General features: G+C 71.3%; 53 protein-coding genes, 2 tRNA genes and 1 riboswitch (1 of these 56 only partly in view). Of the genes, 16 read left to right on the forward strand and 39 right to left on the reverse strand.

What is annotated here, in order from left to right; genetic code table 11:
• The 4 genes in view from CXQ97_RS06110 to CXQ97_RS06125 are tightly spaced (at most 19 nt apart) and all read left to right on the forward strand, a layout consistent with a single transcriptional unit that may run on beyond the window.
• Positions 1-682: the 3' portion of a histidine kinase gene (locus CXQ97_RS06110; protein WP_104179971.1), read on the forward strand. 506 nt of this gene lie to the left of the window's left edge; only the last 682 of its 1188 coding nucleotides appear in the window; the start codon falls outside the window, past its left edge; it ends in the stop codon at positions 680-682.
• A gap of 19 nt (positions 683-701) precedes the next feature.
• A complete protein-coding gene (locus CXQ97_RS06115; protein ID WP_104179972.1) occupies positions 702-1421 on the forward strand; it encodes a LytTR family DNA-binding domain-containing protein in 720 nt (239 codons plus the stop codon).
• 4 nt (positions 1422-1425) lie between these two features.
• On the forward strand, positions 1426-1827 hold the full coding sequence (locus CXQ97_RS06120; protein WP_258062341.1) for a DUF485 domain-containing protein: 402 nt from the start codon (positions 1426-1428) through the stop codon (positions 1825-1827).
• Positions 1820-3319: a cation acetate symporter gene (locus CXQ97_RS06125; RefSeq protein ID WP_104179973.1), complete on the forward strand. Its 1500-nt coding sequence runs from the start codon at positions 1820-1822 to the stop codon at positions 3317-3319. Before CXQ97_RS06120 ends, CXQ97_RS06125 begins: the two co-directional genes overlap by 8 nt.
• A gap of 69 nt (positions 3320-3388) precedes the next feature.
• Here CXQ97_RS06125 and CXQ97_RS06130 read toward each other — a convergent pair whose 3' ends face one another.
• The 6 genes from CXQ97_RS06130 to rpsB all read right to left on the reverse strand — a co-directional run bounded on the left by CXQ97_RS06130 (position 3389) and on the right by rpsB (position 8579).
• Complete coding sequence (locus tag CXQ97_RS06130) at positions 3389-3967, reverse strand: DivIVA domain-containing protein (RefSeq protein WP_104179974.1); 579 nt, start codon at positions 3965-3967, stop codon at positions 3389-3391.
• A gap of 75 nt (positions 3968-4042) precedes the next feature.
• Positions 4043-5044, reverse strand: a complete 1002-nt coding sequence (locus tag CXQ97_RS06135; protein ID WP_104179975.1) for a phosphatidate cytidylyltransferase — start codon at positions 5042-5044, stop codon at positions 4043-4045.
• Positions 5044-5601 carry a ribosome recycling factor gene (gene frr, locus CXQ97_RS06140; protein ID WP_104179976.1) on the reverse strand — a complete coding sequence of 186 codons (558 nt, stop codon included), beginning with the start codon at positions 5599-5601 and terminating at the stop codon, positions 5044-5046. The genes CXQ97_RS06135 and frr overlap by 1 nt, the downstream gene beginning before the upstream one ends.
• Before the next feature lie 128 nt (positions 5602-5729).
• Positions 5730-6470, reverse strand: a complete 741-nt coding sequence (pyrH, locus tag CXQ97_RS06145) for a UMP kinase (RefSeq protein WP_104179977.1) — start codon at positions 6468-6470, stop codon at positions 5730-5732.
• Between the two features lie 168 nt (positions 6471-6638).
• Complete coding sequence (gene tsf / locus CXQ97_RS06150) at positions 6639-7475, reverse strand: translation elongation factor Ts (protein ID WP_104179978.1); 837 nt, start codon at positions 7473-7475, stop codon at positions 6639-6641.
• 135 nt (positions 7476-7610) lie between these two features.
• Positions 7611-8579 (reverse strand): 30S ribosomal protein S2, encoded by a 969-nt coding sequence (gene rpsB, locus CXQ97_RS06155; protein WP_104179979.1) that lies wholly within the window; start codon positions 8577-8579, stop codon positions 7611-7613.
• Between the two features lie 418 nt (positions 8580-8997).
• On the opposite strand from rpsB, the gene CXQ97_RS06160 reads away from it, so the two are divergent.
• Positions 8998-9762, forward strand: a complete 765-nt coding sequence (locus tag CXQ97_RS06160) for a M23 family metallopeptidase (RefSeq protein WP_104179980.1) — start codon at positions 8998-9000, stop codon at positions 9760-9762.
• Here the strand turns inward: CXQ97_RS06160 and CXQ97_RS06165 are convergent.
• From CXQ97_RS06165 to CXQ97_RS06195, 7 genes are all read right to left on the reverse strand, one after another.
• Positions 9759-10949, reverse strand: coding sequence for an acyl-CoA dehydrogenase family protein (locus CXQ97_RS06165; protein ID WP_104179981.1), 1191 nt, complete (start codon positions 10947-10949; stop codon positions 9759-9761). The genes CXQ97_RS06160 and CXQ97_RS06165 overlap by 4 nt on opposite strands.
• Before the next feature lie 210 nt (positions 10950-11159).
• Positions 11160-11233: transfer RNA gene (locus CXQ97_RS06170), tRNA-Ile, on the reverse strand.
• A gap of 63 nt (positions 11234-11296) precedes the next feature.
• Positions 11297-12556 (reverse strand): glycosyltransferase, encoded by a 1260-nt coding sequence (locus tag CXQ97_RS06175; RefSeq protein WP_104179982.1) that lies wholly within the window; start codon positions 12554-12556, stop codon positions 11297-11299.
• A gap of 48 nt (positions 12557-12604) precedes the next feature.
• Complete coding sequence (locus CXQ97_RS06180; protein WP_104179983.1) at positions 12605-13480, reverse strand: DMT family transporter; 876 nt, start codon at positions 13478-13480, stop codon at positions 12605-12607.
• A complete protein-coding gene (locus CXQ97_RS06185; protein WP_104179984.1) occupies positions 13468-14091 on the reverse strand; it encodes a CDP-alcohol phosphatidyltransferase family protein in 624 nt (207 codons plus the stop codon). The genes CXQ97_RS06180 and CXQ97_RS06185 overlap by 13 nt, the downstream gene beginning before the upstream one ends.
• A gap of 125 nt (positions 14092-14216) precedes the next feature.
• On the reverse strand, positions 14217-15032 hold the full coding sequence (locus tag CXQ97_RS06190) for a phage holin family protein (RefSeq protein WP_104179985.1): 816 nt from the start codon (positions 15030-15032) through the stop codon (positions 14217-14219).
• 148 nt (positions 15033-15180) lie between these two features.
• On the reverse strand, positions 15181-16614 hold the full coding sequence (locus CXQ97_RS06195) for a sugar porter family MFS transporter (RefSeq protein ID WP_104179986.1): 1434 nt from the start codon (positions 16612-16614) through the stop codon (positions 15181-15183).
• A gap of 277 nt (positions 16615-16891) precedes the next feature.
• Between CXQ97_RS06195 and CXQ97_RS06200 the strand changes: the two genes are divergently transcribed.
• Positions 16892-18121, forward strand: coding sequence for a multidrug effflux MFS transporter (locus CXQ97_RS06200; RefSeq protein WP_104179987.1), 1230 nt, complete (start codon positions 16892-16894; stop codon positions 18119-18121).
• An 11-nt stretch (positions 18122-18132) separates the two neighbouring features.
• On the opposite strand, the gene CXQ97_RS06205 is transcribed toward CXQ97_RS06200, so the two are convergent.
• Both CXQ97_RS06205 and CXQ97_RS06210 read right to left on the reverse strand, forming a co-directional pair.
• Entirely contained in the window at positions 18133-19635 is a 1503-nt protein-coding gene (locus tag CXQ97_RS06205; RefSeq protein ID WP_104179988.1) for an SDR family oxidoreductase, read from the reverse strand.
• Positions 19636-19830: 195 nt separating this feature from the next.
• Positions 19831-19906: transfer RNA gene (locus CXQ97_RS06210), tRNA-Asn, on the reverse strand.
• A 122-nt stretch (positions 19907-20028) separates the two neighbouring features.
• Between CXQ97_RS06210 and CXQ97_RS06215 the strand changes: the two genes are divergently transcribed.
• Positions 20029-20391, forward strand: a complete 363-nt coding sequence (locus tag CXQ97_RS06215) for a GYD domain-containing protein (protein ID WP_104179989.1) — start codon at positions 20029-20031, stop codon at positions 20389-20391.
• Here the strand turns inward: CXQ97_RS06215 and dnaG are convergent.
• The 4 genes from dnaG to CXQ97_RS06235 all read right to left on the reverse strand — a co-directional run bounded on the left by dnaG (position 20388) and on the right by CXQ97_RS06235 (position 26469).
• Entirely contained in the window at positions 20388-22325 is a 1938-nt protein-coding gene (gene dnaG / locus CXQ97_RS06220; RefSeq protein WP_104179990.1) for a DNA primase, read from the reverse strand. The two genes, CXQ97_RS06215 and dnaG, sit on opposite strands and share 4 nt — an antisense overlap.
• Positions 22326-22395: 70 nt before the next feature.
• Positions 22396-23676, reverse strand: a complete 1281-nt coding sequence (locus tag CXQ97_RS06225) for a deoxyguanosinetriphosphate triphosphohydrolase (RefSeq protein WP_104179991.1) — start codon at positions 23674-23676, stop codon at positions 22396-22398.
• A 97-nt stretch (positions 23677-23773) separates the two neighbouring features.
• Positions 23774-24904: a tRNA dihydrouridine synthase DusB gene (gene dusB / locus CXQ97_RS06230; protein WP_258062417.1), complete on the reverse strand. Its 1131-nt coding sequence runs from the start codon at positions 24902-24904 to the stop codon at positions 23774-23776.
• Between the two features lie 194 nt (positions 24905-25098).
• Complete coding sequence (locus CXQ97_RS06235) at positions 25099-26469, reverse strand: YibE/F family protein (protein ID WP_258062345.1); 1371 nt, start codon at positions 26467-26469, stop codon at positions 25099-25101.
• Positions 26470-26642: 173 nt separating this feature from the next.
• Here CXQ97_RS06235 and CXQ97_RS06240 point away from each other — a divergent pair, with 173 nt between their 5' ends.
• Together CXQ97_RS06240 and CXQ97_RS06245 are read left to right on the forward strand one after the other, a co-directional pair.
• Positions 26643-27377 (forward strand): alpha/beta hydrolase, encoded by a 735-nt coding sequence (locus CXQ97_RS06240; RefSeq protein ID WP_104179993.1) that lies wholly within the window; start codon positions 26643-26645, stop codon positions 27375-27377.
• Between the two features lie 127 nt (positions 27378-27504).
• Complete coding sequence (locus tag CXQ97_RS06245; protein ID WP_104179994.1) at positions 27505-28320, forward strand: 1-acyl-sn-glycerol-3-phosphate acyltransferase; 816 nt, start codon at positions 27505-27507, stop codon at positions 28318-28320.
• Between the two features lie 24 nt (positions 28321-28344).
• On the opposite strand, the gene CXQ97_RS06250 is transcribed toward CXQ97_RS06245, so the two are convergent.
• From CXQ97_RS06250 to CXQ97_RS06260, 3 genes are all read right to left on the reverse strand, one after another.
• Complete coding sequence (locus CXQ97_RS06250) at positions 28345-29262, reverse strand: GNAT family N-acetyltransferase (protein ID WP_104179995.1); 918 nt, start codon at positions 29260-29262, stop codon at positions 28345-28347.
• Positions 29262-30650, reverse strand: coding sequence for a glycine--tRNA ligase (locus CXQ97_RS06255; RefSeq protein ID WP_104179996.1), 1389 nt, complete (start codon positions 30648-30650; stop codon positions 29262-29264). Before CXQ97_RS06255 ends, CXQ97_RS06250 begins: the two co-directional genes overlap by 1 nt.
• 174 nt (positions 30651-30824) lie before the next feature.
• Positions 30825-31787 (reverse strand): DMT family transporter, encoded by a 963-nt coding sequence (locus CXQ97_RS06260; protein ID WP_104179997.1) that lies wholly within the window; start codon positions 31785-31787, stop codon positions 30825-30827.
• Between the two features lie 40 nt (positions 31788-31827).
• Between CXQ97_RS06260 and CXQ97_RS06265 the strand changes: the two genes are divergently transcribed.
• Positions 31828-32058 (forward strand): RNA-binding S4 domain-containing protein, encoded by a 231-nt coding sequence (locus CXQ97_RS06265; protein WP_104179998.1) that lies wholly within the window; start codon positions 31828-31830, stop codon positions 32056-32058.
• A 42-nt stretch (positions 32059-32100) separates the two neighbouring features.
• Here CXQ97_RS06265 and CXQ97_RS06270 read toward each other — a convergent pair whose 3' ends face one another.
• A complete protein-coding gene (locus CXQ97_RS06270) occupies positions 32101-32781 on the reverse strand; it encodes an alpha/beta hydrolase (protein WP_104179999.1) in 681 nt (226 codons plus the stop codon).
• Between the two features lie 184 nt (positions 32782-32965).
• Between CXQ97_RS06270 and CXQ97_RS06275 the strand changes: the two genes are divergently transcribed.
• Positions 32966-33784: an SGNH/GDSL hydrolase family protein gene (locus tag CXQ97_RS06275; RefSeq protein WP_104180000.1), complete on the forward strand. Its 819-nt coding sequence runs from the start codon at positions 32966-32968 to the stop codon at positions 33782-33784.
• Between the two features lie 46 nt (positions 33785-33830).
• Here the strand turns inward: CXQ97_RS06275 and CXQ97_RS06280 are convergent, their stop codons facing one another.
• The 3 genes from CXQ97_RS06280 to CXQ97_RS06290 form a co-directional block, all read right to left on the reverse strand.
• Positions 33831-34073, reverse strand: coding sequence for a hypothetical protein (locus tag CXQ97_RS06280; protein WP_104180001.1), 243 nt, complete (start codon positions 34071-34073; stop codon positions 33831-33833).
• A gap of 81 nt (positions 34074-34154) precedes the next feature.
• Positions 34155-35330 carry a homoserine O-acetyltransferase gene (locus tag CXQ97_RS06285; protein ID WP_258062347.1) on the reverse strand — a complete coding sequence of 392 codons (1176 nt, stop codon included), beginning with the start codon at positions 35328-35330 and terminating at the stop codon, positions 34155-34157.
• 6 nt (positions 35331-35336) lie between these two features.
• Positions 35337-36653, reverse strand: a complete 1317-nt coding sequence (locus CXQ97_RS06290; protein WP_104180002.1) for a bifunctional o-acetylhomoserine/o-acetylserine sulfhydrylase — start codon at positions 36651-36653, stop codon at positions 35337-35339.
• Between the two features lie 82 nt (positions 36654-36735).
• A riboswitch (SAM riboswitch) is annotated at positions 36736-36852 on the reverse strand.
• A gap of 179 nt (positions 36853-37031) precedes the next feature.
• Here CXQ97_RS06290 and CXQ97_RS06295 point away from each other — a divergent pair.
• Positions 37032-37673: a VOC family protein gene (locus CXQ97_RS06295; protein ID WP_104180003.1), complete on the forward strand. Its 642-nt coding sequence runs from the start codon at positions 37032-37034 to the stop codon at positions 37671-37673.
• A gap of 68 nt (positions 37674-37741) precedes the next feature.
• Here the strand turns inward: CXQ97_RS06295 and CXQ97_RS06300 are convergent, their stop codons facing one another.
• The 7 genes from CXQ97_RS06300 to CXQ97_RS06330 all read right to left on the reverse strand — a co-directional run bounded on the left by CXQ97_RS06300 (position 37742) and on the right by CXQ97_RS06330 (position 45304).
• Positions 37742-38029: a DUF1540 domain-containing protein gene (locus CXQ97_RS06300; RefSeq protein ID WP_104117773.1), complete on the reverse strand. Its 288-nt coding sequence runs from the start codon at positions 38027-38029 to the stop codon at positions 37742-37744.
• 134 nt (positions 38030-38163) lie between these two features.
• Positions 38164-38967, reverse strand: coding sequence for a CPBP family intramembrane glutamic endopeptidase (locus CXQ97_RS06305; RefSeq protein ID WP_104180004.1), 804 nt, complete (start codon positions 38965-38967; stop codon positions 38164-38166).
• A gap of 59 nt (positions 38968-39026) precedes the next feature.
• Positions 39027-40229 carry an imidazolonepropionase gene (gene hutI / locus CXQ97_RS06310; protein ID WP_104180005.1) on the reverse strand — a complete coding sequence of 401 codons (1203 nt, stop codon included), beginning with the start codon at positions 40227-40229 and terminating at the stop codon, positions 39027-39029.
• A complete protein-coding gene (locus tag CXQ97_RS06315) occupies positions 40229-41692 on the reverse strand; it encodes a formimidoylglutamate deiminase (protein ID WP_104180006.1) in 1464 nt (487 codons plus the stop codon). The genes hutI and CXQ97_RS06315 overlap by 1 nt, the downstream gene beginning before the upstream one ends.
• Positions 41689-42906 (reverse strand): allantoate amidohydrolase, encoded by a 1218-nt coding sequence (locus CXQ97_RS06320; protein ID WP_104180007.1) that lies wholly within the window; start codon positions 42904-42906, stop codon positions 41689-41691. Before CXQ97_RS06320 ends, CXQ97_RS06315 begins: the two co-directional genes overlap by 4 nt.
• Positions 42907-42950: 44 nt before the next feature.
• Entirely contained in the window at positions 42951-44627 is a 1677-nt protein-coding gene (gene hutU / locus CXQ97_RS06325) for a urocanate hydratase (protein ID WP_104180008.1), read from the reverse strand.
• The gene (locus CXQ97_RS06330; protein ID WP_104180009.1) at positions 44624-45304 is read right to left on the reverse strand and encodes an IclR family transcriptional regulator; all 681 of its coding nucleotides are present in this window, start codon (positions 45302-45304) and stop codon (positions 44624-44626) included. Before CXQ97_RS06330 ends, hutU begins: the two co-directional genes overlap by 4 nt.
• A 102-nt stretch (positions 45305-45406) precedes the next feature.
• Between CXQ97_RS06330 and hutH the strand changes: the two genes are divergently transcribed.
• The gene (gene hutH, locus CXQ97_RS06335) at positions 45407-46990 is read left to right on the forward strand and encodes a histidine ammonia-lyase (protein WP_104180010.1); all 1584 of its coding nucleotides are present in this window, start codon (positions 45407-45409) and stop codon (positions 46988-46990) included.
• A gap of 42 nt (positions 46991-47032) precedes the next feature.
• Positions 47033-47887 (forward strand): siderophore-interacting protein, encoded by an 855-nt coding sequence (locus tag CXQ97_RS06340; RefSeq protein WP_104180011.1) that lies wholly within the window; start codon positions 47033-47035, stop codon positions 47885-47887.
• Positions 47888-47902: 15 nt separating this feature from the next.
• On the opposite strand, the gene CXQ97_RS06345 is transcribed toward CXQ97_RS06340, so the two are convergent.
• From CXQ97_RS06345 to CXQ97_RS06360, 4 genes are all read right to left on the reverse strand, one after another.
• Positions 47903-49105 (reverse strand): cation:proton antiporter, encoded by a 1203-nt coding sequence (locus CXQ97_RS06345; RefSeq protein ID WP_104180012.1) that lies wholly within the window; start codon positions 49103-49105, stop codon positions 47903-47905.
• A 7-nt stretch (positions 49106-49112) separates the two neighbouring features.
• On the reverse strand, positions 49113-49595 hold the full coding sequence (locus CXQ97_RS06350; protein ID WP_104180013.1) for a cation:proton antiporter regulatory subunit: 483 nt from the start codon (positions 49593-49595) through the stop codon (positions 49113-49115).
• Positions 49596-49619: 24 nt separating this feature from the next.
• Positions 49620-50594, reverse strand: coding sequence for a cation diffusion facilitator family transporter (locus tag CXQ97_RS06355; protein WP_104180014.1), 975 nt, complete (start codon positions 50592-50594; stop codon positions 49620-49622).
• Between the two features lie 183 nt (positions 50595-50777).
• Positions 50778-51875, reverse strand: coding sequence for an FAD-binding oxidoreductase (locus CXQ97_RS06360; RefSeq protein WP_104180015.1), 1098 nt, complete (start codon positions 51873-51875; stop codon positions 50778-50780).
• A gap of 117 nt (positions 51876-51992) precedes the next feature.
• Between CXQ97_RS06360 and CXQ97_RS06365 the strand changes: the two genes are divergently transcribed.
• Together CXQ97_RS06365 and CXQ97_RS06370 are read left to right on the forward strand one after the other, a co-directional pair.
• On the forward strand, positions 51993-53015 hold the full coding sequence (locus CXQ97_RS06365; RefSeq protein WP_104180016.1) for an NADPH:quinone reductase: 1023 nt from the start codon (positions 51993-51995) through the stop codon (positions 53013-53015).
• A gap of 34 nt (positions 53016-53049) precedes the next feature.
• On the forward strand, positions 53050-53433 hold the full coding sequence (locus CXQ97_RS06370; RefSeq protein WP_104180017.1) for a YchJ family metal-binding protein: 384 nt from the start codon (positions 53050-53052) through the stop codon (positions 53431-53433).
• A gap of 31 nt (positions 53434-53464) precedes the next feature.
• Here the strand turns inward: CXQ97_RS06370 and CXQ97_RS06375 are convergent, their stop codons facing one another.
• Entirely contained in the window at positions 53465-54733 is a 1269-nt protein-coding gene (locus CXQ97_RS06375) for a glycine C-acetyltransferase (RefSeq protein WP_104180018.1), read from the reverse strand.
• Between the two features lie 14 nt (positions 54734-54747).
• Positions 54748-55791, reverse strand: a complete 1044-nt coding sequence (gene tdh / locus CXQ97_RS06380) for an L-threonine 3-dehydrogenase (protein WP_104180019.1) — start codon at positions 55789-55791, stop codon at positions 54748-54750.
• Between the last annotated feature and the right edge of the window lie 34 nt (positions 55792-55825).

Genomic DNA, 55825 nt, shown 5'->3' on the forward strand with positions numbered 1-55825 from the left:
CGCCGGGTGGGTGTCCACGCAGGTGGAGCTCGCGGAACTGGATTCGTCCCGCCGGCTCCTGGCCGAGGCCGAGCTCCGGGCGCTCCGCGCGCAGATCAGCCCCCACTTCATCTACAACTCGCTGAACGCGATCGCGTCCTTCATCAACACCGACCCCGAGCGGGCCCGTGACCTGGTGGTCGAGTTCGCGGACTTCACCCGCTACTCCTTCCGCCGCCACGGCGACTTCACCACGGTGGCCGAGGAGCTGCGCAGCATCGACCGCTATCTCCTGCTCGAACGGGCACGGTTCGGGGACCGCCTCCGGGTGAGCCTCGAGATCGGCCCCGAGGTCCTCAGCACGGTCATCCCGTTCCTCAGCCTCCAGCCCCTCGTCGAGAACGCCGTGCGCCACGGGCTCGACTCGAAGGACGGCATCGGGAACATCACGATCACCGCGCACGACGTCGGACCCTTCGCGGAGGTGACCATCGAGGACGACGGCGTCGGGATCGAGCCCGAGCACCTGCGGTCCGTCCTCGCCGGCCACACGGAGGGCGTGCACGTGGGACTGCGGAACGTCGACTCGCGCCTGCGCCAGGTCTACGGCGACGACCACGGCCTCATCATCGACACGGCGCCGGGCGCCGGCACGCTCATCACCATGCGCGTGCCCAAGTCGCAGCCCGAGCACCAGGCGTAGGACGCGTAACCTAGAAAACATGGTCAATGTCATCATCGCCGACGATGAGCTCCCCGCGGTCGAGGAGCTGGCCTTCCTGCTCGGCAAGGACGCCCGGATCGGCACGATCCACCGTGCGTCCAGCGGCGCGGAGGTGCTGCGGACGCTCGAGCTCCACAGCGTCGACGCCCTGTTCCTCGACATCCACATGCCGTCCCTGTCCGGGCTCGACATCGCCCGGGTGATCTCACGCTTCAGCCGTCCGCCCGCCGTCGTGTTCGTGACCGCCGACGAGGACCGCGCCCTCGAGGCGTTCGAGCTGCGCGCCGTCGACTACCTCCTGAAGCCCGTGCGCACCGCGCGTCTCGCCGAGTCGGTGCGGAGGGTCTGCGAACGCGTGGAAGGCTCCACGGCGGCGCCCGAGGTCATCACGGTGGACCAGGGCGGGGTCAGCAGGATGATCCGGCGCGACGACGTCCGGTACGTGCAGGCCCAGGGCGACTACGCGCGCCTGCACACCGCCGAGGCGAGCTACCTCATCCGCATCCCGCTCAACGACCTCGAGCGGCAGTGGGCCGACGCCGGCTTCCTCCGCACGCACCGCTCCTACCTCGTCTCCATGGACCAGGTACGCCAGGTGCGCATCGGTGCCGGGCGTGCGAGCCTCTTCGTGGGCGACGCCGAGCTGCCGGTCAGCCGCCGGCACCTGCCCGACGTCCGCGAGAAGCTCGAGGCCACGCGCCTCCGCCCGAGCCACTGACCCCGTGGACCAGGGCGTGGACCAGGGCGTGGACGATCAGCCCGTACCGCGCCGCGTGCGCGTCACGGCGCCGAGGACGGCCGCCCGCGCGACCGGTGCATCCTTCCCCGTCGCCCGCGAGATGGCCGAGCAGTCCGAGGTGGGCCAGCTGTTCGTGGCCTCGCTGATCCGGTCGCAGCTTCGCCTGGCCCTCGTCGTCGCGGGCGGCTTCCTGGTCATCCTCATCGGCATACCCGTGCTGCTCGCGCTGTTCCCCGACATCGACGGTGTGACCGTCCTCACCGTGCCGGTGCCGTGGCTGCTGCTCGGCCTCGGCGTCTACCCCCTCGTCATCGGGTGCGCCGTCCTCTACGTGCGCAGTGCCACCCGCAACGAGCGGCGCTTCCAGGACCTCGTCGATGACTGACGTGCTCGACGGCGACCTCCTGCGGCTCAGCCCCGCCATCGGCTACACCGCCCTTCTCCTCGTGGCGCTCAGCACGGTGCTCATCGGTATCTACGGCCTGCGCATCTCGAGGACCACGGGGGACTTCTACGTGGCGTCCCGCACGGTGCGCCCGTGGTGGAACGCGTCGGCCATCGGGGGCGAGTACCTGTCCGCGGCGAGTTTCCTCGGCATCGCCGGGCTCGTCCTCATCTCCGGCGTCGACGCCCTGTGGTTCCCCATCGGCTACACGGCCGGCTACCTCATGCTGCTCCTGTTCGTCGCCGCCCCCCTGCGCCGGTCCGGGGCGTACACCATCCCGGACTTCGCCCAGGCCCGGCTCGACTCCCTCCTCGTACGCCGCGTGACCAGTCTGCTCGTCGTCGTCATCGGCTGGCTGTACATCGTGCCCCAGCTGCACGGCGCGGCCCTGACCGTGCGCATCACCACGGGCCTGCCCTCGTGGGCCGGGCCGCTCGCCGTCGTCGTCGTCGTGTGCCTCAGCGTGGTCACCGGGGGCATGCGCTCCATCACGTTCGTGCAGGCGTTCCAGTACTGGCTGAAGCTGACGGCCCTCGCCGTCCCCGTGGCCTTCATGCTCTTCCACCTCGGTGACACCGGCGGGCCGATCACCGCGGGCGGCAGCGCGTTCACCGCGGACCTCGACACGACGGCCGACGCCTCGCTCTACGGCACCATCTCGCTCGTCATCGCGCTGCTGTTCGGGACGCTCGGACTCCCCCACGTCCTGGTCCGCTTCTACACGAACCCGGATGGTGCGTCGGCCCGCCGGACCACTCTGATCGTCCTCGGCCTGCTGTCCGTGTTCTACCTGTTCCCCACGGTGTACGGGATCCTCGGACGCATCCATACCCCCGAACTCGCGGCGGCGGGGGCAGCCGACGCGACGGTCCTCCTCCTGCCCGGGCGCATCCTGGGGGGCACCGCGGGTGACCTGCTGTCGGCCCTGGTGACGGCCGGCGCGTTCGCCGCGTTCCTCTCGACGACGAGCGGCCTCGTGGTGTCCCTCGCCGGCGTGGTCAGCCAGGAGTTCTTCCAGGGCAGCGTGCGGGGCTTCCGGACGGCGGCGCTGCTGTCCGCGGTGGTCCCCCTCGTCCTCGCCCTGCTGACCGACAGCCTCGCGCTGGCCGGGAGCGTGGGCTCCGTCTTCGCCTTCACGGCCTCCACGATCTGCCCGCTGCTGCTGCTCGGGATCTGGTGGCGGGGACTGACCGACGCGGGCGCCATCGCGGGGATGCTCGCCGGCGCGGTCTCGTGCGGGGGCTCGATCGCCATGACGGCGGCGCTCGGCGCGGGCGCGGGCGAACGCTGGGTCTGGCTCGGCCAGCCGGCCCTGTGGACCGTCCCGACGGCGTTCCTCACCATGGTGCTGGTCTCGCGGGCGACGGCGGGGCGACGGCCCGCGTCGACGTCACGCGTGCTCGCGCGGCTGCACACGCCCGAGCCGCGGTAGCCCCCGCGGGGACGGAGCCTGCCCGGGGGCGGGCGCGTCAGCGGGTCAGCGGGTCAGCGGGTCAGCGGGTCAGTCGATGCCCGCCATGAGTTCCACGACGCTGTCGAGGAAGACGTCGACCTGGTTCTCCTCGTACCCGGCGGCCCCCCGCGCCTCCCGGAACACGGCGCGGCGGACGATGTCGACGCTCATGGGGACCTCGTGCTCGAGATAGCGCAGGAGCTCGTCGCACAGCCGGTCGACGTCTTCGACGTCGTAGCTGGGGGCGTCCTGCTTCGTGGGGCGCCGGAAGCGCTCCCCGGCGGGACGGTGGAGGCGGTTGCGGAGGACGGCGGCCGCGCGGCCGATCTGCCGCAGCCAGGCGTCCTCGCCCTGCGTCCGGATCAGGTGGTCGCGTTCCCGGAGCGCGAAGACGTCCTCGAGCCGGTCCAGCGCCGCATCCACGGCCTGGGGCTCGTAGCCGCCCTTGGCCGGGTCGAATGCCATGGCGCGGACGTCCTTGCTGGTGATGGTGTCCCTGGCGGGGCTGTCCGCGTTGTAGTACCCGCGGGCCTTCGTCAGGAACCGGTCCACCTGACGGGTGTTGTAGCCGAGCTCGGTGCGCCCGACGCGCGCGAACGGGGAACTGCCCGGGCGTGCCACATGCATCGTATTCGTCCTTCTGATGGAACCCTCGTGAGACCTGTGGGAGCCGGCGGCTCCGGGGTGCCCTCTGACCTGCGGTTACAGCAACCCCGGAACCAATGTAGCGGACAGCAGGTACGCCACCGGGGAGGCGAAGACGATCGAGTCGAGGCGGTCCATCACCCCGCCGTGGCCGGGCAGGAGGGTGCCCATGTCCTTCACCCCCAGCTCCCGCTTGATCATCGACTCCGCCAGGTCCCCGGCCGTCGCGGACGCGACGATGGCGACGGCGAGCACGAGGCCGACCCACAGCGGCTGTCCCAGCAGGAAGACCGAGCAGAGCCCTCCGACGACGATCGCCCCGCCGATCGACCCGCCGAACCCCTCCCAGGACTTCTTGGGGCTGATCTTCGGTGCCATGGCGTGCTTGCCGAAGAACGCCCCGATGAGGTACCCGAACGTGTCGTTGGCGACGACGAGGAGCAGCAGCGTCGCGATGACGAGGAACCCGCCCTCCACGCGCATGAGGATCATCGCGAAGCTCAGCATGAACGGCACCCACAGCAGCGTGAACGTCCCGGCCATGAGGCCCTTGCCGGCCTCCGGCGCGGGGTCCACCGAGCGCCAGATGAACAGCGCGAGCACGGAGAGGACGGTGGCGAGGGCGAGCCCCTCGCCGCCGCCGAAGTAGGCGGCGGCGGGGAGGACCAGCGTCCCGGCGAGCGTGGGCGCGAGCGGCGCGTGGATGCGCCGGATCTCGAGGGCCCGGCAGGTCTCCCACACGCCGACGACGGCGAAGAGGGTGACGATGACGACGAAGACGATCGGGAAGAACAGCAACCCCACCAGGGTGGGGATCAGGAGCGCGGCGCCGACGCCGATCGCGGCCGGGAGGTTGCGTCCCGCACGGGACGCCCCCCCGGCCTTCCTGGGCCGACGCCGGAACAGTCCGGAACTCGCCCGCGCCGCCCGCAGCGCCCTGCGCGAGCCGGGTTCCAGGGCGGTCCGCGGCGTGCCGGCCACGGCGACGCCGCGGGCATTGTCTGCCCCGGTGTCGGACCCGGGGGTCCGGTCCGCACCGGGAGGATCGAGGTCAGCCATCAGACCTCGAGCAGCTCTGCTTCCTTGCGCTTCAGCAGCTCGTCGATCAGGTCCACGCGGGACTTCGTGAGTGCGTCGAGTTCCTTCTCGGCGCGCGAACCCTCGTCCTCGCCGGAGTCGCCGTCCTTGACGGCCCTGTCGATGCCGTCCTTCGCCTTGCGGCGGATGTTGCGGATCGAGATCTTGGCGTCCTCGGCCTTCGTCTTCACGAGCTTCACGTATTCCTTGCGGCGCTCCTGCGTCAGCTCGGGAAGGACCACCCGGATGACGTTGCCGTCGTTGGACGGGTTCGCGCCGAGGTCGGAATCGCGCAGCGCCCGCTCGATGTCGTTGAGCACCGTGCGGTCGAAGGGCGTGATGAGCAGCGTGCGGGCCTCGGGGTTCTGGAAGGACGCCAGCTGCTGCAGCGGGGTCGGCGCGCCGTAGTACATCACCACGACCTTGGAGAACAGGGACGCGTTCGCGCGGCCCGTGCGGACCGTGGCGAAATCGTCCTTTGCAACCTCCACGGCCTTGTCCATCTTGTCGGTGGCTTCCAGCAAGGTCTCTTCGATCACAATGTCTCCTTCGCTCCGCAGTCGGCTGCCCGGCAGCCGTTCCAGTGTTCAATCCTAGTTCACGAGGGCGTGCCGTCCCGGCGCGGAGGGGCGCAGCCGCCCGCCCGGTGCGGGACCTCGCAGGCCGGTCAGGCGGTGACGACGGTGCCGAGCTTCTCGCCGCGGATGGCGCGGGTGACATTGCCCTCGCCCTCCATGCCGAACACCACCATGGTCAGGTTGTTGTCCTTGCACATGGTCATGGCGGTCTGGTCCATCACCCGGATGTCGCGGCGGAGGGCCTCGTCGTAGGACAGCGTGTCGAGCTTCTCCGCGGTCGGGTCCTTGTGCGGGTCCGCGGTGTAGACGCCGTCCACGCCGCTCTTCGCCATCAGGACCTCGTCGGCGTGCACCTCCAGGGCACGCTGGGCCGCGACCGTGTCGGTCGAGAAGTACGGGAGGCCGGCACCGGCGCCGAAGATGACCACGCGCCCCTTCTCGAGGTGGCGGATGGCGCGGCGGGGGATGTACGCCTCGGCGACCTGCCCCATGGTGATGGCGCTCTGCACGCGGGTCTCGACGCCTGCCTGCTCGAGGAAGTCCTGCAGCGCGAGGCAGTTCATCACGGTGCCCAGCATGCCCATGTAGTCGGCGCGGGAGCGGTCCATGCCGCTCTGGGACAGTTCGGCGCCGCGGAAGAAGTTGCCGCCGCCGACCACGATGGCCACCTCGACGTCGCCCACGGTCGCCGCGATCTGCTTCGAGACGGAGCGGACGGTCTCGGGATCGACGCCCAGCTTGCCGCCCCCGAAGACTTCGCCGGAGAGCTTGAGGAGGACCCGGCGCCGGCGGCCGGAACCCTCCGTCGCAGCAGTCGAAGTGGTGTCCATGAGGTGCCTCCCGGGCGTAGAACTGGGGGCCGTCCGGAGCGGACGGCCGGTGGTGCGAGCGGTGGGGATGTTGCCGGACCCGTTACAGGATACGGTGCGCCTCCCGGGCGCAGGAAAGGGCGGCCACCTTGCCGGCGGCCGCCCCCTGCTGTGGATCCGAGCCGGCGCCTAGGCTCCGACGCGGAACCGGGCGAAGGCCGTGGCCTTGACGCCGGCATCGGCGAGGACCGTGGCGACGGACTTCTTGGCGTCCTTGGCGAATGCCTGGTCGACCAGCACACCCTCCTTGAAGAAGCCGGTGAGGCGTCCCTCGACGATCTTCGCCAGGGCCTGCTCGGGCTTGCCCTCGGCGCGGGCGGTCTCGTCGGCGATGCGGCGCTCCGACTCGACGAGCTCGGCGGGGACGTCCTCGCGGGTCAGGTAGGTGGGCGAGTACGCGGCGATGTGCACGGCGACGTCGTGTGCGGCCTCGGTGGCGGCGTCACCGGCACCCTCGACGGCGAACAGCACGCCGACCTGGGCGGGGAGGTCCTTGGAGGTCTTGTGCAGGTAGGCGTCGACGATCTGGCCCTCGACGCGCGCGATGCGACGGATGTCGACCTTCTCGCCGAGGAGCGCGCCGGCTTCAATGACGTGTTCGGAGACGGGCTTGCCCTCGAGTTCGAACGCGAGCAGGCTCTCGACGTCGGCAGCGCCGGAGGCGAGGGCGGCGGCGAGCACCTTGTTGGAGAACTCGATGAACGGGCCGGCCTTCGCGACGAAGTCGGTCTCGCAGTTGACCTCGACCATGACGCCGACGGTCCCCTCGACGCGTGCGGCGACGAGGCCCTCGGCGGTCGAACGGCCTTCGCGCTTCGTCGCGCCCTTCAGGCCCTTGATGCGGATCAGTTCCAGGGCCTTGTCGGCGTCGCCGTTGGCTTCGTCGAGGGCCTTCTTGACGTCCATCATGCCGGCGCCCGTGCGCTCGCGCAGGGCCTTGATGTCAGCGGCAGTGAAATTTGCCATACGAACTCCTCAGTTGATGTTGATCTAGGACGAGCATCCACGGGTCGCTGCCCGCGGTGGAGGCGTTCCGCGGTGGACATCCGCGGAACATGCGTAAGGGGCGTGGTTTCACCCACACCCCTTACGCACTGGGAACTACTTGGTGTCGCTGGCGGCTTCCGTGGCGGGAGCTACTGCCTCGGGGACTTCCTCGGCGATCGGAGCCTGCAGGCCTGCAGGTGCCTCGTCGGCCGCGGGGGCCTCGGGAGCGGTCTCGACCTCGGGAGCGGACTCGGCGGCGGGAGCCGCCTCGGCAGCGGGTGCCGCGGCCTCGGGTGCTTCTGCAGCGGCGTCGGAGGTGCCCTGGAGGAGCTCGCGCTCCCACTCGGCCATGGGCTCGTCGGCTGCTGCGGAGTCGTTGTTGCCCGAGCGGTTGTGGCGGGCGATGAGGCCCTCCGCCACGGCATCGGCGACGACGCGGGTGAGCAGGTTGACGGCGCGGATGGCGTCGTCGTTGCCCGGGATCGGGAAGTCGACCTCGTCGGGGTCGCAGTTCGTGTCGAGGATCGCGACGACGGGGATGCCCAGCTTCTTCGCCTCGTCGATGGCGAGGTGTTCCTTCTTGGTGTCGACGACCCACACGACCGAGGGGGCCTTGGTCAGGTTGCGGATACCACCGAGGTTGCTCTGGAGCTTGGTGAGCTCACGCTTGAGGAGCAGGAGCTCCTTCTTGGTGTGGCCCGAACCGGCGACGTCGTCGAAGTCGATCTCTTCGAGTTCCTTCATGCGCTGGATGCGCTTGGACACCGTCTGGAAGTTGGTGAGCATGCCACCGAGCCAGCGCTGGTTGACGTAGGGCTGGCCGACGCGCGTCGCCTGGTCGGCGATCGCTTCCTGGGCCTGCTTCTTGGTACCGACGAAGAGGACGGTTCCGCCGTGGGCGACGGTGGCCTTGACGAACTCGTACGCGCGGTCGATGTAGGACAGCGACTGCTGGAGGTCGATGATGTAGATGCCGTTGCGCTCGGTGAAGATGAAGCGCTTCATCTTCGGGTTCCAACGGCGGGTCTGGTGACCGAAGTGGACGCCGCTGTCGAGCAGCTGGCGCATGGTTACGACTGGCATGTTCTGCCTTTCTTCAGCCTCGGCTTTGGCGCAGTGCGCTGCCTGAAGCTTGTTGACGGTTATCTCGGTACCGGCCGGGGTGGCCGGTACGTCCTGGTGCCCGGTCGTCGTCGGACGTCCCCTCCCGTACCGGAATTCACCGGACCGTGGGGAGGGCACTTCGGCGTCTTTCGGGGACGCTGAATCGCGGGCACGCGTAGTCAGCCTGAGGATCCCGGCCGCGTCCGTGCCGTGGGCACGGGGAGGAGGGAGCAGCAGACTGCTCGGTCAAGTGTACTACAGCGGCAGTGCCGGACCCGCAGGGCGACGGCCGCTCGGAGAGCGGCGCGGCGCTGTCGCCGGACTCGCTGGTCCCGTCGTTGTCCACATGGCGTCGCTCGCCTGCGTGCCCGGTCCGGCGGTTGGGCAGGATGGCCGCATGGCTTCCCACGCACCGCCCCGCTCGCCCCCGGAGGACAGGGCCCACCCCGGCCGGCGGTCCCCGACGCGCCGCAGGTCCTCCCGACGCGGTCTCCCTGGAAGGGTGCTGCTGGTCGTGCTGCTGATCGTGCTCCTGACCGCCGCGGGTTCGGGCGGTACGGCGGTGAGCAGCCCACCTCCGCCGTACGGGCCGGACATCGGTGGACGGGTGGCGGGCGGACGGCCGGCGGGTGGGCCGGAGACAGGCGGGGCGGAGACAGGCGGGGCGGAGACCGGAACCGCGCGGGCCCGGGCGGCCTTCGTCCCGGAGTGGGCCTGGCCGCTTGCGCCGATCCCGGCGGTCCTGCGTCCGTTCGAGAAGCCTGCGCAGAGATGGCAGCGGGGGCACCGTGGCGTGGACCTGGCTGCCGGTGGGGCCGCTGCGGGCCGGGCACCGGCCGTCCTGAGCCCTGGCGACGGCCTGGTGTCCTTCGCCGGCACGGTGGTGGACCGGGGTGTGCTCTCGATCGACCACGGCGAGGGACGGATCAGCAGCTTCGAACCGGTCACGACGCAGCTGGTCCGGGGACAGCGCGTCGGCCGGGGCGAGGTCGTGGCGACGCTCGACGGAGGGGGCGACGGCGGGGGCGACGGTCCGCGGCGCCACTGTCCGGCGGCATGCCTGCACTGGGGGGTGCGGGTGGACGGTGAGTACGTGGACCCGCTGTGGTTCGTCCTGGACCGGCGCCCGTCGGTCCTCCTGCCGCTCGGCGACCGGGGCTAGACGAAGGCCGCGATCCCCGTGATCGACCTGCCGGCCACGAGCGTGTTGATCTCCTGCGTTCCCTCGTAGGAGTAGACGGCTTCGGCGTCGGAGAAGATCTTGGCCATCTCGTAGTCCACCACGATCCCGTTGCCGCCGAGGATGTTGCGCCCTGCCGCGACGCTCTCGCGCATGCGGGCGGTGGTGAAGGCCTTGGCGAGGGCGGACTGCTCGTCCTTCGCCTTGCCCGCGTCCTCGAGCTGGGAGAGGCGCACCATCATGCCCATGGAGCTCATCGCGTTGCCGAGGATCTGGACGAGCTGCTGCTGGATGAGCTGGAAGCTCGCGATCGGCCGGCCGAACTGCTCGCGCTCCACCGCGTAGCGGCGTGCGACGTCGAACGCGGCGAGCTGCTGGCCCACGGCCTGCCACCCGACGGAGAGCCGCGTGACCTTGAGGACCTTGTTGGTGTCCCTGAAGCTGTTCGCGCCCTTGAGGTGGTGGTCGTCGGACACGACGACGTCGTCGAGGACGATGTCGGCGTTCTCCACCGTGCGCAGGGCGATCTTGTTCTCGATCTTCGTCGACGAGAAGCCGGGCGTGGCGGTGTCGACCATGAAGCCCTTGACCTGGTTGTCCTCGAGGTCCCGCGCGAAGATGACCACCCAGTCGGAGAACGTCGCGTTGCCGATCCAGCGCTTGGCGCCGTTGAGGACCCACGAGTTGCCGTCGCGACGCGCGGTGGTCCGGGTGCCGCCGGCGACGTCGGAGCCCCCGAGCGGCTCGGTGAGGCCGAAGGCGCCGATCTTCTTCATCGCGTAGATGTCCGGCAGCCACTCGTCCTGCTGCTCCTTCGAGGCGAGTGCCTCGATGGACCCGGTGAAGAGCCCGTCGTGGACACCCATGAAGGTGGCGATGGAGGTGTCCGCGCGGGTGAACTCGGCGTGGGTGATCCCGGCGAAGAGGTTCGAGTAGCCCTGGCGGCGGACGGGACTCATGGGATCCAGTTCGGCGAGCCTGGGGATGAGGTCCTGGGGAAAGACGCCCTTGTTCCACCAGTCGACAGCGTTCGGACGGACCTCACGGGTCAGCCAGGCGCGGATCTCCTCGAGCCGGGAGCGCTCCTTGTCGGACATCAGCTCCTCGAACGCGAGGAAGTCGCCGTCGGCGTAGGGCAGATTGTTCACATCGATCGACGTCTTGCTCATCGGAATTCCTTCGCCCCGGTCGTCGGCGACCGGAATCTCACTCGAACAGGTGGGCCATGCGGCGGGCGCTTCCAGCGCTCAGGACAACATGTTACCCGCGGGTAACTTAGGGCGCCAGTGGCAGGGACGGGACGCACCGGGACAAGGCGCCGCTTAAGCAGGACCGCGCCACCTCGAGGAGGTGGCGCGGTCCGGACGATCGGCGGGAAGTAGGGCTGCTGGGGCTTGAACCCAGGACAAACGGATTATGAGTCCGCTGCTCTAACCAGCTGAGCTACAGCCCCGAGGAGGGTGGCTCCCCCGACGCCCCGGCTCCGGAGTGCTCCTCCGGGCGCCGGGCGCAGGTCCTATTGTATGCGGGTCGGCCGGTCCGCCCCGCTGCCTGCCGGGGCGGCGTGAACGCCGTCCTCGTCCGCCGCCGCCGCCGGGGACAGGGTCCCGTAGTACAGGCCCTCGAAGGTCTCGAGGGTCGTGTTGATGTCGTGCCTGCCCACCATCGTCCGGCTGGCGGCGCCCATCGCCCGCTGGTCCTCGCCCGACAGCTCGAGGATCTGGGTGATCCGGGCACCCAGCTCCTCGGAATCGCCCGGCGTGAACAGGTAGCCGTTCTCGCCGTCGGACACTAGGTGCGGCAGGGCCATGGCGTTGGCCAGCAGCACGGGCGTCGAGGCGGACATGGCTTCGAGGGTGACGAGCGACTGCAGTTCGGCGGTTCCCGGCTGGCAGAACAGGGAGGCGCGGATGTAGCTCCTGCGCAGTTCGTCGTCGTCGATGAGGCCGCGGAAGGTGACGCGGTCGGCGATGCCGAGGCGCGCGGCCTGGGCCTGCAGGGCGGGCTTCACCTCTCCGCCCCCGACGATCTCGAGGTGGACGCGCAGGTGCTCGGGGGTCCTGGCAACGGCGTCGATGAGCACGTCCACGTGCTTCTCCTCGGCGAGGCGTCCCACGAACAGGACCGTGGGGTGCTCGTAGGGTTCGATGACCTCGCCCGGCTGTACCTCGTAGGCCGCGGAGTCGATCCCGTTGGACACGGGCATCACGTCGGTCAGGAAGGCGTGGTCGCGCATGGCCTTCGCGGCGAGCGGCGTGGGCGTCGTGACGGCGGCCGCCTTGCCCATCACCTTGCCCATGTCCCTCCAGGAGTTCCTGGCGACGACCTTCTTGAACCAGTCGGGGAACGGGAGGAAGGGGTTGATGTTCTCGGGCATGAAGTGGTTGGTGGCGACCACCCGGATGCCGCGGCGGACGGCTTCGTACAGCGTGTACTCCCCCACCATGTAGTGGCACTGGATGTGGACGACGTCGGGCTGCACCTGGTCGAACAGCAGGCTGATGTCGCGCCGGATTTCCCACGGGTAGCAGATGCGCCAGTAGTCGTGGGTCGGCACGCTGTGGGAGCGGAGGCGGTGCACCGTCCAGTCACCCCCGGGTTCGGTGAAGCTCCTGCCGTTGGCGGAGCCCGGCGCGAGGACGTGGACGTCGTGCCCGCGCCCGTTCATACCCTTGGCCAGCCGGTACCCGAACTGGGCCGCCCCGTTCACGTTGGGCGGATAGGTGTCCGCGGCGATCAGGATGGTCAGGGGCTTGGAATCAGCCGGGTAGCTCACGCGTGGATCCCTACGTCGGTGTGCTGGACGGAACTGGAGCGGGTCGTGTCAGCGCTGCCTCTTCACCACGTCGGGGTGATGGCGCGACAGGGCGACGACCCCAACAATAGCAACGAGTGCGGCCGCGCCCATGCCCAGCGCGGTCACGGTCCGCACGTCGGGCTGGAGTTCGTCGAGGATGGTGATGCCCACCGCGATGCCCACGATCGGGTCGATGACGGTGAGGCCGGCGATGACGAGATCCGGCGGGCCGGTGGCGTAGGCGCTCTGCACGAACCAGGACCCGAGGGCTACGGCGGCGACGAGGGCGACGAGGGTCAGGACGGGGACGTTCAGCAGGAAGCGGCCGTTCGGGTCGAGCAGGTGGCCCGCGATGATCTTCGTCAGGACGGCGACGAAGCCGAAGAGGACCCCGGCGCCCAGGATGTAGGCGAAGGCGTTGAGGCGGTGCCGGCCGAACACGGCCAGGGACCCGAAGAGCACGATCGCGGCGCCGAGCAGGAGCACCACCGAGAGCTCCTGGGCAGGATCGACGGCGTGGTTCTCCCGGGTGACGTTCACCGCGAGGATCACGAAGAGTGCGCTGCCCGCGACGCAGGCGGTGATCGCGGCCACGGTGGGCCGGTTGATCCGGATGCCCTGGTCGCGCGAGTTGACGATCGTGGTGATCACCAGCGCGATCGCGCCGATGGGCTGCACGACCGTCAGGCTCGCCAGCGACAGGGCGACGACGTTCAGGGCGGTCCCCGCCCCGAGCAGGAACAGCCCGAACAGCCACCGTGGGTTGGCGAGCAGTCGGGAGAAGCCCGATGAGGACAGGGACAATCCGCCGGTGTTGGCCCGCACGGCGCTGCCCTGGCGCTGCGCTCCGAACGCGAGGAAGACGGCGCCCAGCAGCGCCAACGCGATGGCTAGGGCCGGCACGACTGCTGCTCGGCCCGCTCCAGCCGGTACTTGAGGTGCGCCGCCCTGAAGTAGGCGGTGAATGCGACGAGGTGCAGCGCGCATCCGGCGGCGAGGAGCCCCTGGGCGACGGCGAGGATCCAGTCCTGGCCGAAGCCCTCGACCCGGTGCAGCAGGAGCAGCGGCGCTCCGACGAGCAGGAGTGCGGTCCGGATCTTGCCGACGGTGACGACGGGCAGGTGCAGGGGGCCACGGAAGAGGACCAGCGCATTGACGATGAGGATGATGTCCGGGACGACGATGGCCCACACGAACCAGGCGGGGGTGAAGCCGTTGACCACGAAGACGACGGCCACCACGATCATGGCGGTGCGGTCGGCCAGCGGGTCGAGCCACTTCCCCACGGTCGACACCTGGTGGAACCGTCGGGCCACGAAACCGTCCACCCAGTCGGTGGAACCGACGACCACGAGGACGAGGACCGCGGCGCCGTACCGCTGCTGCGCGATGAACCAGACGAACAGCGGGACGCCGAGGAACCTGACGATCGTGATGAGGTTCGGCAGCGTCCACGCGGTCGCGAGTACGGCACCCTCGCTACCGCTCCGTGCTCCCGCCCTGATCGATCCCATCGCCCGTACCTCCCCACCCCATTATGCAGGCGGACGGCCGCTCCTCCGGAACGTCCGCAGCGGGCTGCGGAACGGGGTCACGGACGAACGGCCGCCGGCACTGCGGGTCCTGCGTGCCGCGGGCCCTACTTGCTGAGGAGGCGGCGCAGCATCACGAGCATCGCGGCCACCGACGCGGCGAGGACGCTCAGGGGCTTCCACCGGTCCGCCACGGTCGTGTTGAGGGGGACGTCGCGCCGGACGGCGACCGCGGCGACCCGCGGGCCCTTGGTGCCGTCCGCCGGGGACGCACCCTGCGGTCCACCTGCGGAGCGGTGCCGGGCCTTGCCGAGACGCGCCTTGACGTCCGCGCGGGCACCGAGCGAATCCCTCGCCTCGGCGATGTGCGTGCGGCGCTCCCCGGACCGGCCGCGCAGCTCCTCGTACGAGGGCGTGGGCTCCTTCGGCTTCGTGTCCTTCGCGGCGTCGTCCTTGGCGTCCTTGTCCTGCTTCGGCTTCTTCACGTCGAGCGTCGCAGGGTCGAAGCTGCGGCCCTCCTTCAGCACCCCGAGGTCGTAGCGGATGCCGCGGATCGCGTCCTCGGGCAGGAGGGGCAGCTGCTTCTTGAGGCGCGAGACGCCGATCAGTGCGAGGATGCCGGCGATCACGAGGAAGAGCAGGGCGACCAGCAGGGCCGCCAGCCAGGCCGGCATCACCTCCGCGAGTCCCATGATGGCGGCGACGACGAGGGCCACGGCGAAGAACAGCACGAAGACCAGCGCGACGACGAGGAAGGCCGCGGCTATCCCGGCCTTGATCCCCTTCTGCTTCATCTGCTGGACGGCGATCGAGAATTCGTCGCTGACCTGCCGCGGCGTCAGCCGCGCGAGGAGCCTGATGAGTCCCAACAGCGAGAGCGAGCCCGTGGACCGCTTGCCGCGCGTACTAGCCGAGCTGTTCATAGGCCCTGCCTCCATTCGTGAGTGTGTTGCTGGACATTCGCTGAACCAAAATTACCACCGGGCGCGCGCCCGGATTCCGCGCGGCGGTCGCCGTGGGCAGAAGGGGCCGTGAGGGGCCCGGATGGGGTAGGGCGTCGGCCCGTGATCCTCACGCGGGGGTGAGCTCTGCGTTGTCCTCGAGGTCCTTGCCGGTGAACTCGGGGAGCCGGGTGCGGACGAAGATGAAGGACAGGACGGCGAAGACCGTGAACGCCGCGTACATGATCCAGAGGCCGAGGTTCTCGCTCACCCATGGGAAGGTCAGGGTGACGATGAAGTTGAACACCCAGTTCACCATCGTGGCGACGCCGAGGGCGATCGAGCGGATGCGGTTGGGGAACATCTCGCCGAGGGTCACCCACATGACCGGACCCCAGGTCGCGGCGAAGAAGATGACGAAGAGGTTCGCGCCGACGAGCGCGACGGGCCCCCAGGCGCCGGGCAGTGAGAGCTCCTCGCCGGAGCCGTCGGCCTGCAGGAAGGCGAGCGTCGCGGCGAGGAGGCCGACGGCCATGCCGACGGATCCGATGAGGAGCAGCCTGCGACGCCCCACGCGGTCGACGAAGAAGATGGCGACGAAGGTCATCGCAACGTTGATGACCGAGGTGATCACCGACGTCGTGAACGAATCGCTCTCGCTGAAGCCGACGGACTTCCACAGGGTGGTGGAGTAGTAGAAGATCGCGTTGATCCCGACCAGCTGCTGCAGTGCGGCGATCGCCATGCCGACCCACAGGATGGGCTGCAGTCCGAAGGCCGGTCCTCGCAGGTCGCGGTCGCTCGCCCGCTCCTCGCGCTCGAAGCTCTCCCGGATCTGGCCGATCTTGCCCTCGGTGTCGCTCACGCCGGAGACGCGCGAGAGCACGCGTGCGGCCTCGGCGTCGCGGCCCGCCCGGATGAGGAACTGCGGGGACTCGGGGATGATGAGGGCTAGGATCCCGTAGACGACCGCGGGGATCACCCCGACCAGGAGCATCCAGCGCCACGCGGCGAGGCCCCACCAGAAGTCGCCGTCCGCGCCGCCGGCGGCGTTGGCGAGCGAGGCGTCCGAGAGCAGGGCGGCGAAGATGCCGACCGTGATGGCCAGCTGCTGGACGGAGGCGAGTCCGCCCCGCCACTTCGACGGCGCGATCTCCGCGATGTAGCCGGGGACGATGACGGAGGCGATGCCGATGGCGAGGCCGCCGACCAGCCGCCAGGCCATGAGGTCCCACTCGGAGAAGGCGTAGGCCGATCCCGCGGAGTTGACGGCGAACAGGAAGGCCGCCGCGACCATGACCTTCTTCCGGCCCCACCGGTCGGCGAACCCGCCGGCGAACCAGGCGCCGGCCGCGCACCCGAGCAGGGTGATGGCGACGGTGAAGCCGAGGACGCTCGGGCTCAGGTCGAACTCGCCCTGGATGGAGTCCACCGCCCCGTTGATGACGGCGGTGTCGAACCCGAACAGGAGACCTCCGACGGCTGCTGCGACGGTGATGGCGATGACCCGTGCGAGGTGTTTCGGTGACTGCTCTGCCTCAGCTTCGGTGCCGTTCCCGCTCATGTTCCGTTCTCCCTGCTCGTTCCGTGTCTCCTCACCCTACGTCAACCCGAAGCATGCTTAGCAGCGGGCTCCGCCTCCCCCTCAGCGGCTGCCCGTCCGCCCGGAGGGTTGACGAGGGCTCTAGGATGGGAGGACCATTGATTCGCCACAGCAACCAAATTTCTCCCTGGAGATCCCGGTTGCCCGTTGGGAGCCGCCCCGCCATCGTCGCCGGGCCGCCGCTGTCGATGCCGCCCCCCGCTCCGTCCCGTTCCGGCCCGCTCTGTTAGGCAACATCTTGAGTACCCTCACCCACCCCGGCGATACGCTCTCACGCCGCGAGAAGATCATCTACGTCTTCATCCTCGGCACCCTGACCGCCCTGGGCCCGTTCACGATCGATCTCTACCTCCCGGCGTTCCCCGCGCTGCAGGACGACCTCGGCGTCTCGGAGGCCTCGGTGCAGCTGACCCTCACGGGGACGATCGTCGGCTTCGCCGCCGGCCAGCTGCTCGTGGGTCCGCTGAGCGACAAGATCGGGCGGCGCCTGCCGCTGATCCTGGCGACGATCCTGCACGTCGGCGCGTCGATCGGCGCCGCATCGTCGGACGACATCAACGCGCTCATGCTGTTCCGCGTGCTCCAGGGCGTCGGCGCGGCAGGCGGCGGCGTCGTGGCGATGGCCATGGTGCGCGACCTCTTCGGGGGCTACACGCTCGTGCGCATGCTCTCCTACATGGCGCTCGTCAACGGCATGGCGCCGATCTTCGCGCCGGTGATCGGCTCGCAGCTCCTGCTGCTCTTCCCCTGGCCGGGCATCTTCTGGTTCCTCGCGTGCTACGGGATCCTGGTGATCGTCGCCGTGAGCCTGTTCATCATCGAGACCCTGCCGAAGGAGGAGCGCCGCCAGTCGGGGCTGACCGTGGCCCAGCGGTACCACGCCGTGCTGAGCGACCGGATCTTCATCGGCGTGCTGCTCGTGGGCGGCATGAACTTCTCAGGGCTCTTCTCCTACCTGTCCGCGTCCCCGTTCCTCTTCCAGGGCCCCTACGGGCTGAACGAGCAGCAGTACGGGCTGCTGTTCGCCATCAACTCCCTCGGCATCGTGTCGGGGGTGCAGATCAGCTCGCGGATCCTCCGCCGGGTGGGGCCGCAGTGGGTGATCGCGACGGCGACCGTCGTCCAGCTCGTCATGGCGATGCTCATCGTGGCCTTCGACCAGCTGGGCCTCGGCTTCTGGGGTACGGCGGTCCCGCTGTGGTTCTACATCATGGCGACGGGCTTCATCTTCCCGTGCGTGCAGGTGCTGGCCCTCATCAACAACGGTGCGCAGGCCGGGACGGCCGCCTCACTGCTCGGCGCGGTGACCTTCGGGACGGCGGGTGTCGTCTCCCCTCTCGTCGGCGTCCTCGGCGACGGGATCGAGTCCGCGACGCCGATGGCGCTCGTCATGGCCTCCTGCATCGCCCTGGGCATGGTGTTCCTGTGGACGGTGGTCCGGCCCCGGACCGTGCCCGCCCTGCAGTAGCGGGGGTCCGCTCAGGTGGCGGCGGGTTCGGACCCGGCCGGCAGCGCCTCCGCCGTCCTGGCGATGTTGCGGGCCATCGCCGAGAAGATGAACCCGTGGAACGGCAGCACCGCGAGCCAGTAGAGGCGCCCGGACAGGCCCTGCGGGAAGAAGACCGCGCGCTGGTAGTAGGAGCTGCCGGACCCCTCCGGCTCCACCCGGAATTCCAGCCAGGCGCGGCCGGGCACCTTCATCTCGGCGCGGAGCCTCAGGCGCTCGCCACGCACGAGTTCCTCGACACGCCAGAAGTCGAGCGCCTCCCCCGTCAGGAGCTCGCGCGCGTCCCGCCGGCCGCGCCGCAGCCCCACTCCCCCTGCCAGCTTGTCCATCCAGCCGCGGGCGGCCCAGCCCACGGGCCAGGAGTACCAGCCGTTCTCGCCGCCGATCCCTTCGACGACGCTCCACAGCTTCTCGGGTGACGCCGTCGAGCTGTAGGTCTGGACGTCGGTGAAGACGGTGTGTCCCGCCCACTGGGGGTCGGAGGGCAGCGGATCGGCCTCGGAGACGAGCTGGGACGCTCCGGCCCAGCTGGTCTCCACCTCCCCCGCGCGCATCTTGCCGAGTGCGAGGTCCACGGAGCGGCGGTACCCCGTCAGCCCGCCCTCCGGCATCGCGATGTACTGGTCGATGTCGTGCTCGGACGGCACGGCATCGTGCTGCAGCGACTCGATGAGCGGCATGGCCATGGCGCGCGGGATGGGCGTGACCAGATTGACCCAGTGGCCGGCGAGGCGCGGCGTCAGGACCGGCAGCGCGAGGATCCGGCGGCGCGGGAGGCCGGCGGCCTCGGCGTACTGGTTCATCATCTCGGCGTACGTGAGCACCTCGCGCGATCCGATGTCGAAGGTCCGGTTCAGGTCCGCCGGGAGGTCGAGTGCGCCCACGAGGTAGTGGATGACGTCCCGCACGGCGATGGGCTCGATGTGGTTGAGGACCCATTTGGGGGCGGGCATCACGGGCAGGACGTCGGAGAGGTGCCGGATCATCTCGAAGGACGCCGAACCCGATCCGATGACCACGCCGGCCTGGAACGCGATGGTCGGCGTGCCGGAGCCGAGGAGGATCCTCCCCACCTCGGTACGGGAGCGCATGTGGGTGGAGAGTTCGACGCCTTCGGGGTGCAGTCCGCCGAGGTAGACGATGCGGTGCACGCCGGCCTCGGTGGCCGCCCGGGAGACCGTCGACGCGATCTCCGCCTCGCGGGCGTCGAAGTTCCTGCCCGAGCCCATCGAGTGCACGAGGTAGTACAGCGTGTCGACGCCCCGGCTCGCCTCGCGCATCGTGTCGACGTCCTGCAGGTCGCCCCGCACGATCTCGACGGACGAGGCCCACGGGACGTCCTTCAGCTTCTGCGGCGAGCGGACGACGACGCGGACCCTGCGGCCGTCCGCGACGAGTTTCGTGACGAGCCTGCCGCCGATGTACCCCGTGGATCCGGTGACCAGGATGAGCCTGTCCGAGCTGTCGTTCTGCATGCGCACAGCCTACGCCCGCCCTCTGACACGACCCGGACACGAGCAGTGGGCCCGGTCGGCGGAGGGTCTCCTGGATGACGGCCGGGCATCGGACCCGCCCGTCCGGCGGGCGTGGTCGGCCCGGCGGGTCCTCGACGGCCTCCAGGGCAAAAACCGAGCCCCTGACCCGTGTTTCCACGGGTCAGGGGCTCAGGATGGCTCCTCCGACTGGACTTGAACCAGTAACCCTTCGATTAACAGTCGAATGCTCTGCCAATTGAGCTACGGAGGAAAGCGGCAGGATCAACTCTACATACGATGGGGAGCGATGTGAAATTGGGGCGGGTCCTCGTCGGCCCATCGGATCTAGACTGGGCCGGGTCAGCGCTGACCCGGTCGGAGAAGAGGAAGTCGATGCCGCTCTACCTGTCGAAGTTCAGCTACACCCCGGAGACATGGGCCCGGCTGATCACCCGCCCGGAGGACCGCGGGGAAGCCGCCCGGTCCTACATCGAATCTGTCGGCGGGAAGCTCCACGGCTTCTGGTACGGCTTCGGTACCCATGACGGCTACACCCTGTGGGAGGCACCGGACAACGTGTCGATGGCGGCGGTGGCGCTGGCGATCAGCGGCGGTGGCGCCCTCAGCTCGTTCGAGACGACGGTGCTGCTCACCGTCGACGAAACGATGGAGGCCATGCGGCAGGCCTCCGGGATCCGCTACCGGAGCCCCGGCGCCGGATCGCCTCCCGACGCTCCACCGGTCGGGGCGCCCTAGTCCTCGCGGAGCAGCCGCCGCTGCATCTCGAGCTCCATGAGGTCGCGCTGCAGCTGGTTGTAGAGCACGGGGTCGGCGGTCGGGTCCATGCGCTGGAGCTGCCCGAGCTTGTCCGCCTTCTGCTGCGTGATGCGGAGCTCGGTGAGCCGGTTCAGGATGTCCCGGCAGTACAGCACCATGGCGTCGGCGTCCTTCGCGGGGAGGGGACGGACCGCCAGTTCGCTGACGAGCGGTCGGAGGACGTCCGGGACTCCCTCGCGCACGGACTCGACCCAGCGTGAGAGCTCGGTGCCCGCTGCTCCCGCCGCGAGGACGGCGCTGTGCAGCGCCTCGTACACGGGGACGGTGAAGCGCGACGTGGAGAAGCTCTCCCACTGCGCCGCGGTGAGCAGCGTGGGCTGCTGCAGCACCACCTCGAGGGCCTCGCGCTCCATCCGGGCCATCGGGTCGCGGGGGTCCGGGCGCTCGAAGAACGGCTCGGTAGACGTCGGCGCGTCCCCTCCGGCGACTCCCTGCCCGCCCGGCGCCTGCTGGGCCGCCTGCTCCTGCTGCCCCTGCGACCGGCCGCCCGACCGCGCCCCGCCCGCGTCGCGGCGTGCTGCAGCGGAGACGGCACGCGCCACCTGGTCCTCCCCGACGTACTGCATGCCGAGCCATCGCGAGAGTTCCCGGGTGTAGGTGGACCGCAGGGAGACGTCGCGGATCTGCGCGACGATCGGGGCCGCGTGCCGGAGCGCCTTGACCTGCCCCTCCCCCGAGGAGAGGTCGAAATTCCCGAAGGACGCCTTGATCGCGAATTCGAAGAGGGGGCGGCGGTCCGCGATGAGCTCCCGCACCGCGTCGTCGCCACGCGTCTGGCGGAGCTCGCAGGGATCGGCGCCGGATGCCTCGACGGCGACGTACGTCTGCGAAGTGAAGCGCTGGTCCTCCTCGAAGGCGCGCAGGGCGGCCTTCTGGCCTGCGGCGTCGCCGTCGAACGTGAAGATCACCTCGCCGCCGGTCCCGTCGTCGGACAGGAGCCTGCGGGCGATCTTGATGTGGTCGGTGCCGAACGCGGTGCCGCAGGTCGCGACGGCGGTGCCCACCCCGGCCAGGTGGCACGCCATGACGTCGGTGTAGCCCTCGACGACGACGAGCTGCCGGTTCCTGGCGATCTCCCGCTTGGCCAGGTCGATGCCGTACAGCACCTGGGACTTCTTGTAGAGGGAGGTCTCGGGGGTGTTGAGGTACTTCGGCCCCTGGTCGTCCTCGTAGAGTTTCCGGGCGCCGAATCCGACGGTGTCCCCGGTGATGTCCCGGATGGGCCAGATCAGGCGTCCGCGGAAGCGGTCGTAGAAGCGGCCGGGGTTGCTCGACGACGCACTGAACATGCCGGTCAGCTTCAGCTCGTCGAGCGTGAAACCGCGGCCGGTGAGGTGGTTGAGCAGCGTGTCCCAGCCCTGGGGGGCGTAGCCGACGCCGAACTGTTCGGCGGCCGCGCGGTCGAAGCCCCGCTCCTGCAAGAACTGCCGCCCGGTGGCGGCGCCCTGGGTGAGGAGCTGGTCGCGGAAGAACTCGGCGGCGATCTTGTGGGCGTCGAGCAGGCGCTGCCGCTTGCCGACGTCCTCGCGGCGCGGGCCGGTGCCGCCGTCCTCGTAGTGCAGTTCGAAGCCGATGCGCGCGGCGAGCTTCTCGACGGTCTCGCTGAACGTGGTGTGGTCGACCTTCTGCACGAAGGAGATGACGTCGCCGCCCTCGCCGCAGCCGAAGCAGTGGTAGGAGCCCATCTGCGGGCGGACATGGAAGGACGGCGACCGCTCGTCGTGGAACGGGCACAGGCCCTTCCAGGAGCCGATGCCCGCCGACTTCAGGGTCACGTAGGCCTCGACGACCTCCTTGATGTCGGTGCGCTGGCGTACCTCATCGATGTCTTCACGCTTGATGAGTCCGGCCATGACCCCAGTTTAGGCCCGCCCCACCGACACCCCGACCGGCGCCGGGACGGATGTGCGCGAGGCCCCGGCCCTACCAGAGTGCCGGGACGGGCCCGACGATGCGCTCGTGGAGGCCGAGTGCCGACGCGTCGGTGAGCGACGCCACCTGGTCGATGACGACGCGCAGGCGGGCGTCGTCGTCCGGTGCCTCGCGCCAGTCCGCCGCGAACATCGGCTCGAGGTAGCGGTCGCCGTCGGCGTGGACCTGGGCGACGAGGGAGGCGAGGATCTCCCGCTGGCGCTCGTACAGCGGCTGGCGATGGTCCGTGGTCATCACGTAGGTGGTGGCGAGGCCCTTCATGACGGCGATCTCCAGGATGGTCTCCTCGGGTACCACCATCTCCGCGTTGTAGCGGGTGAGGGAGTCCGGCCCGTAGATGGAGCGCGTGGACTGCATGGCACTGAGGCAGAACCGGCCGATCAGCTGGCTCGTCATGTTCTTGAGGGCCGCCATGGACCGGCGCGTGCCGTCCGCCTCGCGGACCCACACCGGGGTCTTCTCGAGGCGCGCCAGGGCCGCGTCGACGGCTGCCGGGTCGCTGCCGGGGAGGTACCACTGCCGGGTGTAGCCGATCACGCGGGCACGGGCGTCGGCACTGTCCATCCACTTGAGCTGGAGGTGCCCGGCGACGATCGCGTCCTCGACGTCGTGCACCGAGTAGGAGATGTCGTCCGCGAGGTCCATGACCTGCGCCTCGAGGCACGAGCGTCCCTCGGGGGCGCCGTCGCGGAGCCAGTCGAAGACGGGGCGGTCGTCGTCGTAGGCGCCGAACTTCGTGGTGCGCTGGCCGCTGATCACGGGTGCCGACGCCGCCGTCCAGGGGTACTTGCAGGCGGCGTCGAGGCTCGCCCGGGTGAGGTTGAGGCCCGCGGGGCCGCCACCGGGTGCGAGGACCTTCGGTTCGAGCCGGGTCAGGAGGCGCAGGGTCTGCGCGTTGCCCTCGAAGCCGCCGATGCCGTGCGCGATGTCGTTGAGCGCCGACTCCCCGTTGTGGCCGAAGGGCGGGTGGCCGAGGTCGTGGGCCAGGCAGGCGGTGTCCACGATGTCGGGGTCGCACCCGAGGGTCCGCCCCAGTTCGCGCCCCACCTGAGCGACCTCGAGCGAGTGCGTGAGGCGCGTGCGGACGAAGTCGTCGGTGTCGGGCGCGACGACCTGCGTCTTGGCGCCGAGGCGGCGCAGCGCGGACGAGTGGAGCACCCGTGCGCGGTCGCGTTCGAAGTCGGTGCGGTGCGAGCTCTTGGGCGGCTCCTCCACCCACCGCTCGGTGTCCGAGGCGCTGTAGCCGGTGGCGGACGGTTCGGGGAAGCTCATGGTGCCTTTCTAGCGCAACGGTTGCGGGTCGGCCCGCCTGCGCCCGCCGATGTGGACCGGCGGATCGGAGGGTTCCCGGGAAGCACGGGGATCCGCGTCAGCCGCCGGATACGTCGACCTCGGCGGCGGCGATGTCCGCCTGCTGGGCCTCGTTGAGGACGCGGCCTTCGAGCCAGTGCTCCGGCAGGGCCGTCCTCTTCGGGGAGCCCGCCCGCCCGCGGGGGCCTTCGGCGTCCTGCCCGGGGTAGGGCGAGTCCTTGTCGAGTTCGTCGAGGAGCCCGCGGAGCACCTCGAGGGTCGGCACGGCTGCGAGCTTGGCGCGGAGCTCCCCGCCGACGACGTAGCCCTTGAAGTACCAGGCCATGTGCTTGCGGATGTCGCGGAGGCCCATCATCTCGCTGCCGAAGGTCTCCACGAGCAGTTCGGCGTGCCGGTAGACGGTGTCGGCGACCTGCCCGAGGCCGGGCCGGTACCGGGAGGCGCTGCCCTCGAAGGCGTTCATGAGGTCCCCGAAGAGCCAGGGCCGTCCCTGGCACCCGCGGCCGATGACGACGCCGTCGACGCCGGTCTGCCGGACCATCCGCACGGCGTCCTCGGCGCTCCAGATGTCGCCGTTGCCGAGCACGGGGATGTCCGGGAGGGCCTCGCGCAGTTCGGCGATGGCGTCCCAGTCGGCCTTGCCCGAGTAGAACTGGGACGCGGTACGCCCGTGGAGGGCGACAGCGGCGACCCCGCTGTCCCGGGCGATCCTGCCGGCCTCGCGGAAGGTGAGGTGGTCCTCGTCGATGCCCTTGCGCATCTTGATGGTCAGCGGGACATCGCCCTTCGAGGCCTCGCGCACGGCGGTCTGCACGATGCCCGTGAAGAGGTCGAGCTTCCACGGCAGGGCCGCTCCCCCGCCCTTGCGGGTGACCTTCGGGACGGGGCAGCCGAAGTTCAGGTCGATGTGGTCGGCGCGGTCCTCCTCGACGAGCAGGCGCACCGCGGCACCCACGGTCTTCGGGTCGACCCCGTACAGCTGCACGGAGCGGACCGCCTCGTCCTCGTCGTGCGAGATGATGCGCATGGACTCCGGGCTGCGCTCCACGAGCGCACGGGAGGTGACCATCTCGGACACGTAGAGCCCGCCGCCGTACTCGCGGCACAGGCGGCGGAAGGCCTTGTTGGTGATGCCCGCCATCGGCGCGAGGATCACCGGCGTGGTCACGGTGATGCCACCGAGGGTCAGCGGCGGGAGGTCGAGCTTGAGGGCGCCGGGGGCTGCGTCCGGGGCGTCGCCGGTGCCGGGATCACCGGTCGGAGCGGGGAGGGTCGTCACTGCGGTCACCCCTCCATTGTCGCAAGCTGCCGCAAATCCTGGAGCACTGTTCGCTGTGCGCCTGCGCTCGCGTTCCGCCTTGCCCGCCTTCCGCCATGCGTTCGTCATGCGTCCTCCCCGGCCGGCCGCCGGCTGCGCCGCCCGCCGAGGGCGACGAGCCGCTCGCCCGGGGCGAGCGTCGCGCCGACGACGGACGGGACCACCGGCGTCGTGCCCCCGCCCGGCGCGGCGTCGTCCTGCCGGCCGCCGTGGGTCCTCGGGCCGACGGCCTTGACCACGAGCACCGCGACGAGGGTGGTCACCGGGATGGCGAGGACGAGGCCGATCGAGCCCACCAGCGTCCGCACCACCTCCTCGGCGAGTTCCCCGCTGGTCAGGGTGTCGAGCAGCGCGCGGTCGTAGAGCGAGACGAGGATCAGCACGGGCAGCGCCGCCCCGGCGTAGGCGAACGCGATGGTGTAGACGGTGGACGCGATGTGGTCGCGGCCGATCCTCATCGCGGACGCGAAGAGCCGCCGCCCCGACGTGTCGGGCGCCAGCTCGTGCAGCTCCCAGACGGAGGAGGACTGCGTGATGGTCACGTCGTTGAGGACGCCGAGACCGGAGATGATGAGCCCGCACAGGATGATCGAGGAGATCGACAGCTCGTCCGAGGCGTTGACGAGGGTGTAGGCGTTCTCGTCCCCGACGCCGGTGAGGTGGGCTGCGTCCGTGGCCCAGGCCGCGAGCAGGGCCGTGATGCCGAGGCCGAAGACCGTCCCGAGGAGGGCGGTGGAGGTGCGGGCCGAGACGCCGTGCGCGAAGTAGAGGACGCCGTACATGATCACCACGGAGCCCACGAGCCCGAGCAGCAGGGGCGGCCTGCCCTCGACGAGGCCCGGCAGGACGAACTGCGCAAGGACCGCGAGCGCACCGACGAGGCCGAGCAGGGCGCGCAGCCCGCGCCAGCGGGCGACGGCGACGACCACGACGGCGTAGCCGAGCGCGAGCGCCACGATGGGCACCGATCGCACGAAGTCCACGAAGACGTAGGGCGCCGCGCCGCCCTGGAGGACGCCGGCGAGATCGAGGTAGCGGATCTCGTCGCCCGCCTGGACGGCTTCGGTCCTCGCGAGCTCCGGGGTGACCTCGACGGGGATGACGTCCCCTCCGTGGGCGGGCTGCGTGTAGGCGATGGTGCAGGTCAGGGCGGCGCCGCCGGCGTCGACGGTCGGCTGGGAGGACGGGCAGTCCCCCTCGGCGACCTCGCGGACGGTCCCGCGCTCGAAGCTCACGCCGTCCGCCGTGGCGTACGGGTTCGCGACGCGCAGGGAGCTCCGGTCGCCGCTGGGCCAGAGCAGCACCATCGCGGCGAGCGTGATGACACCGAGGGGCACGAGGAGGGCCGAGAGCAGGAGGGTCGCCCGCTTCCGGGTGGCCGTCGCGGAGGCCGAGGGCTTCGGACTCTCGCTGGCGTGCAGGTGGCTGGAGCCCACGGACGTCCCTCGGTGGTTCGGCGGATACTGGACAATGCTCGGTGACGGTCGGTGACGGCCGTTCGTGCGCGGGCCGACGCGCGTCACGGACCCCGGCCACCGCTTGCGATTCTACGCAGGAGCGGCCCGGGACCGGGACGACGGGAGCCCTCCGGGGCGGAGGAGGACGGCACATGGCAGGAGAGGCGACACGCCCGGCGCGGGACGGGGACCCCGTGGTCGGCGTCGGCGGAGCGGGCACCGGGGTGCGCGGTGTGGCGCTCGTCCTGCACGGCGGGCGGGCGCGCAGTTTCGACGCCGTCCGGCCCGGGCACCTCAGCCCCCTGCGCATGCGCCCCTTCGCCGCGCGCCTCGCGGCGGCGGGCGGGCGGCACGGCCTCGCGGTGTGGACGCTCCGGAACCGGGTGCGCGGCTGGAACGGTGCCGACCAGTCGGCCCTGAAGGACGCCCGATGGGCGCTGGGCCGCATCGCCGCGGAGCACCCCACGGCGCCCGTCTACCTCCTGGGCCACTCGATGGGCGGGCTGACCGCGCTCTACGCGGCCGGACACCCGCAGGTCCGCGCGGTGGCCGCCCTCGCCCCCTGGCTCGAACCGTCGAGCCCGGTGGAACCCCTGCGGGGGCGCCGTGTCCTCATCATGCACGGCGACACGGACCGCTGGACGAGCCCGACGGCGTCGCTCTCCTTCGCGCGCCGCGCCCTCGGCGTGGCCCGGGACGTCCACTACGTGCGGATGCTCGGAGCAGGGCACTTCATGTTCCGGACCGTGCCCGTCTGGCACGGCCTGAGCACGTCCTTCCTCCTCCGCCACTTCGCGGAGGACACGGGCGCGGCCCTCGACGCCCGGGTCCTCGAGCCCTCCGCCGTCCTCTACCGCGCCCCGGATCCGCTCGGCATCACGGCCTGAGCGGTTCCGGCGGGACCTGGAAGTTCCCGACGGAGCGGCGTAGATCCGGCCGTCCGGGGTACAAAGAGTACGTGGACACGACGAGCGGGTTCCTCCCGCTCCCGCCGAAGGCCGGAAGGATCTGAGCATGGGATGGAAGCCGCGGCAGAGCGACCGCATGTACCGCAGCGTGGTCTACGCGGGAAAGGGGGTCTTCGCCGCCCTGCGCCTGCCGATCACGGTCAGCGGGACGGAGAACCTGCCCGCGTCCGACCCGCTGGACGGCCGGTCGCGCCGCGCGGTGCCCGGGCACGGCGCCGTCGTCGCCATCACGCACTTCGGCTACCTGGACTTCGCCTTCGCGGAACTGGTCCTGTGGAACCACGCCCGGATCCAGGCCCGCTACATGATCTCGAAGCGGGCCGCCGACCACTGGTTCGTCAGCCCCGTCGTGTTCGGCCTCGGGCACGTGATCACCGACCGCAGGGCGGGGGCGGACGCGTACGACGACGCCCTCGCGAAGCTGCGGGCCGGCGAGTACGTGGCGATCCTGCCCGAGGCGGGCGTGTCCCGCAGCTACACGGTGCGCGGCCTCAAGACCGGTCCGGTGCGGCTCGCCGCCGAGGCCGGGGTCCCGGTGATCCCCGTCTCGGTGTGGGGCGCCCACCGGCTGCTGACACGCGGGCACGGGTTCTCGGTGCGGCGGGCCTGGAAGGCCCCCGTCCGCGTGCACATCGGCCAGCCCATCCACCACGCACCCGGCCTCGACGTGGCCGAGGAGACGGAGAGGCTGCGCCAGGAGCTGCAGGACGGCATCGAGACCTGCATCGCCGACTTCCCGGTGACCCCGGAACCCGGCGCCTGGTGGATGCCGGCCCACCTGGGCGGCGGCGCCATGACGGACGCCGAGCGCGCGGCCGCGGACGTGGCGGACCTGGCGTCCGGGAGGCACAGCCGCGGCTGACCGGGGCATGCCCGGGTCGGGGCCTCAGGCGGTGGCGACGACCAGCGTCTCCGGCCCTCCGAGTCGTGCCGCGCCCGTGGCGAGCAGGGGCTCGACGACGGCGACGAGCGCCTCCATGGAGTCGTCCACCTCGAGCTGGATGGGGTACTGGTGCACGAGCATCGCGATCAGGGTCGCGACGGCGGCCTGCTGCTCCTGCGGGGCGAGCGTGGTGTCGTAGCCCAGCAGGACGTCGGCGGGGTCGTCGGTGCGGGCCTGCGTGTAGCTGACGGCGAACGCCGCGATGGCGCCGCCGTCGGCCTTCGGCCGGTCGCGCAGCACGATCGCTCCCCCGGCGCCGCTCGTGTCCGCGAGGAACAGCTGCTGCGCGCGCCCCAGGCTGAGGTCCGCCCTGTCCCAGGTGTGCACGGACTCGTAGAAGGTGGCCAGCGCCCGGGTAAGCTCCACGGACCCCGTGGCCGCCTCCTCGAGCTGCGGCCCGGCCGCGTCGTCGAACGCGGGCGCCGCGAGCGCACCGGGGCCGACGACGACGAGCCGCGACCGCTGGAGCGCGGTGAAGCCGGTGGCCGCGGCGAAGGCAGCTCCGGTGGTGCCCGGCGTCACCTTGGACCGCAGGGGACGACGGGCGACGCCCGACGGCGAGGCGCCGGCCTCGTGCTGCAGCATGGTGAGGAGCGTCGAGCCGATCCCCGCGCGCCGGTGGTCCTCGGCGACCTCGACGTAGCACCAGAGCCGGTCCGGGTGGAGGGCCGCGCCGTAGACGCAGCCCGCCGCGACGGGGACCCCCTGGTCCACGACGGTGATGCAGCGGTTCCAGGGCTCGTCCGAGGGCGTGCGGAAGGAGCCGCGGAACTGCTCCGCCGCCGCCGACTCGGGGCCGCCCCACAGCTGGAGGAGCTCGAGGTCGTCGCCCTGCTGCCAGGCGCGGTACTCGAGGGCCATCAGGCTCCGATCAGGCGGGCGGCGAGGTAGCCCTGCACCTGGTCGAGGGACACGCGCTCCTGGGCCATGGTGTCGCGTTCGCGGATCGTCACGGCCTGGTCGTCGAGCGTGTCGAAGTCCACGGTGATGCAGAACGGCGTGCCGATCTCGTCCTGCCGGCGGTAGCGGCGGCCGATCGCGCCGGCGTCGTCGAAGTCGATGTTCCAGCCCTTGCGCAGCTGGGCCGCGAGGTCCTTGGCCTTCGGGGACAGGTCCTCGTTGCGGCTCAGCGGCAGGACGGCGGCCTTGACCGGGGCGAGGCGCGGGTCGAGCTTGAGCACGGTGCGCTTGTCCACGCCGCCCTTGGCGTTGGGCGCCTCGTCCTCGGTGTACGAGTCGACGAGGAACGCCATGAAGGAGCGGGTCAGACCGGCTGCGGGCTCGATCACGTACGGCGTGTAGCGCTCGTTGGTGGCCTGGTTGAAGTAGCCGAGGTCCGTGCCCGAGTGCTTCGAGTGGGTCGAGAGATCGAAGTCCGTGCGGTTGGCGATGCCCTCGAGCTCGCCCCACTCGGAGCCGGCGAAGCCGAACCGGTATTCGATGTCCGTGGTGCCCTTGGAGTAGTGGCTCAGCTTCTCGAGCGGGTGCTCGAAGAGGCGCAGGTTGTCCGGCTCGATGCCGAGGTCGGTGTACCAGGCGAGACGCTGGTCGATCCAGTACCGGTGCCATTCCTCGTCCGTGCCGGGCTCCACGAAGAACTCCATCTCCATCTGCTCGAACTCGCGGGTGCGGAAGATGAAGTTGCCCGGCGTGATCTCGTTGCGGAAGCTCTTGCCGATCTGGCCGATGCCGAACGGCGGCTTCTTGCGCGCGGTGGTCAGCACGTTGTTGAAGTTCACGAAGATGCCCTGCGCGGTCTCGGGCCGCAGGTAGTGCATGCCCTCCTCGGACGCCACGGGACCGAGGAACGTCTTGAGGAGTCCGGAGAACTCCTGCGGTTCCGTCCACTGGCCCCGGGTACCGCAGTTGGCGCAGGTGACGTCCTTCAGCCCGTTCTCCGGTGCGCGGCCCTTCTTCTCCTCGTACTCCTCCTCGAGGTGGTCCGCGCGGTAGCGCTTGTGGCAGGAGAGGCATTCGACGAGCGGGTCGCTGAAGACCTCGACGTGCCCGGAGGCCTCCCACACCTGGCGGGGCAGGATGACGGCGGAGTCGAGGCCGACGACGTCCTCGCGGCCGCGCACCATCGTCTGCCACCACTGCCGCTTGATGTTCTCCTTGAACTCCGCGCCCAGGGGTCCGTAGTCCCACGCGGACCGTGATCCGCCGTAGATCTCCCCCGACTGGAACACGAAGCCGCGCCGCTTGGCGAGCGAGATGATGGGGTCGAGTGCTGACTTGGCTGCTGCCATGGGATTCTTCTCCAATTCGGTGCAGGCCGCTGGGTGCGGTCCGCAGGTGGGGGGCGCGTGCTGCGGGCTGTCCGGGCCGCCGTGCGGGGCGCGAAAGCTACCGGAGCAAGCCTACCGGGTCGATCCCGCGCGGCTGCCGGGCCCGGGTCGGGGCGGCCCGTCCCGCTCGGCGCCTCAGGCCCGGGCGCTCCGGGGCCAGGGCAGGGTGGTGAGAATGATCGCGCCGAGCGTCAGCAGGGTGCCGGCGACCGTCGCGAACACCACGATGGTGCCCGGCGCGGGGACCACGAGGTCCAGCAGGAGGGAACCCACCAGTTGCCCGCCGATCATGCAGAGCCCCGTGAGCAGGACCCCGAGGCTGCGCACGAGCAGGGCGCCGAGGGCGATGAAGATGCAGCCCATGGGTCCGCCGAGGTAGTACCACCACTCGGTCGGCAGCGGGTTGCCCGGTCCGGCGACCGCGAGCTTGACGAGCCACGCCGTGAGCAGCACCGCGGTCCCGGCGATGAAGTTCATCAGCGTGGCCGCGAGCGGCGTCCCGTAGGCGAGTGCCGCCGTGCCGTTCATGGCCTGCTGGAAGCTCATCAGCACGCCGGCCGCGACGGGCAGCAGGACGGGCACGAGCCAGCTCGAGAGCTCCCCCGCGGCGCCGAAGCGCGGCGATACGGCCCACACGACGGACAGGACCGTCAGGACGACGCCGATCACGCGCATGGGCGTCGCGGCGCGCTTCCCGCCGGGACCGATCCCCGCCTTGTCCACGAGGAGGCCGCTGAGCGTCTGGCCCATGACGGCGGCCACCGTGAACAGGGCGACACCGAGGAGGCCGATGGTCAGCGACTGCGAGAACACGAAGAACGCCCCGATGGCTCCGGCCGCGACGTAGTAGGGCGGGAAGCGGCGCTCGCGCACCGAGGGGATGATCTGCCGGGCACCCGCCCGCGCGCTCGGCACCGCGAGGGTCAGGGCGATCATCACGACCAGGCCCGTGCCGAAGCTGATGAGCGCGGCGGCGATACCGTCGTCGAGCACCGTCCCGAGGGCGCCGTTGATCCTGCCCTGGACGGGGATGGCGAGCCCCGCGGCGAGGGCGAGGGGGAAGCCGACGGCCGGGGGAAGGGCAGGTGCATCAGACACCCGTCCAGCCTAGTGGGGCGGCATCGGGCAGAATGGACGCATGACCGACGACGCATCCCCCGCAGAACTTCCCATCCGGGACGACATGATCCGGCTGGGACAACTGCTGAAGCTCGCGTCCCTCGCCGAGGACGGCGTCGAGGCGAAGACGCTGATCGACAACGGGCTCGTGCAGGTCAACGGCGAGATCGAGGAGCGCCGTGGACGGCAGCTCCATCCCGGGGACACCATCGGTGTGAACGGCGTCCGGGTGCGCATCACGCGCGGCTGACGCCGGACGCGTGATCCTGCGGCGGCCGGCGGCGGCCCCCGGTCAGCGGCGCCCGAGGACCGTCAGGCTCAGGAACTCGCGGACGTGCGCGAGCTCCTGCAGGTTGATGCTGTGGAGCATGTTGGAGTAGAGGATCTTCGTCAGCGCGGTGTGCCCGACCAGCCAGGCGTGGGTGAACTCGATCATCTCGGGCGTGATGACGGCATCCTCCTGGTCCCTCCCCCAGAAGAACGGCGTCGGCGAGGCCGCGGCCTCGCCGTCGCGGAAGAAGGGATGGTCCTCGGAGGGCACCGCGAAGCCCGAGAGCCCCACGACGCAGGCGAAGTCCGACGGCCGGTGGCGCAGGAGGGACGTCGCGACCCCCATGCCCTGCGAGAAGCCGAGGATGCTGACGCTGGAGTGGGCCTCCCGGACGGAGTCAAGCCACGTGGAGACGGCGGTGACGCCCTCCACGACGCGTTCCACCGAGTAGTCGTCCTCCCGTGCCAGCGGGAACCAGGAGAAACCGGGCCCGGCGGGCCGGGGCGCCCGCACCGATGCCACGGTGAACTCGGTCGGCAGGTGGTCGGCGAGGCCCATCAGGTCCTTCTCGTCCGCCATGTAGCCGTGGAAGAGGACGAGCAGGGGCGTGCCCCGGCGCTCGGCCTCGGGCCTGGACCAGAGGACCACGGGAGCCCAGGAACCGACGGGGGGTGCGGCCGTGCCGGAGGCGGTTTTCGTCATGGTTCCCATTCTGGCACGGCACGGATCACGCCCCGCGTCGGTGCTCCGACACCGTCCCCCCGGGCGGGCCCCGGGCCGGGCGCGGTGGCGCACCGGTCCCGGCAGTTGCAAGAATGGCCCGGTGAGCACACCAGGCGCAGAGACACCCCTGCCGGATGCGAACCATCCCATCCCCAACGGGCCCATGATCGACCCGTTCCTCCACTCGGAGCCCCACCCCTGGCGCCGCTACGCCGCCCTGGGCGACTCCTTCACGGAGGGCATCGGCGATCCGAACCCCGAGAGCATCGGCGGCAACCGGGGCTGGGCGGACCGGGTCGCCGAGGAACTGGCCCGGGGGCACGAGGACTTCGCCTACGCGAACCTGGCGGTCCGGGGGCGCCTGCTGCAGCAGATCATCGACCAGCAGGTGGAGCCGGCGCTGGCGCTGCACCCGGACCTGATCACGATGTCGGCCGGGGGCAACGACCTGATGCGGCCGGGCGGCGACCCCGACGTCCTCGCGGAGAAACTCGACGCCGTCGTCGCGACGCTCGCCGCCACGGGCGCCACGGTCGTGCTCTTCACGGGGCCGGACGTCCGGGAGACGGTGCTCGGCAGCATCCGCTCGAAGACCGCCATCTACAACGAGAACCTGCGCATCGTCGCCTCGCGCCACGAGGCGGTCATCGCCGACATGTGGGCCCTGCGTCAGCTCAAGAACCCGCAGATGTGGTCCTCGGACCGCCTGCACTTCTCGCCGCTCGGCCACCACACCATCGCCGCGATGGTGCTCGACACCCTCGCGGTGCGCCATACCCTCGAACCGCTGCAGCCGAAGGACCTCCCCGTGCGGACCTGGCGGGCCGCCCGGGCGGAGGACCTCGTCTGGGCACGCGAGTACTTCGTGCCGTGGGTGCTCCGGCGACTGCGCCACCAGTCGTCGGGCGACGGCGTGATCGCGAAGCGTCCGGAGCCCGTGCCGATCTTCGGGCCGGGGATGCCGCCGGGCGCCGCCGACTAGCGGCGGCCCCGCGCGGCTCCCGCCGCCATCTCAGGCGTCGAGGTGCTCAGTCGTCGAGGGAGACCTCGCCGTTGGCCACCGCATCGGCGCACGCGCTGAGGTCGGGGCCGGGCTTGAAGTCGACGAACTGCGGCTGCAGTTTCTGGAAGAGGAATTCGTAGACCTCGTCGCGGGACTTCCCGTCCAGCGTCTCCACGGCCTCGCGGACCGCACCCTGCAGGGCGCGGTCGGAGTCCAGCAGGATCTTGTCACGTGCTTCCTGGTTCCAGCCGATGGTGCTCAGTTCCACGAACAGCTCCTCGCGTCGAAGGGTCCGCGGCAGATGCCGCAGGACGTGCCCGCCGTTTGATAAGCAGGCTTAGCTCCAAGCCTAGGTGCCCGCGGGAGGAAACCCAACCGATAGATCCGCCTCGGGGTAGAAGGTGGCGCGGAGCTGGTCGTCGAGCTGGTGGATCTGGGTCAGGAAGGCGTCGTGGCCCACGGGCGAGGAGATCATGTGGACGGGGACGGTCCCGGGGAGGCCGGCGGCGAGCCGCCGCGACTGCTCCGGGAAGTAGAGCCTGTCGCTGTCCACGGCCGCGATGAAGAACTCCGACGTCGAGTCGCCGAGGGCGCTGTCGAGGGTCCCGCGCCCTCGGGCCGCGTCGTGGCTCATGAGGGCCTCGGTGAGCACGACATAGCTGTTCGCATCGAACCGGTGCACCAGCTTTGCCGCCTGGTGGTCGAGGTAGCTCTCCACCTGGTAGCGGCCCCGGTCGGCGGGCAGGACGGCGCCGAAGGGCTGCTCGTCGTCCTGCTCCGCCCGACCGAAGCGCGCTTCCAGCTCGAGCTCCGACCGGTAGGTGATGTGCGCGATGCGCCGGGCGATGCCGAGGCCCACTTCCGGGTGCGGGCCGTCGTAGTAGTCGCCGCGGCGGTACGCCGGGTCCAGCCGGATGGCCTGCAGCTGTGCCTGGGCGAACGCTATCTGTTCGGCCGAACTGGCGGCAGTGCAGGCGACGACGGCGCAGCGCGCCACGCGCTCCGCGTACATGAGGGCCCATTCGAGAGCGCGCGCGCCGCCCATCGACCCTCCGATCACCGAGTGCCACCGCCCGACGCCGAGCTGGTCGGCGAGCAGGGCCTCCGCCCGCACGGAGTCGCGGATGGTGACGAACGGGAAGCGCGAGCCCCAGGGTGCGCCGTCGGGCGCCGGGCTGGCCGGGCCCGTCGACCCGTAGCAGCCGCCCAGCATGTTGATGGACACCACGAAGTACCGGTCGGTGTCCACCGTGCGGCCGGGGCCCACGAGCGAGTCCCACCAGCCCTCCTCCTCCGACGCTCCACGTGCCACGTGGGAGCTGCCGGTCAGGGCATGCTGCACCAGCACGGCGTTGGAGCCGTCCGGGTCGAGCCGCCCCCAGGTCTCGAAGGCGAGCTGGACGTCCGGCAGTTCGCCCCCGGTCTCCAGGGCCAGCGGCCCGATCGACGCGATGCGCAGGAGGCCGTCTCCCGACGGGGCGCCGTCGATCCCGGGGTGCAGCGGAGCAGCAGGGTAGGTGGTCACGAAGGGCTAGGCTCCTTTGGCGGCACGGAAGCCCGCGTCGAGGTCGGCGAGGATGTCGGTGATGTTCTCCAGGCCCACGGCCAGCCGGACCAGGCCAGGTCGCACCCCCGCGGTGAGCTGCGCCTCCGCCCCGAGCTGGCTGTGTGTGGTCGACGCCGGGTGGATGACGAGCGAGCGGACGTCGCCGACGTTCGCGACGTGGGAGTGCAGTTCGAGGGCGTCCACGAAACGCTTGCCCGCCTCGAGGCCTCCGGCGATGTCGAAGCTGACGATCGCGCCCGTGCCGTTCCGCCCGTACTTCTTCCCGCGCTCGTACCAGGGACTCGAGGCGAGGCCCGCGTAGGCGACGCCTTCGACGTCGTCGTGTCCCTCGAGCCATTCGGCGACGTCCTGCGCGTTCCGGACGTGGCGCTCCAGGCGCAGGCTGAGGGTCTCCAGGCCCTGCGCGATGAGGAAGGCGTTGAAGGGCGACACGGCGGAGCCGAGGTCCCGCAGCAGCTGCACCCGCGCCTTCAGGATGTACGCGAGGTTGGCGCCGAGCGCACCGCCGACACCGAGGTCCCGTGCGTAGACCAGCCCGTGGTAGCTCTCGTCGGGTGTGTTGAAGCCCGGGAAGCGCTCCGGGTACTGCGCGAAGTCGAAGTTGCCCGAGTCCACGATCACGCCGGCGATGGCGGTGCCGTGCCCGCCGAGGTACTTCGTGGCCGAGTGCACCACGATGTCCGCACCCCATTCGATGGGCCGGATCAGGTACGGCGTGGAGAGTGTGTTGTCCACGATCAGCGGCAGTCCGTGCTCGTGGGCGACGGCGCTGATGCCCTCGAGGTCGAGGACGTCCTGTCGGGGGTTGGACACGACCTCGCCGAAGAAGAGCTTGGTGTTCGGGCGGACGGCGGCCCGCCACTGCTCGAGGTCATCGGGGTCCTCCACGAACGTGGTCTCGATGCCGAACTTCTTCAGCGTGTGCTTGAAGAGGTTGTAGGTGCCCCCGTACAGGCTGGGGCTGGCCACGATGTGGTCCCCGGCCTCGGCGACGTTGAGGACCGCGAAGGTCTCCGCGGCCTGCCCCGAGGAGAGCAGCAGCGCGCCGACCCCGCCTTCGAGGCTCGCGATCCTGGTCTCTACCGCTTCCTGGGTGGGGTTCCCGATGCGCGTGTAGATGGGCGCGAGCTCCGTCAGCGCGAACCGGTTCGCGGCGCTCTCCGCGCTCGGGAAGACGAACGACGTCGTCTGGTAGATGGGGAGCGCGCGCGCCCCCGTGGCTTGGTCCGGCACCTGGCCGGCATGGATCTGGCGTGTCTCAAAGGACCAATCGTCGGACATGGTGCTCCCTCGTCGAAGGGCCCCTCCTCGTCCGCTGCCCCGGCCGACGGGGTTGCCGCCCCGGGAGCATCGGCTCCGCAGGAGCCCGCGCTTGCGCGGCGCCGGTCCGGCACCGCACCTGGTCCTCACCCGGGGCACCCCACCGCGGTTGGAGGGTTGCCGGCCAGCAAGCCGGGGCTTCGCGCTGGCACTCATGACCTGCATTCATGAAAGCCCATGGGAGCGGATCCGGCAACACGTATGACATCGCATGAAGGAGCGCGGTCCGCGCCCTCCGCGGGGTGGTGCGGATGGGGATGGAGGGGCGGACGGGAACCAGGAACGGGAGTAAGGGGACCCTTAGTCGAGACGCACATCACTTAGTGCAACACTGTCCGCATGCGCCTGGACCACGTCTCTTACGCCTGTGAACCCGATGGACTTGCCGCGACTGCCGACCGTATCTCGGCCCGGCTCGGCATGGAGCCCGTGAAGGGCGGTGTGCACCCGCGCTTCGGCACCCGCAACATGATCTTCCCCCTCGCGAACGGCCAGTACCTCGAGGTCGTCGAGGTCCTCAACCACCCCGCATCCGACAAGGCGCCGTTCGGCCAGGCCGTCCGCGCCCGGTCCGAGGCCGGTGGGGGCTGGATGGGCTGGTGTGTCGCCGTCGACGACCTCGGGCCCTTCGAGGAGCGCCTCGGCCGCAGCGCGGTCCCGGGCAACCGCAAGTTCCCCGACGGCCAGGAACTGACCTGGCAGCAGATCGGCATCAAGGGTCTCATCGCGGATCCGCAGGTCCCCTACCTGCTCCGGTGGGACGAGGGCACCGAGGAGCTCCACCCCTCCAAGGCCCGGCCGGCGTCCGTCAAGCTGGACTGCCTGACCATCGCGGGCTCCTCGGAGCGGGTGACGGAATGGCTCGGCACCGATGTCGAGGAGACGCTCGACGGCGTCCAGGTCCAGTGGATCGCGCCCAGGGGCACGCCGGGCATCATGTCCGTGACGTTCGAGACCGCCGACGGCCGGATCGAGATCTGACGCGTCGGATCGGCGGACAGGGAAGGGACCGGACCATGGGTCCGGTCCCTTCCCTGTCCGTGCGTGGATCAGGCGTGCGTGTAGGTGAGGCAGTCGGCGGCCTCGGCGCCGGGGCCCACCTTGACGGCCGGTGCGCTGCAGAGCAGGTCGTGGTTGAACGAGCACTCCGAACGCTGGCAGGCCCCGACGTGCGCGAGCATCTTCGGGAGGCCGCCGCTGATGGACGTGTCGATGAAGGTGGCGCAGGACGCGTGTTCCTCGGATCCGGACACCGTGATCGCGACGGCGGTACAGCCGTCGTGGTTGAACGAGCAGTTGTGGACGCTGCACTCGGAGACACTCGTGACGACGCTCATCGTTCCTCCTGGTTCGTGGGTGGCCCGGCCGGAACAGCGGATCCCCGCTGGGTGGACCCACGGTAGCACCGCGGTACCCGGATAATTTAGTCATGATCCGGGTGCGCAAATAGGCAGGGGAAGCCTCCGCCCGGTCAGCCGCCGATCCCGATGGCGGGTCCGAGGAGCGCGAATCCGACGAACCCCGCGGTGTCGATGAGCGCATGGGCGATCACGAGCGGCATGACCCTCCGTGTGCGGGTGTAGAACCAGGCGAACAGCAGGCCCATGAGGACGTTCCCGATGAACGGGCCGAAGCCCTGGTAGAGGTGGTAGCTGCCCCGCACCAGGGCACTCGTGAGGAGGATGGCGGGCGTCGACCAGCCGAGGTCCCGCAGCCGGATGAACAGGTAGCCCACGACGATGACCTCCTCGAGGACCGCGTGCCGCACCGCCGACAGGACGAGCACCGGGATGGTCCACCAGTAGGAGTCGAGCGCGGCGGGCACGAGCGCCGTCGTGATACCCAGGGCGCGTCCGCCGGCGTACACGCCGAGGGTCCCCACGGCGATCACCACCGCGAGGCCGACGCCGAAGCCCACGGTGCGTACCGGCTTCTCGAACGTGAACCCGAGGCGCCGGAACGCGGAGACGCCGTGCCCGCCGAGCAGGAACAGGACGAGGGCCACCGGCACCAGCGCGAAGAGGATGTCCAGGAGCTGGTACGCGAGGTCGAAGGACGGCCGGTCGTTGAGCACCGGGTTCAGGGTGGTGGTCTGCGCCGCGAGGGGCCCGCGGGTGAGCTTCTCGGCCAGGTTCACCACGGCGTAGACGCCGGACTGGCCCAGGGAGAGCCCGAAGACGATGAGCACCTCGGCAGTGATGCGCCGCCTCCGGGATGCGGCGTCCGGGGGGAGGCGGTCGGCGGTCGGCGCGGAGGACGCGGGCTCGGCAGGCATGGCGCTATCCTCGCAGCGGTCGCCGGGGATTCCCAGCCGGACGCCCGCGGCCGGGCGGCCTAGCGCACCCGCCGGCCCGCCTTCCACACGGCATGCACGAGCGGCATCCCGGGCCGGTACGCGAGATGCGTCGCCGACGGGGCGTCGAGCAGCTGCAGGTCGGCCCGGTGGCCGACGGCGAGCGACCCGACGGCCCGGCGGCCGTCCGCGTCGTCGCCCGTGTGGCGCCGCAGGGCGAGGGCTCCGCCGTACGTGGCGGCGCGGACCGCCTCGTGCACGGTCAGCCCCATCTGCAGCACGGCCGTGGCGACGCAGAAGGCCATCGAGCTGGTGTAGGAGGTACCGGGGTTGCAGTTGCTGGCGAGGGCGATCTGCACGCCGGCGTCGAGCAGCCTCCGGGCGGGCGGGAAGGGCTGGCGGGTGGAGAGGTCGCAGGCGGGCAGGCAGGTGGCGACGGTGCCGGGCTCACCTCCCGCGGCGGAGCCGGACCAGGTGCCGGCGAGGCCGTCGACGTCGGCGTCCGAGAGGTGGTTGACGTGGTCGACACTGGCGGCGCCGAGCTCGACGGCGAGCGCGACGCCGGCGCCGGGTCCCAGCTGGTTCCCGTGCACGCGCAGGCCGAGGCCCGCTGCCGCACACGCCTCGAGCACGCGGCGCGACTGCTCGGCGCTGAAGGCCCCGGTCTCGCAGAACACGTCGGCCCAGCGGACGTGGGGCCGGACGGCGTCTAGCATGGGGCCGGCGACGAGGTCCGTGTAGGCGTCGGCGTCCGCCCCCTCGGGGACGAGGTGCGCGCCCAGGAACGTGACCTCGTCCACCACGCCGGCGGCGATGCGCGCGCTGCGGGCCTCGTGCCCGACGTCGAGCCCGTAGCCCGTCTTCGTCTCGAGGTAGGTGGTCCCGCCCGCGGCGGCCTCGGCGACACGGGCGAGCAGGAGCCGCGTGAGGTCGTAGTCCCCGGCCGCGCGCGTCGCCTCGACGGTGACGGCGATGCCGCCCGCCGCGTACTCCTGTCCCGCCATGCGCGCCTCGAACTCGGCCGTCCGGTCCCCCGCGAACACGAGGTGCGTGTGGCTGTCGACCCAGCCGGGCAGGCCGGCGCGGCCGCCGGCGTCGTACGCCTCGTCCGCCGCGGGGGCGTCCGCTGACGGACCGATCCAGCTGACGCGCTCCCCCTCGAGGACCACGGCTGCGCGCCGGAGGACCGGAGCGTCGCCGTCCTGCGTCGTGAGTTCGCCGATACCGGTGATGAGGAGGGACATCAGGGCCGGGCCCCTTGGCGCGGGGACGCGGTCCGGTCCGCGGCGGGGCTGGACGCACCATCGAGGCGGGCGATGGCAGCGGCGAGCAGGGGCCCGGGGTCGCCGAGCCGGGCGTGGACGCCGCCGCGCGCGAGCAGGACCCCCCCGACGACGACGGCCGTCACGTCCTGCCCGGTCGCGGTGTAGGCGAGCTGCTCCGGGGCGGATCCGGCCGTGCGGGTGCTGCGCGGGTCCACCGCCATCAGGTCGGCGACGCATCCCGGACCGAAGCCCGCACCCGGGCGTCCCTGCGCCGTCGCCCCGCCGGCGGCCGCGATGCGGTGCAGCTCCTGCGGATCGAAGTGCCCCCGGCGCCCGGTACGCAGGCGCTCGCCGTGCTCGAGGGCCCGCATCTCGAGCCAGGGGTCCACGACGGCGTGCTGGTCTGAGCCGAGGGCGAGGGTCGCCCCGGCGCTGCGGAACTCGCCCGCGGGTCCGATGCCGTCCGCGAGGTCCGCCTCGGTGGTGGGGCACAGGACGACGACGGCGCGGGCGTCGGCGAGCGTCGCGATGTCCTCGCCGACGACATGCGTGGCGTGCACGGCGGACAGGCGGCCGGTCACGAGGCCGTGCCGGTGGAGCAGCCCCGTGGGGGTGCAGCCCGTGGCGCGCAGGCAGTCCTCGTTCTCCGCGGGCTGCTCGGACAGGTGGACGTGCAGGGGCAGCCCGGGCGGCAGCTGCGCGGCGATGACCGCCAGCTGGTCCTCGGGGACGGCCCGGACGGAGTGGAGGGCGGCGCCGACGGTCACCTGGTGTGCGGGGTGGAGCGCACCGACGGCGGCACGCAGCGAGGCGAGCCGTGCGAGCCAGCGCTCCGCGGTCCCGTCGGAGAAGCGGCGCTGCCCCGCCTCGAGCGGCGCCCCGAACCCGCCCGCGAGGTAGCAGGTGTCGAGCAGCGTCAGGCGGATGCCCGCCCGCACCGCCGCCCGGGCGAGGGCCAGCTCCATGGCGTGCGGTCCGTCGCGGTCGCCGTCGCGGTCGCCGTCGGCGCCGTCGTCCGGGCCCTGGCCGTAGGGAGTGCCGTCCGGGCGGTGATGCACGTAGTGGAACTCGGCGACGCTCGTCCACCCGGCCGTGACCATCTCGGCGTACGCGGCCGTGGCGAGCTCCTCGTACAGGGCCGGCGTCAGGGCGTTCGCCGCGCGGTACATGGTCTCCCGCCACGTCCAGAACGTCCCTCCGTCGACCGTGTCGTGGGTGCGTCCGCGCAGCGCCCGGTGGAACGCGTGGGAGTGGGCGTTGGCGGCGGCCGGGAACACGACGCCGTCCAGCACGACGTCGCCGTCCCGCGCGGAGACGCCCTGCAGGACGCCCACGACGTAGCCGTCGGCGTCGACCTCGACGCGCACGGCGTCGCGCACCCCCTCCGCGCCCAGCCAGGCGGAGGCGCACCAGACGGCGCGGGCGACGGCCTGCTGCGTCACAGCAGGTCCTCGAGGACGTCCGCGAGCGCGAGGGCCCCGGCGTCGGCGTCGGCGCGCTCCACGAACTCCTCGGGCGAGTGGCTGATGCCGGTGGGGTTGCGCACGAACAGCATGGCGGTGGGAGCGATGGACCCGAGGATGCCGGCGTCGTGCCCGGCGCCCGTGGGAAGGGTGGGCGCGCCGGGGAAGGCGCGGCCGAGCGCGTTGCCGAGCGAACGCCGGAGCGCCCCGTCGAAGTGGACGGTGCCGCTCCGCGACTCCTCCGTGAGGGCGGCGCGGCAGCCCTCGAACGCGCAGATCTTCTGGGCCTGGCCGTGGATCTTCTCGATGAGCGACGCCGTCACCGCGTCCTCCTCGTGGCGCACGTCGAGCCACAGGTCCACGCGGGAGGCGATGACGTTCGTGCCGCCCGGGACGGGCTGCAGGCGTCCCACCGTGGCGCGGGCGCCGTCCTGCTCCGCCGCGATCCTCCGGGCCGCGAGGACCACCTGGGCGGCGGCGATCATCGGGTCGGCCCGGTCCGCCATGAGCGTGGTGCCGGCGTGGTTCCCCTGCCCGGTGATGGACAGGCGCCAGCGGCCGTGGCCCAGCATGGTGGAGCCGACGGCGACGGCGGAGTCCAGGTCGATCAGCCCGCGCCCCTGCTCCACGTGCAGTTCCACGAAGTCGCCGATACGCCGGATCGCCTCCTCGTCCCGCCCCAGCTGCGCGGGGTCGAGGCCCGCGGCACGGGAGGCGTCGGCGAAGGTGGTGCCGTCGGCGTCGGTCAGGGACCGGACGTGGTCCGGGTCGAGCGTCCCGGTGAGCAGGCGGGAGCCGAGGCAGGAGACCCCGAAGCGGGAGCCCTCCTCCTCGGGGAACACCGTGACCGCGAGCGACCGGCGAGGCCGGACGCCGCGTTCCCGCAGCAGGTCGACGGCGACGAGCGCGGACGCGACGCCGAGCGGGCCGTCGAACGCCCCGCCGCCCGGCACCGAGTCGAGGTGGCTGCCGGTGACGAGGGCGCCGTCGCGGCTGTCGGTCGCGTCCCACCACGCCCAGAGGATGCCGTTCCGGTCGGTCTCCACCGACAGTCCGCGGGCCGCGGCCTCCCCGGAGAACCACTCGCGCAGGGAGAGTTCGGCGCCGGTGAACACGCCGCGCGAATAGCCTCCCCGGGCCGCGTCACGGCCGACGTCGCTGATGGAATCGAGGACTGAGGATACGGTCTGCACGGGTGCCTTCCGGTGGTCTGTCTGGTCTGGACGGTCGGGGTCTCTCAGGATTGCATGGGGATGCGCACCCCGCGCTCGGCCGCGACCTCGCGGGCGCGCTCATAGCCGGCGTCGACGTGGCGGATGACGCCCATGCCCGGGTCGTTCGTCAGGAGGCGTTCGAGCTTCTGCGCGGCCAGGTCGGTGCCGTCGGCCACGGAGACCTGCCCGGCGTGGATGGAGCGGCCGATCCCGACGCCCCCGCCGTGGTGGATGGACACCCAGGTGGCACCGGAGGAGGTGTTCAGCAGGGCGTTCAGGAGCGGCCAGTCGGCGATGGCGTCCGACCCGTCGGCCATGGCCTCCGTCTCCCGGTAGGGCGAGGCGACGGAGCCGGAGTCGAGGTGGTCGCGGCCGATGACGATCGGGGCGGACACCCTCCCCTCGGCGACGAGCCGGTTGAAGAGCAGGCCCGCCTTCGCGCGGTCCCCGTAGCCGAGCCAGCAGATGCGTGCGGGCAGGCCCTCGAACTCCACGTGCTCGGCGGCGGCGTCGAGCCAGCGGTGCAGGTGCCCGTTGTCGGGGAACAGTTCCTTGAGGGCGGCGTCCGTGACGGCGATGTCCGCCGGGTCCCCGGAGAGCGCCACCCAGCGGAACGGTCCCAGCCCTTCGCAGAAGAGCGGGCGGATGTAGGCGGGGACGAAGCCGGGCACCTCGAACGCGCGCCCGAAGCCGCCCGTGCGGGCCTCGTCGCGGATGGAGTTGCCGTAGTCGAACACCTCGGCGCCGGCGTCGAGGAAGCCGACCATCGCCTCGACCTGCAGGGCCATGGAGGCCTGCGCCTTCTTGGTGAAGCCGTCGGGGTCGGCCGCGGCCTCGCGCTCCCACTCGTCCGGGGCGATCCCCTCGGGCAGGTAGCTGAGCGGGTCGTGGGCGGAGGTCTGGTCGGTGACGATGTCGACGTCGAGCCCGCGCCGCAGCAGTTCGGGGAAGAGCGTCGCGGCGTTGCCGACGACGCCGACCGACAGGGCGCGCTTCTCGCGCTTCGCGGCGAGGACCTGCGCGACGGCGTCGTCGAGCGTGTCCGCCACGGTGTCGAGGTACCGCTTGGCGACGCGGCGGCGCAGGCGCGCCTCGCTGACGTCGACGATGAGGACGGCGCCCCCGTTCAGCGTGACGGCGAGCGGCTGCGCGCCGCCCATGCCGCCGCAGCCCCCGGTGAGGGTCAGCGTGCCGGCGAGGGTCCCGCCGAACCGCTTGCGCGCGATGGCGGCGAACGTCTCGAACGTGCCCTGGAGGATGCCCTGCGTGCCGATGTAGATCCAGGAACCCGCCGTCATCTGCCCGTACATCAGAAGGCCCTCGGCCTCGAGGCGGCGGAACTCGGGCCAGGTGGCCCAGTCGCCCACGAGGTTGGAGTTGGCGAGCAGCACGCGCGGCGCCCACGGGTTGGTGCGGAAGACCCCGACCGGCTTGCCGGACTGCACGAGGAGCGTCTCGTCGTCCTCGAGGGTCTCCAGGGTGCGGACGATCGCGTCGTACGCCGCCCAGCTGCGTGCGGCGCGGCCCGTGCCGCCGTAGACCACGAGGTCCTCGGGACGCTCGGCCACCTCGGGGTCGAGGTTGTTCATGAGCATGCGCAGGGGCGCCTCCGTCTGCCAGCTCTTCGCGGTCAGGCGCGTGCCCCGGGCGGCCCGGATGGAGCGGGAGGGATCGTGCGTGGGACTCGGGGTGCTCGTCATGCTGGTTCTCCTCGGGTGGTGGCGGTGTCGTGCGCGTCCGGCGGGGTCAGGAGTGCTGCGGCCTCCTGCGCGACGAGCGCTCCGAAGCGGCGGGCCTCGACGGCCGTGATGCGGTAGCTGGGGACGACCACGCTGAGGGCCGCGACGGCGCGGCCGCCGGGCGAGACGGGCGCGGCGATGGCGGTGACGTCGGCCTCGATGCCGTCCCGCACGACGACGAAACCGCCGGCCGGCGGGCCGCCCGCGAGGACGGCGCCGACGGCGGTCCCGTCCAGCGGGATGCTGCGACCGATCCAGCTGGCATGGCGGACCGAGTGGGTACCCTCGCGCATCGCGAGGTAGACGCCCTCGCCGTCGTGCGAGGGGACGCTCAGGTACGCCGACTCCCCGGTCTGCCGCACGAGGCGTTCGAGGGCGGGTTCGGCGAGGGAGACGAGCGATTCGTGCCCGAGCGCCTGCGCGCCGAGCTGCACCACGCGGAGTCCGGGCCGGTACGCGCCGAGCGGGTCGCGCCGCACGAAGCCCGTCCCCTCGAGGGTACGCAGCAGCCGGAGCGCCGTGGACGCCGACAGCTCCGCCTCCCGTGCGGCGTCCGCCAGGCTCAGCGATCCGGCGTCGCACACCGCGCCGAGGAGCACGAGCGCACGCTCCACCGTGCGGGTCGAGGACTCCGCCATGCCCACCTCCTTGCGTTCGGACCTGCTGTAGTTTTCACTTATTGAAACGTCCTTTCCACTCAATGGCAATAGCGGCAGCGACCGCAGGAACCGAGGCAGACCGTGTCCCAGCCCTCCGTGATCATCGGAACCGGCCCCCTCTCCCCCGCCGACGTCGTCGCCGTGACCCGCCACGGCGCACCGGTCGAACTGGCCCCCGAGGCCCTGGCCGCCATGGCGGCCTCCCGCCGGGTCATCGACGCGCTTGTCGACGACGGCACGCCGCACTACGGCGTCTCGACGGGTTTCGGCGCCCTGGCCACCCGGCACATCCCGCTCGACCAGCGCACCCGGCTCCAGCGCAGCCTCATCCGCAGCCACGCGGCGTCCTCGGGCGCCGAGGTGGACCGCGAGGTGGTGCGCGGCCTCATGCTCGGGCGCCTGTCGACCCTCGCGACGGGCCGCACCGGCGTGCGCCCGGCCGTCGCCTCCACCTCCGCGGCGCTCCTCAACGCCGGCATCACCCCCGTGGTCGGCGAGTACGGCTCGCTCGGCTGCTCCGGCGACCTCGCACCGCTCTCGCACGTGGCCCTCGCGCTCATGGGCGAGGGCACGGTCCGGAACGCCTCCGGCGACCTCGTGCCTGCCGCGGAGGCCCTCGGGGCCGCCGGGATCGCTCCCGTGGAACTCCGCGAGAAGGAGGGCCTGGCGCTCATCAACGGGACGGACGGCATGCTCGGCCTGCTGATCCTCGCCTCGGCCGACCTCCATCGGCTCCTGGCGACCGCGGACCTCGCGGCCGCCATGAGCGTCGAGGGACTGCTCGGTACCGACGCCGTCTTCGCCGAGGACCTGCATGCCCTGCGGCCCCACCCCGGGCAGGTCGCCTCGGCCGGGAACATCCGCGCGCTGCTCGAGGGGTCCCCCCTGCTCCGCGAGCAGCTGACGTCCGAGACGGGGCGCCACCGGTTCACCCGCGTCCAGGACGCCTACTCCCTGCGGTGCGCGCCCCAGGTGCACGGCGCCGCTCGCGGCACCCTCGCGCACGCAGACGCCGTGGCCGCCGTCGAACTGGGCTCCGCGATCGACAACCCGGTGATCACCCCGGACGGCCGGATCGAGTCGAACGGCAATTTCCACGGCGCGCCCGTGGGCTACGTGCTGGACTTCCTCGCGATCGCCGTCGCCGACGTCGCCTCCATGAGCGAGCGCCGCACCGACCGCTTCCTCGACAAGGCCCGCAGCCACGGACTCAACGCGTTCCTCGCCGACGATCCCGGGGTGGACTCCGGGCACATGATCGCCCAGTACACGCAGGCGGGCATCGTGTCGGAGCTGAAGCGGCTCGCGAACCCGGCCTCCGTGGACTCCATCCCCTCCTCCGCGATGCAGGAGGACCACGTGTCCATGGGCTGGGCGGCGGGCCTCAAGCTGCGCCGGGCCGTGGACGGGCTCACGCGGGTCCTCGCCATCGAGATCCTGACCGCTGCGCGGGCCCTGGACATGCGCGACGGCGGTGCCGCCGGCGCGTCCGGCTACCGCAGCGCCGCGCCGATCGCCGCCGTCCGGCAGCGGTTGCGCCAGGACGTCGAGGGGCCCGGGACCGACCGCTACCTGGCGCCGGAGATCGAGGCCGCACGCCTGCTGGTCGACGACGGTTCACTGCTCACCGCCGCGCTCGAGGCGCTCCCAGCGACGCTCCGGTGAAGGTTGTTAGGGTGGACCGACCCCCTGCAGAAAGCGACGCCCATGTCCTCCCCCGTGTCGTCCCCCGCCTCCGAGCCGTCCCGCAAGCCGCCGCGTCCGCAGGCGGTCCTGACCGTGCTGGAGACGCAGTGGCTGAGCCCCCATCTGGTGCGGGTCGTGGCGGGCGGCCCGGGATTCGCGGACCTGCAGGACTGCGACGCGACGGACAAGTACGCCAAGCTGCTCTTCGCAAAGCCGGAACTCGGCCTGGTCCCGCCCTACGACCTCGCAGCCCTGAAGGACGAGCTCCCGGCGGGTGACCGGCCCGTGAAGCGGACCTACACCATCCGCTGGCTCGATGCCGCGTCCCGGCGGCTCGCCATCGACTTCGTGGTGCACGGCGACGCCGGCATCGCAGGGCCCTGGGCCGCGGCGGCGGCACCCGGTGACGCCCTCGTGCTGATGGGCCCCTCCGGCAAGTGGTCGCCCGACCAGGACGCCGACTGGCACCTCTTCGCCGGCGACGACTCCGCCCTGCCGGCCATCGCCGCGGGCATCGAGGCACTGCACCCCGCCGCCGTCGGGCATGCCTACCTCGAGGTCGACGGTGCCGCGGAGATCCTGGCCCTGGAGGCGCCTGCGGGCCTCGAACTGCACTGGCTGCTGCGCGACGGGCAGGCGGCGGGGACGACGACGCTGCTCGCCGACGCCGTCGCGGCCGGACCCTGGCCCGCGGGACGCGTCGACGCGTTCGTGCACGGCGAACGGGGTGCCATGAAGGCGCTGCGCGACGTCCTGTTCAAGGAGAAGGGACTCGCCCGCTCGCAGGTCTCGCTCTCCGGCTACTGGGCGTACGGGCGCGAGGAGGACACGTTCCAGGCCGAGAAGCGGGAGCCGATCGGCCAGATCCTCGACTAGCGCGGCCCTCTCGGCTCACGTGCCCCGCGGCGCCGGGACCGGCCGCGGGCGCCGCTTCGGCAGGCGGTCGGCCAGCTCCATGGCCGGTTCGGCGAGCCGTGCGAGCACCGGCCCGAGGACGGCCATGAGCAGCACGTAGGTGGTGGCGAGGGCCGCGAGGTCCGGGATCACGGCCCCGGAGGTCACGGCGAGGCCCGCGATGACGATGGAGAACTCGCCGCGCGCCACGAGCGCGGTCCCGGCGCGGGCGCGGCCCATCCGGCCGATCCCCTGGCGGCGGGCGGCCCACCAGCCGGTGGCGATCTTCGTCGCCGACGTCACGACCGCCAGCATCAGCGCCACGCCGAGCACGGGCGGGATGGAGGCCGGGTCGGTGTTCAGCCCAAAGACGACGAAGAAGATGGCGGCGAAGAGGTCCCGCAGGGGTTCCAGGATGCGGGCGGCGTTCTCCGCCGTCGCACCGGAGATGGCGATGCCGAGCAGGAACGCACCGACGGCCGCGGAGACCTGCATGGCCGAGGCTAGTCCGGCGACGAGGAGCGCCGCCCCGATGAGGGTCAGGAGGAAGACCTCCCGGTCCGTGCTGTCGACGATGGCGGAGACGACGTTCCCCCAGCGCAGGGCGACGACCAGCACGAGGGTGACCACGAGCAGGGAGATCCCGACCGTGCCGAGCCCGCCGGCGAAGCTCAGCCCGGCGAGGACCGCGGTGAGCACCGGCAGGTAGACGGCCATCGCGAGGTCCTCGAAGACGAGGATCGCGAGGACCGTGGGGGTCTCCCGGTTGCCGAGCCTGCCGAGATCGGCGATGACCTTCGCGGCGATCCCCGAGGACGAGATGTAGGTGACGCCGCCCATGACGAGCGCGGCGACCGGCCCCCACCCGAGGATGACGGCGACGAGGACGCCGGGCGTGAAGTTGAGGACGAAGTCGACGATCCCTGCGAGCCAGGACTGGCGCAGGCCGGTGACGAGTTCCTTGGCCGTGTACTCGAGGCCGAGCATGAGCAGCAGCAGAACGATGCCGATCTCGCTGGCCACCTCGCTGAACTCGATGACGCCCTCGAGCTGGAGGAACCCGCCCTGTCCGAAGAACAGCCCTCCGATGAGGTAGAGCGGGATGGGCGAGAGCCCGATCCGGCCGGCGAGCCGGCCGAGGATGCCGAGGAAGAGCAGGATGGCGCCGAGTTCGATCAGGGTCAGGGCAGTCGTGTGCACAGGCCGCTCAGCCGTTGCGCAGGATGTCCGCCGCGGTGTCGAGGCCCTCGGAGGTACCCACCACCACCAGCAGGTCGCCGGCGGTGAGGGTGAAATCGGGTGTCGGCGAGGCCTGCACCTGGCCCGAGCGGAGGACGGCCACGAGGGAGGCACCCGAACGCGAACGCATCCGGGTGTCCGCGAGGGGGCGGCCGTCGAAGGGTGAACCGCGCTCGATGAGGAACTGCCGCGTGGAGACGCCCGGGAGGTCCCGGTGCTCCTCCGTGAGCTGCGCGACGAGCTGCCGCGAGCCGAGCAGGTTCCCGATCGTCGCCGCCTCGTCGGGGGTCAGCGGGATGGAGGCCACACAGGCGTCCGGGTCGCTGGCCTTCGAGATGATGAGGTCGAGATCGCCGTCACGCTGGGCGACGATCCCCACCCTGCGGCCGGATCCGGTGACGATCTCTCGCCGTACTCCGATGCCGGGCAGGCGCGTTTCGATGACGTTCATGCGCCCATCCTAGTCCCGCTGCGACTACTCGTTGCCGGGTACGGCCCGCGTGGGGCTCCCGTTCGCTGAGGGCGTCGCGGCGGCCTCCGGGACGAACAGATCCGGCTCGAGGTAGATGGCCGTGGCGATCGGTACGGCGGCCCGGATCCGCTGCTCGGCGCCGTTGATGTCCTCGGCGACCTGGGCCCCGCTGTCCCGGCTCCCGACCGAGATCTTGGCTGCGACGAGGAGCTCGTCCGGCCCGAGGTGCAGTGTCTTGAGGTGGATGATGCGGGTGGAGCCGTCGCCGCTGATGGCCGCCTCGATCTTCGCGACATCCGCGGCGGTCGCTGATTCACCGAGGAGCAGGCTCTTGGTCTCGACGGCGAGGATGGCCGCGATGGCCACGAGGAGCAGGCCGATCATCGCGGTGCCCGCGGCGTCCCACAGGCCGTTGTCGGTGAGCAGCGTCATGGAGACGCCGAACAGCGCGAACAGGAGGCCGATGAGGGCGCCGAGGTCCTCGAGGAGGATCACCGGCAGCTCGGGCGATTTCGCGGTGCGGACGAAGCGCACCCAGCCCATGCCGCCGCGCACGTGGTTGGACTCCTTGATGGCCGTCCGGAACGAGAACGACTCGGCCACGATCGCGCCGAGCAGGACCGCGAGCGGCACCCACCAGAAGGGGCCCTCGATCGGGTGCGGGTCCTGGTACTTGTGGTACGCCTCGTAGAGCGCGAAGAGTCCGCCGACGCTGAACAGGACGATGGAGACGATGAAGGCGTAGATGTAGCGCTCGCGCCCGTAGCCGAAGGGGTGGTCCGGGCTCGCCTGGCGCTTGGCCCGCTTGCCGCCGACGAGCAGGAGGACCTGGTTGCCCGAATCCGCGACGGAGTGGATGCCCTCGGCCAGCATCGACGAGGAACGGGTGAGCGCGAAGGCCACGAACTTGAGCGCGGCGATCGTGAGGTTCGCGGCGAGTGCCGCGACGATCGCCTTGTTGCCTCCACTTGCTGACATGATGCGTTCCGTTCCGAGTGTCCGCCGCTGCGGCGGGTGTTCCGACGATGACCAGGCGCGCCGCGGGTACGTAGCGCCGCGTCCTCCAGCCCCTACTCTACGGAAACCTCGCTCGGCCGGCCGGGGCGGTGTGCGGCGCGATCACCCGTTGCGGGCGGGCCGACATCCGGTCTCCCGCTCGGCTCACGCGGGCCTGAGGGCCGCTGCGGCCGCGACGACCTGGCCCGGGTCGGCGCCGACATCGGCAGGGTCCGCTCCCGTGAGCAGCACCGCCGCGAGTTCCGCGAGACCCGATGACGTCTGGAAGCCGTAGCCCCCCTGCCCGGCGAGCCAGAAGAAGCCGGGGTGGGCGGCGTCGAAGCCGACCACGGGCAGGCCGGACTCCCGCTGCGTCCGCAGGCCCGTCCAGGACCGCTGGACCGATGTGATGCCGAGGGTGGTGACCGTGGCCAGGTGTTCCAGGAGCCGCTCGACGTCGCCCGGGTGGGGCTGCGCGTCGCCGGGCTCGGCCGGCTCGGCCTCGCTCGGTGAGACGAGGACCCCCTGGGCGTCCGGGCGGTAGTAGAACGAGTCGTCCGCGGCGGCGACCATCGGCGTCCCGACGGGCGGCGCGTTGGTCGCCGAGACGATCGCCGCCGTCCGGCGCAGCGGCACGAGTCCCTGCGGCGCGACCCCGCAGAGCGCGGCGACGCCGTCGGCCCAGGCGCCTGCAGCGTCGACCACGACCTCCGCACTGATGCTGCGGTAGCCGGCCCGGACGCTCCATCCGGCGCCGTCGTACCGGGCGGAGGTGACGGGCGCGCCCGTGAGGACGAGGACGCCGTCGTCGCCCGCGCTACGCCGGTGGTACTCGAGGAGGAGATCGGTGTCGGTGCCGACGCAGCCGGTGTCGAGGGCGGCCGCCTCGAAGGCGTCCGGGCGCAGCTGCGGGCACAGCTCGAGGGCCTCGGCGTGGGTCACGGGACGCATCGCCGCACTGGCCTTCGCGGCGACGTCGGCCTCGGACCCGATGAGCAGGAAGGACCGCGGCACGGTGAGCGGCAGCCCGGTGGAGGACTGCACGCCGGACAGCACGTCGAGCGTGCGGCGGGTGAGGTCCCGCAGCGGCTCGGGACCGTAGCTGGGGATGAGCTGCCGGGCGGAGCGCGACGACGTGTGGTACCCGAGGGTCGGCTCCGCCTCGACGAGGACGACGCTCGAGAACGGGGCGAGCGCGGATGCCAGGGAGAGGCCGGCGATCCCTCCGCCGATGATGAGGACGTCGCACTCGAGGGAGGTCATCCCGTCATCCTAGGGCGGACCTCCCCCATCCGGATGCGTCCGGCGTGCTCTCCCTGTCGGTCGGGCGGATCCCGGGCCCGGGGAATACCGTCCGGGCATCGGCAGTTCCGGCTAGTCGTGAAAGCAATCATCTACTCCTCCACCGGCCCCTCCTCTGTTCTCTCTCTCGTCGACCGCGACGTCGCGACGCCCGGTCCGGGCGAAGTGCGAGTCCGCATCGTCAACTCCGGCGTGAACCCCACGGATTGGAAGGCCCGCGCCGACGGCGACATCCCGTTCCCCGAGGTGGTCCCCAACCAGGACGGTGCCGGGGTCGTCGACGCGGTCGGCGACGGCGTCACCGAGCCGCAGGTGGGCGACCGGGTGTGGATCTACCTGGCTGCTCACGGCCGCCCGACGGGGACCGCCCAGGAGTTCACCGTGATTCCCGCCGAACGGGCTGTCCGACTGCCGGACGGCGTCGATCTCGATGTGGCAGCCAGCCTGGGTGTACCAGCGATGACGGCGCACCGTGCCCTGACCGTCCACGAGGACGGGCCGTCGCGGCTCGCTCCCGGCGCCCTCGAGGGACGCACGGTTCTCGTCCAGGGCGGCGCCGGAGCCGTCGGCCACGCGGCGATCCAGCTCGCCGCCTGGGCAGGCGCAACCGTCATCGCAACGGTCAGCAGCGACGCGAAGGCCGAGCTCAGTCTCGCCGCGGGGGCCCACCACGTTCTCCGCTACCCCGACGATTCCCTCGCCCGGCGCATCCGCGAGGCGGCTCCAGGCGGCGCCGACCATGTCGTGGAGGTGTCCCCCGGGCAGAACGCGGCGCTCGACGTCGAAGTGATCGCCAACCATGGCTCCATCGCGTACTACGCGAACAACAAGGGTGACGACTTCACCGCCCCCGTGGTCGCGAGTTTCGCGAAGAACGTCCGCTGGCAGGGCCTGCTGCTCTACACGGTGGGTCAGGACGCGCTCGTCGCTGCGGCGGAGGACATCACGGCGGCGCTGCGCAGCGGGGCATTACCGGTCGGGGAGTCCGCCGGACTCCCCCTCTCCTGGTTTCCGCTCGAGGAGACCGTCGCCGCTCACGACGCCGTCGAGAACGGTGTGACCGGCAAGGTCATCATTCGCGTCTCCGACGAGAACTCCTGAGTGATCGACCATCCCCGGTCAGGAAGGGTGCCGCATGACCCTTGAGGACTGCCCCTGCGGGACCGGTCTGCCGTACGAGGAATGCTGCGGGCCGCTCCACCGGGGAGGGGCGCCTTCGACGGCGCTCGCACTGATGCGCTCACGGTTCTCGGCCTTCGCTCTCGGGCTCGAGCGGTACCTGCTCGACTCGTGGGACCCGTCGACACGTCCGGATACCGTCGATCTCGACGGGGACGTCGAATGGCGGCGCCTGCAGATCGTCGACACGGCCCTCGGCGGCGACTCCGACGACGCCGGCGTGGTGGAGTACCGAGCGTCGTTCCGGGAAGCCGGGCGGTCGGGACTGCTGCATGAGCGCAGCCGATTCGTTCGGGTGGAAGGGCGCTGGAAGTATGTCGACGGCGACGTGAGCCCTTAGGACCCGCAGCCACTCGCGAGGTGGTACCGGATCACGCGCCGCCCACATGCGCACCGGGCGAACCGGCGTCGGAAGCAGGTTCACCGCCGTCGGCCCCCGATCCCCCCGCACCCACCTCGGCCCGGGCGGCGACGAACGCCCGGACGCACGCCTCGACGTCGTCGCCCGTGTGCGCGGCCGAGAGTTGGACGCGGATGCGGGCCGCGCCCTTCGGGACCACCGGGTAGCTGAAGGCGGTGACGAAGACACCGTGGGCGAGCATCGCGTCGGCGGTGCGTGCGGCGAGCACGGCGTCCCCGAACATGACCGGGATGATCGCGTGCTCGCCCTCGAGCAGCTCGAAGCCCTCCTCCGTCATGCGCCGGCGGAACAGCGCGGCGTTACGAGCGAGGGTCTCGCGGAGTTCGGCGCTGGTCTCGACGAGGTCGAGCGCCGTCAGGGTCGCGGCGACGATCGACGGGGCGAGCGAGTTCGAGAACAGGTAGGGCCGTGCCTTCTGGCGCAGCAGGGCGACGATCTCCGCGCGGGCGGCGACGTACCCGCCGGACGCACCGCCGAGGGCCTTGCCGAAGGTGCCGGTGAAGATGTCCACGCGGTCCGCGACGCCGGCGTGCTCGGGCGTCCCGGCACCGGTGGCGCCCATGAAGCCGACGGCGTGGGAGTCGTCGACCATGACCATCGCGTCGTAGCGCTCGGCGAGATCGCAGATGGCCTCGAGCGGGGCGAGGTAGCCGTCCATGGAGAACACGCCGTCGGTGACGACCAGGCGGCGCCGCGCACCCGAGGCCTCCTGCAGCTTCGCCTCGAGGTCCGCCATGTCCCGGTTGGCGTAGCGGAAGCGCCGGGCCTTGGAGAGGCGGATGCCGTCGATGATCGACGCGTGGTTCAGCGCGTCGGAGATCACGGCGTCCTCCGCACCGAGGAGCGATTCGAAGACTCCGCCGTTCGCGTCGAAGCAGGAGGAGAAGAGGATGGTGTCCTCGGTGCCGAGGAACTGCGAGACGCGCCGCTCGAGGTCCAGGTGCAGGTCCTGGGTGCCGCAGATGAAGCGCACCGAGGCCATGCCGAACCCGCGTTCGTCGAGCGCCGTCTTCGCGGCCGCGATGAGGTCGGGGTGGTCGGCGAGGCCGAGGTAGTTGTTGGCGCAGAAGTTCAGCACCCGCGCGTCGTCGGCGCCGAGGGCGCCCGCCGTGATGGAGCTGGACTGCGGCGACGAGATGCGTCGCTCGTGCTTGAAGAGGCCTGCGCTGCGGATGTCGTCGAGTTCACCGGCGAGCTGGTCGCGGACTGCTGAGTACATGGTGTTCCTGCTTCCTAGAAGGTGGTCCAGTCGAGGACCACTTTGCCGCTGGCGCCGTCGCGCGCCGTCCGAAAGCCCTCCTGCCACCGGCCCGCCGGGAGGCAGTCGGTGACCACGGACGCGACCGCCTCGCGCAGCGTCCGGTTGGACTGCAGCATGGCGCTCATCGCGTACCAGGTCTCGAACATCTCGCGTCCGTAGATGCCCTTGAGGGTGAGCATATGCGTGACGACCTTGGCCCAGTCGATGGAGATGGGACCGGAGGGCAGCCCGAGCATGGCGATCTTGCCGCCGTGGTTCATGTTGTCGATCATCTCGGGGAGGGCGGTCGCGTGGCCGGACATCTCCATGCCGATGTCGAAGCCCTCCTTCATGCCGAGTTCGCGCTGTGCGTCCGCGACGCGCGTGCGGCTGACGTCGACGGCGATGTCGGCACCGACGCCGCGGGCGAGCTCGAGGCGGGGGGCGGAGACGTCGGTGATCGCGATCTTCCGGGCCCCCGCGTGGCGGGCGACGGCGACGGCCATGAGTCCGATCGGTCCGGCCCCCGTGATGAGCACGTCCTCGCCGACGAGCGGGAAGCTGAGCGCGGTGTGGACGGCGTTGCCGAAGGGGTCGAAGACGGCGCCGAGCTCGGGGGTGATGGTGGCGTCGTGCACCCACACGTTGGTCTCGGGGACGACGACGAACTCGGCGAACGCGCCGTCGCGCTGCACCCCGACGCTCGAGGTGTGGATGCACATCTGGCGGCGGCCGGCCCGGCAGTTGCGGCAGATGCCGCACACGATGTGGCCCTCACCGGACACGCGGTCGCCTACGCGGACATCGCGGACGCCGTCGCCGAGGGAGACGACCTCCCCGTAGAACTCGTGGCCGGGGATGAGCGGTGCGGAGATCATGCCCTGCGCCCAGGGGTCCCAGCTCTCGATGTGGAGGTCCGTGCCGCAGATGCCGGTGGTGATCACCCGGATCTTGACCTCGCCCCACCCTGCGTCGGGTTCGGGCCGGTCCACGAGTTCGAAGCCGGGGTGCGCCCCGGATTTGTACAGCGCCTTCACTGAACGGTTCCTTCCAGGCCGCCCGGATCCTCCA

This window comes from Arthrobacter sp. B0490, assembly GCF_002929355.1.
In the GTDB taxonomy this organism is placed as follows: domain Bacteria; phylum Actinomycetota; class Actinomycetes; order Actinomycetales; family Micrococcaceae; genus Arthrobacter_D.

Excerpts from the sequence above, each read along its gene's own strand:
- rpsB (WP_104179979.1), bottom strand. The coding sequence starts at position 8,579 with ATGCCAGTCGTAACCATGCGCCAGCTGCTCGACAGCGGCGTCCACTTC.
- CXQ97_RS06295 (WP_104180003.1), top strand. The coding sequence starts at position 37,032 with ATGCGCCTGGACCACGTCTCTTACGCCTGTGAACCCGATGGACTTGCC.
- CXQ97_RS06185 (WP_104179984.1), bottom strand. The coding sequence starts at position 14,091 with ATGGGATCGATCAGGGCGGGAGCACGGAGCGGTAGCGAGGGTGCCGTA.
- hutU (WP_104180008.1), bottom strand. The coding sequence starts at position 44,627 with ATGACGAGCACCCCGAGTCCCACGCACGATCCCTCCCGCTCCATCCGG.
- CXQ97_RS06130 (WP_104179974.1), bottom strand. The coding sequence starts at position 3,967 with ATGCATGTGGCACGCCCGGGCAGTTCCCCGTTCGCGCGCGTCGGGCGC.
- CXQ97_RS06275 (WP_104180000.1), top strand. The coding sequence starts at position 32,966 with ATGATCGACCCGTTCCTCCACTCGGAGCCCCACCCCTGGCGCCGCTAC.
- CXQ97_RS06355 (WP_104180014.1), bottom strand. The coding sequence starts at position 50,594 with ATGTCAGCAAGTGGAGGCAACAAGGCGATCGTCGCGGCACTCGCCGCG.
- CXQ97_RS06290 (WP_104180002.1), bottom strand. The coding sequence starts at position 36,653 with ATGTCCGACGATTGGTCCTTTGAGACACGCCAGATCCATGCCGGCCAG.
- CXQ97_RS06240 (WP_104179993.1), top strand. The coding sequence starts at position 26,643 with ATGGCAGGAGAGGCGACACGCCCGGCGCGGGACGGGGACCCCGTGGTC.
- CXQ97_RS06205 (WP_104179988.1), bottom strand. The coding sequence starts at position 19,635 with ATGCAGAACGACAGCTCGGACAGGCTCATCCTGGTCACCGGATCCACG.
- CXQ97_RS06165 (WP_104179981.1), bottom strand. The coding sequence starts at position 10,949 with ATGAGCAAGACGTCGATCGATGTGAACAATCTGCCCTACGCCGACGGC.
- CXQ97_RS06195 (WP_104179986.1), bottom strand. The coding sequence starts at position 16,614 with ATGAGCGGGAACGGCACCGAAGCTGAGGCAGAGCAGTCACCGAAACAC.
- CXQ97_RS06370 (WP_104180017.1), top strand. The coding sequence starts at position 53,050 with ATGACCCTTGAGGACTGCCCCTGCGGGACCGGTCTGCCGTACGAGGAA.
- pyrH (WP_104179977.1), bottom strand. The coding sequence starts at position 6,470 with ATGGACACCACTTCGACTGCTGCGACGGAGGGTTCCGGCCGCCGGCGC.
- CXQ97_RS06330 (WP_104180009.1), bottom strand. The coding sequence starts at position 45,304 with ATGGCGGAGTCCTCGACCCGCACGGTGGAGCGTGCGCTCGTGCTCCTC.
- CXQ97_RS06190 (WP_104179985.1), bottom strand. The coding sequence starts at position 15,032 with ATGAACAGCTCGGCTAGTACGCGCGGCAAGCGGTCCACGGGCTCGCTC.
- CXQ97_RS06350 (WP_104180013.1), bottom strand. The coding sequence starts at position 49,595 with ATGAACGTCATCGAAACGCGCCTGCCCGGCATCGGAGTACGGCGAGAG.
- CXQ97_RS06245 (WP_104179994.1), top strand. The coding sequence starts at position 27,505 with ATGGGATGGAAGCCGCGGCAGAGCGACCGCATGTACCGCAGCGTGGTC.
- CXQ97_RS06135 (WP_104179975.1), bottom strand. The coding sequence starts at position 5,044 with ATGGCTGACCTCGATCCTCCCGGTGCGGACCGGACCCCCGGGTCCGAC.
- CXQ97_RS06115 (WP_104179972.1), top strand. The coding sequence starts at position 702 with ATGGTCAATGTCATCATCGCCGACGATGAGCTCCCCGCGGTCGAGGAG.
- CXQ97_RS06265 (WP_104179998.1), top strand. The coding sequence starts at position 31,828 with ATGACCGACGACGCATCCCCCGCAGAACTTCCCATCCGGGACGACATG.
- hutI (WP_104180005.1), bottom strand. The coding sequence starts at position 40,229 with ATGTCCCTCCTCATCACCGGTATCGGCGAACTCACGACGCAGGACGGC.
- CXQ97_RS06215 (WP_104179989.1), top strand. The coding sequence starts at position 20,029 with ATGCCGCTCTACCTGTCGAAGTTCAGCTACACCCCGGAGACATGGGCC.
- CXQ97_RS06125 (WP_104179973.1), top strand. The coding sequence starts at position 1,820 with ATGACTGACGTGCTCGACGGCGACCTCCTGCGGCTCAGCCCCGCCATC.
- CXQ97_RS06255 (WP_104179996.1), bottom strand. The coding sequence starts at position 30,650 with ATGGCAGCAGCCAAGTCAGCACTCGACCCCATCATCTCGCTCGCCAAG.
- CXQ97_RS06360 (WP_104180015.1), bottom strand. The coding sequence starts at position 51,875 with ATGACCTCCCTCGAGTGCGACGTCCTCATCATCGGCGGAGGGATCGCC.
- tsf (WP_104179978.1), bottom strand. The coding sequence starts at position 7,475 with ATGGCAAATTTCACTGCCGCTGACATCAAGGCCCTGCGCGAGCGCACG.
- dnaG (WP_104179990.1), bottom strand. The coding sequence starts at position 22,325 with ATGGCCGGACTCATCAAGCGTGAAGACATCGATGAGGTACGCCAGCGC.
- CXQ97_RS06300 (WP_104117773.1), bottom strand. The coding sequence starts at position 38,029 with ATGAGCGTCGTCACGAGTGTCTCCGAGTGCAGCGTCCACAACTGCTCG.
- CXQ97_RS06250 (WP_104179995.1), bottom strand. The coding sequence starts at position 29,262 with ATGGCCCTCGAGTACCGCGCCTGGCAGCAGGGCGACGACCTCGAGCTC.
- CXQ97_RS06270 (WP_104179999.1), bottom strand. The coding sequence starts at position 32,781 with ATGACGAAAACCGCCTCCGGCACGGCCGCACCCCCCGTCGGTTCCTGG.
- CXQ97_RS06225 (WP_104179991.1), bottom strand. The coding sequence starts at position 23,676 with ATGAGCTTCCCCGAACCGTCCGCCACCGGCTACAGCGCCTCGGACACC.
- CXQ97_RS06375 (WP_104180018.1), bottom strand. The coding sequence starts at position 54,733 with ATGTACTCAGCAGTCCGCGACCAGCTCGCCGGTGAACTCGACGACATC.
- CXQ97_RS06160 (WP_104179980.1), top strand. The coding sequence starts at position 8,998 with ATGGCTTCCCACGCACCGCCCCGCTCGCCCCCGGAGGACAGGGCCCAC.
- CXQ97_RS06340 (WP_104180011.1), top strand. The coding sequence starts at position 47,033 with ATGTCCTCCCCCGTGTCGTCCCCCGCCTCCGAGCCGTCCCGCAAGCCG.
- CXQ97_RS06305 (WP_104180004.1), bottom strand. The coding sequence starts at position 38,967 with ATGCCTGCCGAGCCCGCGTCCTCCGCGCCGACCGCCGACCGCCTCCCC.